Origin of the sequence: Gemmobacter denitrificans (assembly GCF_036964905.1) — a bacterium.
Taxonomy (GTDB): Bacteria; Pseudomonadota; Alphaproteobacteria; order Rhodobacterales; family Rhodobacteraceae; genus Gemmobacter; species Gemmobacter denitrificans.
This window is the reverse complement of sequence record NZ_JBALHR010000013.1, coordinates 1-57,671: the sequence shown is the minus strand read 5'-3', so window position 1 is coordinate 57,671 and position 57,671 is coordinate 1. Positions and strand designations below refer to the sequence as shown.

Genomic DNA, 57,671 nt, shown 5'->3' with positions numbered 1-57,671 from the left:
ATCCAGTTGCGCACGACGAAGCCCGGGCAGGCTTTCGCGGCGTGGTCGTTGTGACCGGTGATGCGGGTGATGGCGGTCTCGGCGCGGATGGCGTCGATCAGGCCGCGCAGGGCCCGATCCTGGGCGGCTGTGAAGTTGCGATCGAAAGGATCGGTCGCGGATGACCCAGCGCCGCCAATCAGGCAGATGTGGATCACGCCACGGTTGTGACCCTCGACCCCGGCGCCGATCTCGGTCTCGGCGCGGCCGGGCAGGATCGCACCATCGCGATCGATCAAATGGTGGTAGCCGATCTTGCGCCAGCCGCGCTCTTCGCGGTGCCAGCAGTCGATCTCCTTGCGCTTGGCGGTGAGGGGCTGGCCCCGCATCCAGTCGGGATGGGTGGCGGCGCAGTGGATGACGATCTCGTCTACGGGGTAGCGGGCGCTGCCCTGGAAGATCATCGGCCCGCCTGGCACCGCGACCGCAGGCTTCAGGTTGCGGATCGCGCCGCCTTCGGCTGCAACGGCCTTCAATGCGGCATCGGTGCGGGGGCCGAAGAGCCCGTCAATCGCGCCGGTGTAGTAGCCGAGGCGCGCCAGCGCCATTTGCAGCGCCTTTAGCGCGTCGATCTGTTCGGTCATGGGTGTGGTCCTTTCAGGCAAAGAAAAACCCCACCGGAAGGGCGGGGCGCAGGGCGGTTTTCGCGGGGTTCAACCAGCAGCGGGCGGGTCCGGCGGCGGCGATTTCGCCTCCCGGGCGGCGGCCAGTTCGGCGGCGAGAAGCGCACAGCGTTCGGAGAGGATCGCGATCTGCTGGCGCAGTTCGGCGACGTAGGCGGATGAAGCGGCAGGGGACATTGGGGCTCTTTTCAGGGTCAGAAATCGGTTTCGAGGTAGAGGCCGGTGCAATCGAACGCGACGGCCGCGGCAGTGGCGCCGTTGTTGAGGAAGAGGCGCGGGGCGAGGAAGGTCGCGGCTTGTGGCAGGTCGGTGGTGACTTCCTGTTCGAAGACAGCGCCGGTCAGCTCGTTGACGGCGCGCAGCCAGACGGAACTGCCCGCGGCGGGGCACCAAATGGTGAGGGTTATCAGCCCGGCCGTCACCACCGGGAACCCGGCGCCGAGATCCACGAGGGTTGGCGCGCCGGTCGCGTCATTGCTAACCAGCTGCCAGTTCGTATGGGTGCCGCGCTGGAAGCCGAGGCCGATGGCTTCCACCAGCGCGGAAAGAGTCGTCGTGACCGCCAAGGCCGCGACCGATGACAATAGACCGAAGAAGCCCATTCCGGTCGCTTGCAAGGTGGTCAGGCTGATCCGGGCGACAAGGGTGAAGCCGCCGAGGCCTGCGGCATTGCCCCGCCAACAGGCGGTCACGGCCGAGCGCTGATCGCAGACCGAATCCACCACCGCGGCCGATGTTACGCGCCAGCGCCGGGAACTGGACAGGAGCGATCCCGCTGCCAGGGCGGGGTGGCTGACGGTGCCGACACTGGTCAAGGCGATGCCCTGGGCGGCAATGGTCGTAGCCGAGACCGGGGCCCAGGCCCCGATCCGGTTCAGACCCATATGCGGCTGCAAGGGGAAGTCGCGCCCCGATGGCCGGACGACTTCCAGCCAGGGGGCGCCTGCCCGCTGTCGGCCGTAAAGCGCAAGCTTGCCTGCTGGTGGCGATGCGGGCACGGCGGAGAGGCCCGGGATCACGATCGGTGCCGGAAACTCCGCCCGCCCAGTGGCGCGATCGATCACGAAGGCGTCGAAGAAGGCCGAGCCGTTTGGCGAAACCTTCAGCGTTACATCGTCGGACCCTAGCAGCCCAAACAGCGCCCGTGCCGAGAAGCCGGTCTTCAGGGCAAGGCTGGCGTCATTCCCGGCGGCGGCCTTGTTGATAGTGGCTTCATGCGATCCGCCCGCATTGTTCAGCAGGGTCGCCGCGGCATTGACGCTCAACCGGTTCGACGCATCGGACGATGCGCCGCCGAGGCCCAAGCCCAGCGCAGTGAGGTTCGCGGTGGCCGCGCCGATCGCCGTAACGCTAGCCGCAAAGGTGACGGTGGGCGTGTTGATCACCGTCGTGCCCAGCGCCCCGGCGGTGGTCGAGCCGAGGTTGATCACCGTCGTCGATCCGGCTGCGCCGCCGGTGCCCAGGTTCACGGTTTTGGTGACCCCGGTCGTCGTGCCGCCAGTGCCGATGCCATAGGCGGCGGTGGTGGTGGCCGTGCCGATCGTCACCGAGGCATTCGAAAAGGTCGTGGGCCCCGCGAAGGTCTGCGCGGCGTTGCCGATATGGGCGAGGGTCGCCGAGAGGTTCGGCAGGGTGAAGGTGCGGGTCGTGCCTGCGGAAAGGCCGGAAAGATCGAAGGCCGCGAGCCGCGTCGGGTCGGCATCATCGGCCAGGCGGAAGAGGTTGTCCGGGAAGGGAAGCGACGCTTGCCTCACCCAGACACCGCCCAGAAAGGTCAGGGCGGCATCGGTCGCGCGATCCCAGACGGACCAGCCTTCCGCGGGCGGATAGAAGGCCCAGGCCCCATCCTGCCAGGCGGCGATCGCAAACGCTTGGCCCGCCCAGGCGCCAGTCGGTGCCGCGCCTACGACATAGCGGGCTCCATCGACCGGCGATCCTGGCGGGGTGTTCAGGCCGCTGCTTTCCACGGCGGGCTGCACGAGGGCATCGAGGGCGCGGAAGGCCTCGTTGACGGTGATGTGCTTTTGCGCCTGGTTCGCCTCGAGGAAGGTGAGGCGGATGTTCGGGGTGTCGGCCATGGGGCCTCCGGATCAAAGGGTAATGTCGAGGATGGCACCGCGGCCCAGCGCGCCGGTTTGCGCGACGCGCACTGAAAGGGGGCCGGAAACCGGGGCGCCGAAGTCGGCCGCTTGCATGGCGGCCGTGTAGGTGAAGACAGGTGTGGCAAGGCCGGAAACCGTCCGCACCACTGCCGCGCCGTTCAGGATGTCAATCTCATAGCCCTCGGCCGCCTCGCTCAGAGGCACTTCGGTCAGGGCCCAGTTATCGCCGGTAAAGGCGCGGGTGCGGCGGGTCCAGCTAAGCGCGATATCGCCGCCGGGCAGGTTAATCCGCTTGGCGTGACACGGCCGCCAAGGGCGCAAGCCGCGGGCCGATGGCGCGAAGGTGACAGCAAGGTTTGCCGGATCGCCCGCCGGTTTGCTCGAGGCCCCGATCCGCCAGTTCCACGCCGCGCCATAGTCGGCGCTGCCGATCGGCAGGGGTTTGACCCCACCGTCCAGCATGACGACACGCGCCCCGGCCGTTGCGGGGTTTGCGATGGCGTCCTCGGTGCCGAGAAGGCCACGCAGAAGCCGGGTCAAGCGCCAGCGCCCGGGCGATTGCAGGCTGGCGGTCGCAAAGCCGACGATCTCCCAGAGATCGGGGGCGGTCTCGATCGCCAGCCAGTTCGTGCCGGAAAACACGGCCGCGTCGCCGACGCTGGCGAACTGGCCCGCGATCATGTCGACCCAAAGCTCGTTGCCGCGATCGAAGCGGTTGGTGGGCCCCGCATAGAAGGGGAAGGCCAGGGTGCCGAACCAGCCCGGTCGCGAAATCGTCGTCAGGACCGCGAAACCATCGGTCGAAGCCGATCGCCAGACGGCAGCCGTCCCATACCACGGGGCAGCATGGGCGGCGGCATAGGGTTGCCAGTCGGGGAAGTCCTCCGAAAGCTGCGGCAGGTTCATCAGCGCCACGAGGGGCGGGCCGTAGACGGCCTTCGCCCCCGACGTGGCGCCCCGATCGCTGCCAGGGGCCAGGTCATAAAGCGCGCGATCTGACCGGCGGGCTTCCACCCGCCGCCCAGCGCCATCGGTGATCGAGGTCAGGGAAAATTCGATCAGGCGGTTGTCGTGATCGAGCAGGATCACATCGGCCGGGTCCAGCGCCAGGCGCGAAGGCGGCAAGGTGAAGCTCGCCTTCTCACGGCCGACCCATGCCTCGAAGAGAGCCCGGCGCACCCCGCGTTCGGCGGCACCGCTGGTTGAGGCAATGGGCAGTTGCTCTGCGGAAATCCGGGCCGTGTCGACGGTGATCCGTCGCGCCTCGACCGTGATGCCTGCAAATTCCTCATCCCGCGCCATCAGCCGCCATTTGAGGGCGAGTGGCAGTTCGGTCTCTTGCGCGCGGGTCAGTTCCAGATCCTCGGCCTCGCGGCTGGCAGCCACCAGCGTGTCGAGGGTGATGGTGGCGACGGGCCGCTGCCCCCGCATCCGAAACCTGATTTTGCCTTCGGCCTCGAAGGCATCGAAGCCGAAAAGGCGGGCAAGGGTCTCGATGGAGGCGCGTGGGCTTTCGATCGCGTTGACGGCGAAAAGCGGGCTTCGATCGATCCCGTGAGAGCGGCCATCGATGGGTCGAGCCCTTCGAGAAGGCCGTCGTTGCGGATCGTCTCGATCCGGTCGAGGTTGTTTGAATAGGACACCAGTCCTTCGCGATCTGCGCGGCGAATGGCCAGTTCCAGCGCCGCCAACTCGCTGTCGCGGATGCCCTGGGCCAGCATCAGCCGGGCATCCTCGGCGCGCAGCTTCCAGAACTTGCGGCGGTCGTCATCCACCCTTGTAATGCAATGGGGGAACATCTCCTCCAGCGCCTTGGTCATCCGCTGCGCGGTGCGGCGGTCGACGCCGAACTCCGCCTCGATCTCGGTCAGCGACACGCCCAGATAGCGGGCGGTCGCCAGTTCCGCGAGGCGGAGCAAGTCGGCGGCTTTCTGGAAGGACATCGCAGCACCCTGTCAGGATTTGCCACCCTTATGCCGCAGGGTGAGGCTGTTGACGATTCCTTTACCACGATCCGCGCCACAGGGAGCCGACCGATGCAGATGAACCACGCCGCCTTTGCCTGTTCGCCCGCGCTTCGCACCTCGCTCAAGAGGGGCCTTGCGCGGCAAACCATCGCCATGGCCGACCGCGCCGCCTCCGACATGCCGGGCCTGTTCCGCATTGCGGCAGGCCTGCGCCCCAACGCCAAGGCGGTGGAACGCCTTGCCCTTCGGCTTAAGGGCCGCCCCGGTGTGGTGCGCGTGGCGATGGCGCCCGGCGGCAAGGGGCTGAGCCTGATCACCCGTGCCGTGCGCGCGGTAGAGGCCCGGGTCGAAGGCGCGACGGTGTTCCACGAAACCGGGCTGATCTATCTGCGCGCCCGGGTCGGGATGGTGGGCCCGATCCTCGGCTTGCGGCTGTCCGCCGTCAGCTTCTGCGCCCATGCGTTGGAGCGGCTGGTGGAACGGTCCGACATCGACCTTCAGAACGCGCTACTGCCGCAGGTCGATGCCGAGGCGCAGGCCATCTTCCGCGGCTGGGATCGTGCGGCCCGGATCGAGGAGGCGGGCGACGAATACTACCCTGCCGCCTCGCCGGGCCTCTGGGCCGGAGGCCATGACGAGATGGCGCTGGACCCGGACTGGGGGCTGTCCAACGGCTGCGGGCGCCTGCCGGTCTTTTCCGCCCGCACCTTCCTCTCCGAGGCCGAGATGCGCCCGACCGTCTGGCTGCGCTGGAAGGATGATCCCGCCTGCCGGATGGCATGAGGCAAGGGGTTGATCGGGCGGGATTTCCCGGCAAGGTTGGGACAAGGGCAAAGGCAGCTCAGGCATGAACGCATTCCGGTTTCTTCACTCTTCCGACCTGCATCTGGGCCGCGCCTTCGGCGGTTACCCCGAAGGCATCCGGCACAGGTTGCGCGAGGCGCGGCATGGGGCGATTGCCCGGCTGGCGCAGGCCGCGCGGGCGGGCGGGGCCGGGGTGGTGCTGCTGGCGGGCGATACGTTCGACGCCGAAACCCCCGCGCCCGAGACGCTGCGGCAGGCCCTGCGCGCGATGGGGGAAGAAGGCGATCTGACCTGGGTCCTGCTGCCCGGCAACCATGACAGCCTTGCGGCATCCGAACTCTGGCGGCGCATCGCACAGGACGCGACCGCGAACCTGCGCGCGATCACCGATGACGCGCCGGTGGAACTGGCCCCCGGCCACTGGCTCCTGCCCGCGCCTTGCACGCAGCGCCGCCCCGGCCGCGACCTGACCGAGGCGATGGCGGCCCCGACCCCCGAAGGCGCGCGGCGCATCGGCCTTGGCCACGGCGCGATCACGGATTTTTCCGGCGAGGAAGGGGCGACCGGCATCATCCCGCCTGACCGGGCCGTGCGCTCGGGCCTTGACTACCTCGCCCTTGGCGACTGGCACGGGCAGATGCAGGTGACGCCCGCCACCTGGTATCCCGGCACGCCGGAACCCGACGGGTTCAAGCATGACGCGCCGGGGCGGGCGCTGCTGGTCACGCTGGACGGCCCTGCACAGGTGACGCCGGTGGAAACGGCCCATTTCCGCTGGATGCGCCCGGCGCTGGACCTGTTGCCGGGCGAGGATGTGGCCGCGCGCCTTGCCGCCGCCTTGCCCACTTCCCGCGTGCGGGATCATCTGATGCGGATCACGGTCACCGGGCGCCTGCCGCTGGCCGACTGCGCCGCGCTGGAAGCTGGCCTCGCCGCCCGCGCCCCCGATTTCGGCTGGTTCGCCGCCGATCTGTCCGCGCTGGCGGTCGAGGCGCTGCCCGAAGACCTGGACCAGATTGACCGGGCGGGCGCGCTGCGTCAGGCGGCCGAGGTGCTGCTGGCCGAGGCCGGGGATGCCGCCCTCAACCAGGCGGACCGCGACACCGCCCAGGCCGCCCTTGCCCGGCTTTATGCCCTGACGCAGGAGGTGCGGGCATGAGGCTGCGCAGCATCGAGCTGACCAACGTTCGCCGTTTCGCGGGCAAACGCGCGCGGCTGTCCGGCATCGGCGACGGCATCACCGTGCTGTCCGAACCCAACGAATTCGGCAAATCCACCTTTTTCGACGCGATCCATGCGGTGTTCTTTGAACGCTACGGCAGCCGGAACGCCGCCATCAAGGCGCTGCAACCCCATGCCGGGGGCGCGCCCGAGGCGGCAGTGGAGGTGGAGTTGCCCGAAGGCCGGTTCCGCATCGCCAAACGCTGGATCAGCAAGCCGCAGGCGCAGGTTCTGGACGCCACAGGCCGCCTGATCGCCCAGGCGGACGAGGCGGAGGCCTGGATCGACCGGCTGATGGGCGGCGGGCTGGCGGGGCCTTCGGGCCTTCTGTGGGTGCGGCAGGGGCTGATGGGGCTCGAATCCGACGACAAGCGCGAGAAGGAGCGTGACCTGACGGCCCGGCGCGACCTTCTGTCCTCGGTCGCGGGCGAGATCGACCTGATGACCGGCGGGCGGCGAATGGATGCGGTGATCGACCGCGTGGCCGAGGCGTTGGCGAAGCTGGCGACCGCCACGCGGCGCCCCAAGGCGGGGGGCGAATGGGCGCGGGCACTGGACGAGGCGGCGGCGCTGGCGGCGGAAGAGGCGGTGCTGCGCCCGCGGGCCGAGCGGCTTTCGGGCGATCTGGCCCGGCGGACCGAGGTGAACCGCACGCTGACCCGCCTGACCGATCCCGCCGATGCCGCCGCCCGCGCGCAGGCGCTGACGGACGCGCAGGCCGCGCATCAGGCGGCGCTGGCGCATCAGGCGCAGGTCACGCAGGCCGAAACCGCCTTGCGCCTTGCCCGGCTTGATGCCGACCGCCTGCGGCAGGAGATCGCGGCGGCGGAGACCCTTGCCGCCCGCGTGGCCGCTGCGCAGACCGCGCTGGCAAAGGCGGATGACGCCGCTGCCGCCGCCCGCGTCCGTGCCGATGACCTTGGCCAGCGCGACCGCGCCGCGACCGGGGCCGCCGAGGCGCTTGCGCACCAGACCTGCGACCTGCGGTCCCGGTTGCAGGCCGCGACCCGGGCCGAGACCGCGCAGGCCGCCAAGGCACAGGCCGAGGACCTGCAACGCCGCCTCGACCGCGCGACAGGGTTGCAAACGAGCCTCGACCAGACCCGCGCGCAGCGGGCGCGGATCACCGTGACCGCCCGGATGATCGAGGCCGCCGACAAGGCGCAATCCGCCCTCGACCTGGCCCGCGCGCGGGCCGAGGCGCAGGCGGTGACCATCGAGGCCCGTCCTGATGGTGCCCCCGCCATGCTGAACGGCGCGGCCTTGCCCGATGGCCCGGTGCCGATCCTGACTGTCACCGATCTGACCTTGCCAGGCTTCGGCAGCCTGCGGATCGACCCGGTTGCCGCGCGCAGCGGCGACGGCATTGCCCAGGCCGAACAGGCGCTTGCCCGCCTTCTGGCCGAGGCGCAGGCGGAAAGTCTGCCCGCCACGCGCGCGCAATGGGCCGAGGCGCAGCGGCTGGAGGCCGAGGCGAAACAGGCCGCCGCCCTGCTGGCCGAGGTCGCGCCCGAGGGTCTGGATGCGCTGCGCACGGCGCTTGCACGGGCCGAAACGCTGGCCGCCGACGCCCCCGAGGCGACCGGGGATGCCGCCAGCGTGGCGGCGGCGCTGGCGCAGGCCGAGGCCGCTGAACAGTCCGCCCGCGCCGCGACCAAGGCCGCGCATGACCTGTCGGTTCAGGCGGGCGAGGCGCGCGCGGCGGCGGAGGCCAACCGGGCAAGCGCCGACCGGCACCTGGCGGCCGCCCTGTCCGAGGCGGGCGATCCGGCCACCCTTGCCGCCCGCATCGCCGATCTGAAGGCCCGCGAACCGGCGCTGGCCGATGCCGTCACCACCGCCGCCCGCGCGCTGGAAACCCTGCGCGCCGCCGCCCCCGACCTGGCCACCGCCGAGGCCCGGCTGACCCGTGCAAAAGGCGCCGTCGATCAGGCCCGCGCCGCCGAACAGAAGGCGCGCGAGGAACTGGCGAGCCTGAACGCCACCATCGCCGCGCTGGCCGAGGAGGGGATCGAGGAACGGCTGGCCACAATCGCCGGTGACCGCGCCGAGGCCGAGGCCCGCGCCGCGCGCTACGATTCCGAGGTCCGCGCCCTGACCCGGCTGAAACGCGCGCTGGACGAGGCGCGGACAAAGGCGCGCGACGCCTATTTCGGCCCCGTGCTGCGCGAGTTGCAGCCGCTGCTGGCGATCCTGCACCCCGGCGCGCAGCTGACCATCGACGATACAAGCCTGCTCCCCGCAACGCTGACCCGCAACGGCCAGCCCGAGGCGCTGGAGATCCTCTCGGGCGGCACCCGCGAACAGGTGGCAATCCTGACGCGTCTTGCCTTCGCCCGCCTCTTTGCCGCCTCCGGTCGCTCCGTCCCCGTTATCCTTGACGACGCGCTCGTCCATTCCGACGACGACCGGATCGAGGCGATGTTCGACGCCCTCCACCGCACCGCGCGCGACCAGCAGATCCTGGTCCTCACCTGCCGCCAAAGAGCCTTTGCGGCACTTGGTGGGGAACGTGCCGAGGTCGCGCTGGAGGACATATGACGGCAGAAGGGCAAAACATCAGGTTAATCAAAGATCACCAAGTGCTTAGCGGTTGTATTAAACAGCCTGATGGCCCAACCTGCAGCAAAAGACCGTGAGAAAAATCAAATGCCCCTGACGCTTGCCCAACTTGAGCGGCACCTCTTTGCAGCCGCCGATATCCTTCGGGGGAAAATGGATGCCTCGGAGTTCAAGGAATACATCTTCGGGATGCTGTTTCTGAAGCGCTGTTCCGACGTTTTCGAGCAGGCCCGGCAGGGGGTTATCGAAAAGCGCATCGGGAACGGCATCGCGCCTGAACAGGCCGCAGAAGATGCCGAGAACAAGGTCTGGTATGGTCGCAGCGGCACGTTCTGGGTTCCACCGCAATCCCGGTTTACCTTCCTTGTCGATGAAGCCCATGAGAACATCGGCGACAAGCTGAACAAGGCCCTCGGTGGCATCGAATCCGAGAACATCGCCCTTGAAGGCGTTCTCGACCACATCGACTTCACCCGCAAGGTCGGCCAGAGCAAGATCAGCGACCAGAAGCTGCGCCAGCTGATTACCCATTTCGGGGAAATCCGCCTTCGGAACGAGGACTTCGAATTCCCGGATCTGCTTGGCGCCGCCTACGAATACCTGATCGCCGAATTCGCCGACTCAGCCGGCAAGAAGGGCGGGGAGTTCTACACCCCCCGGTCTGTTGTCAGGATGATGGTGCGCCTCCTGAAGCCGACCCTTGAACATGACATCTATGACCCCTGCTGCGGGTCGGGTGGCATGCTGATCGCGGCCAAGGATTACATTGACGAACACGGACAGGATGGGCGCAAGGCCAACCTCTTTGGGCAGGAAAACGCGGGCACCGTCTGGTCTATCGCCAAGATGAACATGCTGCTCCACGGGATCAGCAGCGCCGACTTGCGCAACGAGGATACTCTGGGCGAACCCCAGCATGTCGAGAATGGCGAACTGCGCCGGTTCGACCGCATCCTGACCAATCCGCCCTTCTCCCTCCCCTGGGGGTCAAAGGACAAGGACCGGTCTGGCGAATACACGTGGCAGCCCAAGTTCCCCGAACGCTTCTTCCACGAGGTTCCGCGCGGCGCCAAGAAGGCTGACCTCATGTTCCTCCAGCACATGCTGCACGTCACGCGTGACGGCGGCATGATCGCCACCGTCATGCCCCACGGCGTGCTGTTCCGCGGGGGCGATGAGGGCAAGATCCGCCAGAGGATCATCGAACAGGACCAGATCGAGGCGATCATCGGCCTCGGCCCCCAGCTTTTCTACGGCACCGGCATCCCGGCCTGCGTCATTGTCCTGCGCCAGCGCGTCCATAACGGCGCGAACCTTGTCTCGGGCAAGCCGAAGGACCGGCAGGGCAAGATCCTCTTCATCAACGCCGACCGCGAATATTTCGAAGGCCGGGCGCAGAACCACCTCATGCCCGAGCACATCGAAAAGATCGTCACGACCTTCGAGGAATACCGCGAGATCCCCGGCTTTTCGACCATCGTCGACATCGACACCCTGCGCGACAACGATTTCAACCTGAACATCCGCCGCTATGCCGATAACGCGCCGCCGCCCGAACCGCATGACGTGCGCGCGCATCTGGTGGGCGGCATCCCGAAGGCCGAGGTCGCGGCGAAGGCCGACCTGTTCCGCGCCCATGGGCTGAACCCGATGGACCTGCTGGTGCCACGCGATGACCGATACCTCGACTTCGCCCCGCACCTGACCGCGAAATCTGACCTGAAACCGGCCGTTGAGGCCAACGCGGGTCTGCAAGCGCGCGAGGCGGAAATCCGAGCCGCCTTCAACGTCTGGTGGGCCGCGCATCAGGATGGGATCGTCGCGCTGGCCGGGGCCGATCAGGCCGCCGCCCTCATCAAGCTCCGCGATGAACTCCTGTCCAGCTTTTCCGAAACGCTCGAAGGGCTGGCCATGCTCGACCCCTTCACCGTGCGGGGCATCATCGCGCAGTTCTGGCAGGCATCGCGGTTCGATTTCCTCACCCTCATGGCGCGCGACAGCCGGGGCGTGGTCGATGCCTGGCGCACCTCCATCGTCACCGCGCTGGAGGACAAGGGCCACAAGGAAAGCCCGCTGGACCACAAGCTGGTCAGCTTCCTGATGGGCGGTTTCGTGCGCGAGATTGCGGAACTGGAGGCGCGCAAGGCGGAACTTGACACCAAGATCAAGGCCGCGACCGCCACGCCCGAGGAGGGCGAGGAAGAGGAGGACGACGCCGAACCCGTGGACGAGGCGCAAGTGAAGCGGTGGAAAAAAGAACTGGCCGAGGTCAAGAAGACGCTGAAGGCCAAGCATGCGCAATTCACCGATGCAATCAACGGGGCCGTGGACGGGCTGACCGAGGCGGATGCTGCGGCGCTGATCCTGAAGATCCTGCATGACGACATGGAAAAGATCCTGACCCGCTACATCGCCGCACAGCGCGGGCAGATCGTGGCGGCGTTTGACAACTGGTGGGACAAGTATCGCGTGACCCTGACCGAGATCGAAGGCGCGCGGGCCGAGGCGACGGGCAAGCTGGCCGGGTTCCTGAAGGGGTTGGGGTATGTCTGAAACAGCCAATCCACTGGATAATGCTGTTCCGCTTGGCGATCTGTTCCGGATCAATACCGCTCAGATCATTCCTAAGGCATTTCCCGGCAAGCTATTCACGCACTACAGTATTCCTGCTTATGATGAATTTCATGGGGCCGCGACTGAACCCTCAGGCACAATCGAAAGCAACAAGTTCTGGCTTTCAAATCCCTGCATTCTCGTATCGAAGCTGAACCCGCGAAAGCCGCGTGTTAAATCCGTGACGGATCCCGGCGATTTCACCTGTGCGTCAACTGAGTTTATCTGTTTTGAGCCACGATCAGACAATCAGGTTCTGAAATTTTGGGAAGCTTACTTTGCTAGCGGCTACTTTTCCAAGCGCTTGGCGAAAGTCGCTGTTGGATCTACCAACAGTCACACACGTGCGACACCTCGTGAAACCTTGAACTGGCTGGTTCCCAGCCCCGCTGTGGCTATTCAGTCCAAAATCGCCGAAATCCTCGACACGATTGACGTGGCGATCCGGGGGACCGAGGCGGTGGTGGCCAAGTTGCGGGCGATGAAGCAGGGGCTGCTGCATGACCTGCTGACCCGCGGCATCGACGCGAACGGCGACCTCCGCCCCCCACAGCCCGAGGCCCCCCACCTCTACCACCAAACCCCGCTCGGCTGGCTGCCGAAGGAGTGGGACTACACCAACCTTGGCGATGTAATTGCATCCATCGACTCCGGCTGGAGTCCTGCATGTATTGAAACTCCGCCTGCAGCCGGGGAGTGGGGTGTTCTGAAAGTGAGCGCCGTCACGAGGGGTTTCTACGATGACCAACAGGCAAAAACTCTTCCGACAGCCCTTAAGCCCCGACCAGCTCTTGAGGTCCAAGACGGTGACGTAATCCTTACCCGTGCAAACGGCGTCGCCGAACTTGTCGGCAAAACCGTGCAAGTGCGGAACACCCAGTCAAAGCTAATGCTTTCTGACAAGCTTCTGCGGTTGGTGCCTGACAAGAGAAAAATGACCAACGATTTCTTGGCGCTGCTGATGACCTCAGACTGTATTGTCCGGCAAATCGAGAAGTCTATGTCTGGAAGCAGTGGGCAAAAGAATATCTCTCAGTCGCAGATCAGGTCATTCGAATGTTTCAGCCCAACTGTTGACGAGCAGCAGATGATTATGAGCCGAGTCAACGCGTTTGAAGTGCGCATATCCGCCGAGGAGAAAGAACTACACAAACTCCGCCTCCAGAAATCCGGCCTGATGGACGACCTGCTCGCCGGCCGGGTTCCCGTCACGCCCTTGTTGTAACCGAAGGGTCCGGTCATGGGTCACGAGTATGACGATGTGGAACTGCCCTTCCTGAACCAGTGCCGCGCCATGGGCTGGCAGGTGCAGGAGGGGGCAAAGGACGACCCCAGCCTGACCGGGCGCGCCACCTTCCGCGACACCATCGCCGAGGCCTGCCTGCGCGACCGTCTGCGCGCCATCAACCCCGGCCCCGATGGCCAGCCCTGGCTGGACGATGCCCGCCTGTCCGAGGCCGTCAGCGCCCTGACTCGCCACGGTCAGCGCGGGCTGATGGAGGCGAACCAGGCGGTGACGGAACTGCTGCTGCGCGGCCTGACGGTCGAGGGCCTGCCCGGCTGGGACGGCGGGCGCGGCCAGACCATCCGCTACATCGACTGGGACGATGTGGGGGCCAACACCTTCACCATCGCCAACCAGTTCCGCATCGACTGCCCGCCGGGCCATGATGTGGGCAAGGGTTTCATCATCCCCGACCTCGTCCTGCTGGTGAACGGCATCCCGGTCGTGGTGGTCGAGGCGAAAAGCCCCGCCATCCCCGAACCGCTGGCCGAGGCGGTCAAACAACTCCGCCGCTACCACAACGCCCGCAAGGCCGCGTTGGAGGTGGAGGAGAACGAGGGCGCACCTGCGCTGTTCGCCAGCGTCCAGTTGCTGATCGCCACAAGCTTCGATCAGGCCCGTGTGGGCTGCATCGGCGCAGGCGTGGAACATTACGGAAGCTGGAAAACCGTTGTCGGCCCGGATGGCACCGGGTCCGAAGATGCGGTGGCTGCGGGTTTGGGGAAGAAGGGCCTGTCGGAACAGGAACGCCTGATCGCCGGGATGCTGCAGCCCGCGCATCTGCTCGATATCCTGCGGCATTATCTCTTGTTCATGAATGTGGGCGGCCAGACCATCAAGACCGTCTGCCGCTATCAGCAATACCGCGCCGTGAACCGCGCGCTGGAACGGCTGCGCACCGGCAAGACCCGCGCGCTGGACGGCGAATATGACCGGCGCGGCGGGATCGTCTGGCACACGCAAGGGTCGGGCAAAAGCCTGACCATGGTGTTCATGATCCGCAAGATGCGGACCGATATGGCGCTGCGGAAGTTCAAGGTGATCATGGTCACCGACCGCCGCGACCTGCAAAGGCAACTGTCGGAAACGGCGACCCTGTCGGGCGATGTGGTCGAACTGGCGACGAATGCCGGGGCGCTGAAGCGGCTCGCGCGGCGCAAGGGGCCGGGGCTGGTCTTCGCCACGATCCAGAAATACCGCACCGAAGAGGATATGCCCGAGGTGACCAGGGGCCCGGCCTTCGAGGTGCTGAACGAGGATGAGACGATCCTTGTCGTGGTGGACGAGGCGCACCGCACTCAGGCCGGAGACCTGCACGCCAACCTGATGGCGGCCCTGCCAAATTGCGCCCGCATCGGCTTCACCGGCACGCCGATCATTATGGGCGAAAAGAAACGCACGGCGCAGATCTTTGGCGATTTCATCGACCGCTATACGATCAAGGAGGCCGAGGCCGACGGGGCCACGGTGCCGGTCCTGTATGAAGGGCGGACGGCCGAGGGCGCGGTGAAGGACGGGACCACGCTGGACGGGCTGTTCGAGGACATGTTTCGCGACCGGACCGAGGACGAGCTGGAGGCGATCCGTAAGAAATACGCAACCAAGGGCAACATCCTCGAGGCCCCGGCGCTGATTGCGGAAAAGGCCCGCGACATGCTGCGGCACTATGTGACGAACCTGCTGCCCAACGGCTACAAGGCGCAGGTCGTGGCCTACAGCCGCCTTGCGGTGATCCGGTATCATGCTGCGTTTCTTGAGGCGCGGGATGAGTTGTTGGCGCAGGCGGCCGCGCTGTCGGATCACGACAAGGCAATGGACGACGAGTTCCTGTGCAGCAAGCCGCCTGTGACGCAGGCCCTCGTCCAGGCTTGGCGGTATCGCGACACGCTGGCGCGGATCGAGTTTGCGCCCGTGATGTCGGGCGGCAACAACGATGACCCGACCTGGCGGCAATGGACGGAAGGCCATGCCCAGGAAGCCCGGATCAAGCGGTTCAAGAAACCCCTGTTCCACAAGGACCCGGCCAAGACCGATCCGCTGGCGTTCCTGATCGTCAAATCCATGCTTTTGACTGGGTTCGACGCCCCCATTGAGGGGGTGATGTATCTGGACCGGTCGATCCGCGAAGCCGAACTCTTGCAGGCCATCGCCCGGGTCAACCGGACAGGTTTCGGCAAGTCCTGCGGGATCGTCGTGGACTATTTCGGCGTGGCACATCACCTGAAGGCCGCCTTGGCCGCATATGCGGACGAGGATATCGAGGGCGCTCTGGTCGGGCTCAATGACCAGATCCCGGTGCTGCGAGATCGCCACATCCGGGTCATCGACATTTTCCGCAGGGCCGGCCTTGAGGACCTTTCTGATGATGAGGGCTGCCTGAATGTCCTTGCCACCGAGAAGGCCCGGGCCGAGTTCACAGTCAAGCTCAAGGACTTCCTAACCTCGCTTGAAATCATCCTGCCGCGTCCTGAAGGGCTTCCTTTCGTCAAGGATGCGAAGCGGTTGGCCTATATCCATGCCCGTGCGCGGAATCGATACCGCGATGTCATGTCGCTTGGGTCCGATGTCGGGGCAAAGGTCCGCAAGCTGATCGATGACCATGTGATTTCCTTGGGGATCGACCCGAAGATCCCGCCCGTTCAGCTGACCGATGCGAACTTTGACAACCATGTCGGGCAGACGACGGGCAGCCGTGCCAAAGCGTCGGAGATGGAACATGCGATCCGGTCGCACATCCGCAAGAACCTTGAGGCGGACCCTGTTCGTTTCAAGAAGATGTCGGAGCGCCTGAAGCAGATCCTAGATGGTCTTGGCCAGCAGTGGGATCAGATCATCGAACAGCTCCGGGCGCTTATCGATGAGCTTCGCTCAGAAGGCGCACCCGCTGACGGGACGGCGCCTGACATCCCCGAGGTTTATCTACCCTTCTTGCGGACCGTGCTGGAGGCTTGCGCCGCGGGGCCGCAAACGGACCCAGCCCAGTTGCAGGCCATCCACCAAATGACCGTCGAGATTGTTGACCGGATCATTGAGGAGGTGGGCTCCAACCGTTCGATCTGGAGCAGCTTCAAGCTTGCGGACCAAGAAAACCTGCGTTCGGAGGTATTCGAGATCATTTTTGACCGGCGGCTGAGCGGGTTCACGGTGGCCGATGCTGAAAGCCTAGCTGATGAGTTGATCCAGCAAGCCAAGGCAAACGATGAAAGGCTCAGGACAGCGTGATGCGTCGCCTTCCGCTTTCACCGATCAGAACTGGTGGCAAGCCAACCCGAACCAGTGATCACAGGCTGGAGGTTGATGGCCTGTCTTTCGAGGTTCACAGGAGTAATCGGCGCAAGACCTTGCAGATCACGGTCGAACGGACGGGAGCGCTTTCTATCGTTGCGCCATCTCAGGCCGCAGACCAGCAGCTGGTGGAGTTCGTTGAGGAAAAGCTGCTCTGGATCCACACCAAGATCGAAGAGAAGGCAAGGCTCCAACAGAGGGCGCCGATCAAGGAATTCGTTGATGGCGAGGGTTTCCTGTATCTGGGCAAGAGCTACCGGCTCAGGCTTATGGAAAACCAACTCGTGGATCTGTCGCTTCGCAACGGACGTTTCTGCCTTCGCAAGGCGTCTGCGCATCGGGGCCGGGAAATCTTGGTAAGCTGGTATACCCGCCGCGCGCAGGATTGGTTCGAACGACAAGTAACTGAGCAGGCGAACCGGATGGGCGTGACCGTCAGGGAAGTCAAAGTTCAGGATCTTGGCTATCGCTGGGGATCATTCGGTAGTGGTGGTCGGGTGTCTTTTCACTGGAAGGCTATTCTGCTACCGCCTCGGATCGCTCAATACGTGGTCATTCATGAACTCGCCCACGGCCTGCATCCAGACCATTCATCCGCCTTCTGGATCAAGGTCGAGCAGCATCTCCCCGACTGGCGCGGCCGGAAGTCGTGGCTAGCCGAGAATGGGATCCAAGTTGAAGGAATCTGACCTGATGCTTGGAACGCATGCGGCAGAAACGAAATAGAAGCACTATACTTAACCGAAGGGTGATCTGAGACCCGCCCGAATGGCCTCCTGTTTTTCATTGACGGTGGCGAAGGTCAGGGTGTCAGGCACCAAACTCATCCTCTCGAAATTGGGTCACGGCATGGCGGCAAAGTCTGAGCGGCGATGCCCTTCGACCATGTCGCGCAGTGCCTGCGGGGCAATCACCTCGACCTTGTCGCCCCATTGGTAGAGGTGCCAGGTCATCTCCAGCCAGCCCGCCGCGTGAAAGCGCACGATCAGACTGCCATCGTCCTGTGGTTCCAGGACCTGCTGCGGATGGAAGCGGAAGCCTGCGGCGCGGTCGGCGGCCTCCGGAGCAAAGCGCCAGACCACCTCGCCGTATTGCGCCGGATCCTGCCAGACGCCGAAGGCCAGCGCGGCGTATTCGGCGATGGTGAACCCGTCCTGAAATGCGAAGCTTTCATTCAGCGTCTCGGCCTCGTGGATGAGGTCGATGCGGAAGTTGCGCACCTCGTCCGCCTTGGCCGGATCGCGGGCGGCAAGATAGGTCCGATGGCCCAAAAGGACCCCGTGCGGTTCGAGGATGCGGGAAGCAGCGTCCTGATTGTAGCGCACGCGCAGGCGGAAGGGACCACGCAGGGCTTCGATGATCGCGTCGAGGATTGCGGGTTGAAGGCTGACCTTCGGCCCCGGCCGGGTGACCTGGCCCATCGCCATTAACACTGCCTCGGCATCCGCCTCGACCCGCGCCCGGGCGGGAACCCGCGCGAGCAGGCCATCGCGCAGGTCGTTCAATGCCTTGGCGTGGCGCAGCCGTCCCTCGGTCTCGGCCGTCCGGGCCGCGATATCCAGCGCCTCGACACCGGTTTCGTGCCGCAGCTGCAACTGCGACAGGCCGGGATTGATAAGCCGCCAGCGTCTTTTGCGGTCCTCTCCATCGGCAGCTTCGACATTGCCGAAGGTCTCCTCAAGCGCATCGGTCATTCGCTGCGCGGTGCGGTGCGAGACGCCGAATTCCTCGCAGATATCCTCCAGACTGACGCCGCCGCGCCGTGCAGCGGCAATCTGGGCAAGTCGGATCAGATCTTGGGCCTTCGAAAACGACATGCTGCCTCGCAAGCGTGTCAGAGATTGTCACCCCGGCAGGCTAGGAAGGTTGGTGCGACCTGTCGAGCCGATTCCCGAGTGATTTCCATCACCAGTTCCTTGGCCCGGCGGGCGCACCAAAGCATCGAGAGGAAGAACAATGGCTGGTCGTGTCATCAGGATCGAAAGGGTTTCATCACGAGGCGGCATCGTCGAGGAGCCTGTCTTCACGTCTAAGGGCTATCAGCTTGCCGATCCGGCGCATGGCAAACACAAGCACCACGCCGAACACGCGACCTATGTCCGGACGCTGGACGAGGCGGCCTCGCTTGTCAGTCGCGGCTTTTCGCTGCGCATGGGCGCAAAAGGCAAATCGCCATCCTTGATCGCGCCGAAGAGCCTCAGGATCGTGCGCGATAGTGATTTGTCGTTCGCCTAAACCTGCGCATGGTTCAGTGGGCGCGCGCCGATTTATCGGCGCGCAGAGCCCGACAGGAATTGACACCCAGGGCGCTTATTGAGGAACCTGTGACCTGACGAGACGATTCCGCTTCGGGTTGCGCTCATTTACGATTTCAGGGCGACCATGAGGAACCTCGGCGGCAACATCCTTTTCTCGGCAACCGACTTGATGCGGTTCATGGGTTGTGCCCATGCAACGACGCTCGACCTGATGCGCTTGCGCGGCGAGGCGCCGGAACCGGGCGAGGATACCGAGGACGCCGCCCTGTTGCAGAAACAGGGCGATGCGCATGAAGCGGCGCATCTGGAAAAGCTGAAGTTAGCCGGGAAAACCGTGCTGGAGATACACCGTGGCGATCTGGTCGCCGACGCGCAATCGACCCGAGAGGCGCTTGCGCAGGGTGCCGAGGTGGTCTTTCAGGGGGCGTTCCTGTCCGGCACCTGGGGCGGCTGGTCGGATTTCCTGCTGCGGGTCGATAAGCCCTCGGCACTTGGCCCGTTCAGCTATGAAGTGGCCGACACCAAGCTGAAACGCAGGCCGCATCCCAAGCATGTGCTGCAGCTTGTTCTCTATTCCGACTTGCTGACGGAAGTGCAGGGTGTCGCGCCGGAGTTTGCCCATGTCGAACTGGGCACTGGCGAGCGCGCTACCCTGCGGCTAGCGGACTATGCCCACTACGCCCGGGCGGCCCGGGCGCGGCTGGAGGCCTTCGTGGCTGATCCGCCGCCCACGCGCCCCATTCCTTGCGCCGATTGCGGCCTCTGTCGTTGGGCAGATCACTGTGAGAGTGTCTGGCATGCCGAGGACAGCCTGTTCAACGTGGCGAACATCAGCCGGGGACAGGTCAAGAAGCTGGAGGCCGCGGGGATCACCACGATGGCGGCCCTTGCGGAACGGGATCGCCCGGTGCGGGGCATGGCCGAGGGCACCCGCGCGCGACTGGTAACGCAGGCCCGGTTGCAGCACGCCCGCAAGACCGGCGCCCCGTCCTTCGAGTTGCGCGCGCCAGAGCCAGGCAAGGGATTTGACTTGCTGCCCGCGCCGCAGCCGGGCGATCTGTTCTACGACATCGAAGGCGATCCGCACTATGAGGGCGGCCTCGAATATCTGCACGGCGTCTGGTGCGACGGGCAGTTCCGCGCCTTCTGGGCGCACGACCACGCGGCCGAGGCCAAGGCGCTCGAGGAGCTACTGGCCTTCTTCCGCGCGCGGCTGGAGGCGTTCCCGAACGCCCGCATCTATCATTATGCGGCCTACGAGATCACCGCGCTGCGCCGCCTGACCACGAAATATGGGATCGGCGAGGCGTTCCTTGACCGATTGCTGCGCGAACGGCGCTTTGTCGATCTGTTCGCGGTCGTGCGCGGCGGGTTGATCGGATCGGAACGCAACTATTCCATCAAGTCGATGGAGGCGTTTTACGGTCGGGTGCGCGAGGGCGAGGTCAAAACGGCGGGCGGATCGGTTGTCGCCTATGAACGCTGGCGCGAAACGCAGGACCAGCAGATCCTCGATGAGATTGAGGATTACAATCGCGTCGACTGCATTTCGACCGAGGAACTGCGCGACTGGCTTGTGGGTATCCGGCCTGCGGGGACGTGGCCTACCCTGGCCCCAGATGCCGGGCCGAAAGAGACTGAGGAAGATGCCGATGCGCAGGCCTTGCGCGCGGCACTTGCCGCATCGGGTCTCCCCGATGACCGGCAGGCGCTCCTTTTCAACCTTGGCCTCTTTCACAAGCGCGAGGCCAAGCCCGCGCAATGGGCAGTGTTCGACTCCGCGTCCAAGGACGAGGACGACCTGCTGGATGATCTTGATGCGTTGGCGGGGCTGGAAGCGATTGGTCCGATCGAGCCGGTCAAGCGGTCCTTTGCCCGCAGCTATCGCTTCCCCTTGCAAGAAACGAAGCTTCGCGCCGGCAAGGGCGCGACGGTGCCGGTGTTCGATGGCCCGCCGATCTCGGTCAGCATCACCGACATGGATCGCAAGGCGCGGCAGGTCACGGTTAAGGCCGGGCCGGGGAAGGATCATCTTTTGGGAGACCGGGTGAACTTGCACCCCGACTGGCCGCTTGATCCCAAACCCATCCCTGGCGCCTTGCGTGACGTCATCGCCGACCAATGCGGGCTGCGCTCCTGGCGGGCGGTCGATGATCTGCTGTCGCGCGCAGCGCCCCGTCTGAAAACCGGCCCCCTGACGCCTGTTGCCGACCCCGTTTCCGGCACGATCACGGCTGTGGGTGCGATGGACGAAACCGTGCTGCCGATCCAGGGGCCGCCCGGCACTGGCAAGACCTATGTCACTGCCCGGGCGATCCTGTCGCTGGTGCGGAAAGGCGCAAGGGTCGGCGTAACCTCAAACAGCCACGAAGCGATCCGCAACGTCCTGATGGGTTGCCTCAGTGCGCTTGAGGATGAGGATCTGCCAATTACGCTGGATCTGGTCCACAAGACCGGCGGCGACGATGACGGCTACCCCGATGATTGCCCGGTGCGGCGCACCACCAGCAATGACGATGCAGCGGGAGGCCAGCATGTTGTCGGCGCGACGGCGTGGTTTTTCTCTCGCGACGAGAATGTGCAGGCCTTCGACTGGCTCTTCGTCGATGAGGCAGGGCAAGTCGGACTGGCCAACATGGTTGCCATGGGCCGGGCCGCACGCAACATCGTGCTGGTGGGTGATCCGCGCCAGTTGCCCCAGGTGATCCAGGGCGCGCATCCGGAACCTGCGAACCTCTCCTGCCTCGACTGGATGCTAGGCGAACATGCGACCGTGCCGCCGGACCGCGGCATCTTCCTGCCCGTCTCGCGCCGGATGCACCCCGAAGTCTGCCGGTTCATCTCGGATCAGGTCTATGAGGGGCGGCTGAACGGCCACCCCGACACCGCGCGTCAGGCGGTAAGCGGGACGCGCTTCCCCGAGGCGGGGGCCTTCTGGGTGCCGGTGCCGCACGAGGGCAACGCGCAGATTGCGGCCGAGGAGGTCGAAGCGATCCGCGCGGCAGTGGCCGATCTGCTGCGGGGCACATGGACCGACAAGGACGGCACCACTCGCCCGATGCGGGCCAGCGACATCATCGTCGTCGCCCCCTACAACGCACAAGTGAACGCCCTGCGCGATGCGCTGCCCGGTGCCATCCGCGTCGGCACGGTGGACAAGTTCCAGGGACAAGAAGCCCCGGTTTGCCTTGTCTCGATGACCGCCTCGTCGGCCGAGGAAACCTCGCGCGGGATGGAGTTCCTGTTCTCGCTCAACCGGATCAATGTGGCGGTATCGCGCGCCAAGGGGCTGGCACTGGTCTTTGGCGCGCCGCGTCTGCGCGAGGCGAAATGCGAGACGGTCGAGCAGATGCGGCTTGTGAATACGCTCTGCGCACTGACGGAATTGGGAGACGGCTGAATGTGGGAGGGTATCGAGGCGCGGATTGTGGAGAACGACCGTGATGCCGTGGTTCCGTTGCGGCGTGATTTCTTGGCGGAGTTGGTCGGGTCTGATTTGCGGCCGGGGACAGCCACGAAAAAGATGGTTGCTTTCGATACGACCGGTGGAGAGCGGCTCGTCTGGCAGCTCGAGGCAGCAGCTCAGAATTTTTATCTGCATCGGAAATGGTCCGACCGTTTGGAAGCGGCAGGTTTTGTTCCAAAGCTTTTTACCTATACGGACGGCCAGAAGGATGGGGCGCGCCATTCGGGTTTGAGCCGCGACTGGTCTTTCGGGACGTCGGACTGCGTTCAGGTGCGTGTGGACTCTGTGGGACGGCTGAAAGAGCTCATTGCGCTTGTTGGTGGTGACGAGGGTGAACTTGTTCTCGATCCTGCTGCCGTTGCGCGATGGATCGGTGTGGTCCGGACGATGTTCCCTGACTTCCGGCACTTCGATCCGCCTGATGCAGAGTTCGATCAGCGGGAGAGAAGCTACAAGCTCGAAACGTCGCGCAATCTGCGGGCCGGTTTGGAAGCTGCTTCTACGGACCGTGAAATCTTCGATGCCGTGCTGGCGTCGATCGGCCAGAAGAGCAGCAACCTGCTGGATTGGCGGACGAGCCTCCCGCTCATGCCCAATGGGGACGGCGACAAGGAGCGGCTTCAACCGGCCCTTGTCCGGCTGGCGCATGCGGCTTTGAGGCCACCAGAAGGACACGGTGCCGCGATGGATGAGTTCGTTGCGGTCTGGCGCGCGGCGGTGCCGAACCCTTCGGACGATCCGCCCCGGCAGATTGCTGAGTTCCTTTTCTTCCATCTATGGCCGGACTCGGCGAGTTACATCCGCAATACCGTCCGTCAGGATCTGTGGCGCGAGGGGACGGGGCGTCCTTTTCCACGTCATCCACAAGTTTCGGCCACCTATGCTGACGAGTTGCGGTTCATGCGGGCTGTCCGGGCGGCCTTTGTCGAGCGCGGTCTGGCCCCACGGGACATGATCGATGTGCAGAGTGCGCTTTGGGTTGTGTCGCGGTATCGCGACGAGGACATGCCCATCACCCGCCTGACGGTGGAAGGCGCGATGGATGCCATTGATCGGCACAGGGACGGCGTGGAAAGGACAGAGATTCTGGATCGGTTCGGCGATCCGCGGGACTATTGGGTGTTGTCGACACGCGAACGGCGGAACAGGGTCTACCCGACCAAGCCGATCGTCGGGGTCATCCGGAATAAATCGGAGCTTACAGGGGGATGGGGTCAGAAGCACGATTCTGCCGCGTTACTCCATGCCGCCGGTTTCGTGATCGTTGGCGAGAACGGCGAGACTTTGCCACTGCCCGAACAATACACCCATCTCGACCGTGGACCTGACCGTATGCGCCTTTGCGCGGTTAACTACTTCGTCGAACCGGCGCGGGAGGATCAGCGGTCGCAGGTGGAGATCAGGGTGGGCGATCTGCACCGCCTGCTTGGACCTTCCTTCACGGTAGCGGCTGCGAGCGAGGCGATCTCTGATCCGGTGTTCGCGGATATGGCGGGAATCACCCTCATCGGATGCAGCGGCGCGGCGCAGTCCGGAGACGAAACATTTACCTTTGCGTTCGAGCAGATAGGGAAGACAGAACCGATGAAGAGCACTGAGCTTACCCTGCCGACGAACATGATCCTTTACGGGCCGCCCGGGACCGGAAAGACCTACCATACAGCGTTCGAGGCGGTCCGGCTGTGTCTGGGTGATACGGCGGCCGCCGCGATGCGAAACGACCGGAAGGCTGTGATGCAGGCCTACCGGACGCTGGTTTCCGAAGGTCGGGTAGAGTTCGTAACCTTCCATCAGTCCATGTCCTATGAAGAATTCGTGGAAGGACTGCGGCCAGAGACCGGTTCTTCCGGTGGGGCTGAACTTTCGGAAAGCGGCGTGCAGGGAGGAGGCTTTACCCTGAAAGTAAAGGACGGGCTGTTCAAACGGATCAGCGAGCGGGCGCGGCTTGATACCGGGGTGACGGCGGAGGAGTCTTCAAGATTGGATCGGAAGCGAAAGATTTATCGACTGGGCCTGACAAGCAGCGGATGGAAGTCCAAGCTGGATCGGGCCCTCGCCCTGGGGCGTATCGATTGGCTGCATGGCGGCGATACGGATTGGTCTGCGCCGGAATTCGAGGAATGGGATGCGATCAAGGCAGTGCGTCAGGTCGAGAATCCGCAGATCAAGGGATACTCGCCCGATGTCTATGGGACCTGGGTGATCCGTTCGGAAGCGGAGGTCGGCGACTTCGTCATGCTGACGGCGCGCACCGGAAACGTCGTGGCGCTGGGTCGTATCGTGGGACCGTATCTTTATGAACCACCCTCCGCGACAGAACCCGCACGGCATTCGCGGGCGGTCGAATGGATATGGTCAAGCGCCCAAGGCGTGGACCGCGAGGGGATCTATCCGAAACCCTTCACCTCGTTCCACCCAATCTACTCGCTGGAGCCGGACCTCATCGGCTGGGATGTGCTTGAACAGACCGTGTTCGGGGAGTCCGCCGCCCGCCCGACGCAGTCTGCCCGTCCCCATGTCCTGATCATCGACGAGATCAACCGGGCCAACATCTCGAAGGTCTTTGGTGAACTCATTACCCTGCTGGAATCGGACAAACGCTTGGGCATGGAAAACGAGATCAGACTGCAGCTGCCCTATTCAAAGACGCTCTTCGGTGTGCCTGCGAACCTGCATATCATCGGCACGATGAACACGGCCGACCGGTCCATCGCGCTGCTTGATACCGCGCTGCGCCGCCGCTTCACGTTCCGCGAATTGATGCCGGACCCGTCGGTCCTGCCCGAAGTCGTGGACGGGATCGCGCTTCGCAGGCTTTTGCAGACGCTGAATGAGCGCATCGAGTATCTCTTCGACCGCGAGCACCAGATCGGACACGCTTATTTCTCGGCCTGCCGGAGCCAATCGGAAATCGTGGATGTGCTGCGATACAAGGTGATCCCCCTGCTGGCAGAATATTTCTACGAGGACTGGTCCCGCGTCGCTGCCGTGCTGGGCGATGCGGCGCAGGGGCGGTCGCGCTTCCTGACCGCGCGTGTTCTGCCGGTGCCCGATGGCCTTGGGGATGATGACACGCGTGAGCCGCGGATGCGCTGGACGCTGAATGACCGTTTCGATCTGTCCGAGTTTGCGGCCTGATGCGGACCCACACGATCCGGGAGTGGGAAAGCCTGTCCTACGGGGAGGGTGAGGGGCAGATACCGGAGCTCCTGGCCGCACGGCTTGCGGAAGTTGCGCGGTCATCACCCCTGGCCGGAAGCGGTGGGCAGGGCGTGCTGGAGGAACATCGCAAGCACATCCGGGCGCGGGGAGTCGTGGGCGTCATTGCTGCACCGCAGGGGGCGCTGGAAATCCTGCCAAAGATCGACGTGGCTGAAGCCGACCTGACAGCCCGCAACGCTGCGATCCGGAAGCGTCTGATCCATATGCTGGCCGTGGCGTTGGACTTGCGGATCGACCTTGGGCGGATGACGGAGCTCGACTGGCAGCGCGACACGCTTCTGGAAATCCTGATCCGGGTTTTTGCCGATAAGCTGACCGAGGCGGTCAGGCGGGGCATGCCACGCCAATATCGGCGGGACGAGGACGATCTGCCCGCCCTTCGCGGGACCCTCGACGTAACGCGGCAGTTCACGCGGCATGCGGTCAATCCGTCTCGCCTCGCCTGCCGGTTCGATGAGTTGTCTGGGGACATCGCCCTGAACCGGATCCTGAAGGCGACAATTGGGCATCTTTCCCGTGTCTCGAGAAGTGCATCGAACGTCCAGAAGCTTCGGGAACTGGGCTTTGTCTATGCCGACGTCTCGGATGTGCCGCCGGCCGCCCTTCGGTGGAACGAGGTGATCCTCGACCGGACGAACCGGTCATGGGCCGAGTTGCTGGCTATGGCGCGGTTGTTCCTGTTCGGACGATATCAGACGACCAGTTCGGGCGCTGGACAAGGCACTGCGCTGCTCTTCGAAATGAATGCCTTGTTCGAGGAATATGTGGGCCGGATGATCGCGCGATGCCTGAGGGGCACGGAGTTTTCCGTCCATCTGCAGGGCGGTCGGTTGTTTTGCCTGACTTCGGAGCCTGACGGGCGCGGTCTGTTCCAGACGAAGCCTGACATTCTCATTCGGCGGGGAGGTGAGGTGGTCCACATCATCGACACGAAGTGGAAGAGGATCGCCGCGCGGGTGGACGACAGGAAGCATGGGGTTTCCCAAAGCGACGTTTACCAGATGATGGCCTATGGGCATCTTTACCGGACGGGTCGGTTGACACTGCTGTATCCTCGGCATCAGGGACTGGACGGATCGCCTGTTGTGCTGGCGCGGAACAGGATTACGGGGCGGGACACGGTTTTGGAGACCGCCTGCGTGGGGATCGGAAACGTTGCGGAATTGATGGCTGAGTTGGATGAGCTTTTCCGGCTGGATGCACCCCGACGAGACTTGGTCATGGTAGGTGATAGGTCCCGGCATCTTGTTGATGAGGGTAAAGATGAATCGATTGGGGTCTGATGTCCAGATTTTGCAGATGTATTCGTAGGGCGTGCGTCAGCAGAGGGTCTTGAGGCATCGCTCGAAGTTGCAGGCAGCCAAGAAGTCGGCAGGCCTGGTTCACCCTTCACGCGTTACCCCCAACTCCTCCCACATCCAGGCAAAATCATACCCCGTCATCGCCCCTGCATCGGCGCGAGCCGTGCCGGTTTCGAGAAGCCTTAGCCATTCCGCCACCCGTTTCCGCCCGGCGGCAGTCTTGATCGCCTGGCGCGGTGTCTTGCCTTGCAGCGCCGGAATGGGCTGGTCCAGCGTGTCGCGATAGTGGCGGGTCATGTGGGCGTGGGCGACCTCCTGCGCGATCTCGGGCGGGATTTCCTCGGTCGCCAAGGGCGCCCGTTCGACATGCGCCGCCCGGGCCTGATCGACGGTCTGGATTGCCATCAGGGGCGGGCGCAGCAGGGCGCCCGCGGCCTTGCCGACCATCGCCGCCCCGCGGGCCGCGCGTTCGGCGGAATTCACTTCGAGCACCAGAGCCTTGCCACGCAGGTCCAGCGTGCCGTGGATCATGTTTCCTGCCCCGCCCTTGCCGGACTTCGACAGCCACACCCAACGCCTTGCCCCGTCGGCGGAAAGGTCGGGCAAATGGCTGAGTGCCTCGGTCACCTGTGCCTGCGTCACGCCGGTCGCAAAGGGAAAGCGCAATTCGTGGAACACAAGGTCCTCGCCATCCGTGTTCGTCATCTGCGGCCGTTGCGGGTCCAGGGCCTGGGGCAAGTGGGTGAACAGGAAGGCCGCCGTGAACAGGTGGGCAATGCCGCGCAGTTGCTCGGGCGACAGGCGCAGGTCCTTTTTCCGGCGCAGCTTCAGCACGGTCCGCAGCCCGTCCATCAGCGTGTCAACAACGGCGGGCGCAAAGGGCAGCAAACCGCCCGAGATCACATGGTGATCCCGCACCGGCACCACCCGGACGGCAATGCGGTCGCCGGGTTTCAGGGTCCGGCTCGCGCTTTTCTCGCGGACGGTGACAGGCCCTGCACCCGTCAGCACATCGCGCAACACCATGGTTTCGCCCGCCACGGTGGACAGGACCTCGTGCAGGCTGACATGGGCATGGCGCAGGCCCTGCATGTAACCCTTGGCCAAAGCCGGTTCCCGCCAGCCCCGGCGCTTGAGGTAAAGATCGACGACATTCCCTTCCGGTTCCCAATCCCGCGTCAGGAAGTCCTCGAAGGCACAGCCCCACATCACCCAAGGCAATTGCGGACCCAGAACCTCCTCAAGGTCATCGAAATCCAGATCGAACTCCTCCAGCGCCGGTCCGAAATGCTCATCAAGCACCGAAGCCAGCAGCTCCGGCCACACCCCTTCGCGCTGGGAAAAGGCGATCAGGTTGGTCAGGTCGTGCGAAGGTTTCATCGGCGCGATCCGGTGGAAGTGGCCGCGTCAGGGTGACAGGGGCGGCAAGGGCTGTCCAGACAGGGGAGTTCTTGGGGTGTTTCCTCTTTCCGGTTTCTCAGGTTGACCGTCTTTCCAAGTTCTTTGTTTTCCAGGTTGATGCCTGTCTTCGTTTTGCCAGTGAGAAGGGAAGGAGAGGTTTTCCGGCTTCTTATTCTTTCTCAAGTGACTGTTTTGAAATGGTTTCTGTTTTTTCGGAATTCAAAGTATGGCGTCTTCGACGTCCACGTCGGTCCTTGACGAAGGCCTTTGTCTGTCTGCAGTGCGAACCCGATGGACAGTTCGGTTTCTGTCGGGGCGGCACCGGGGGTGAATGTCGGCGGGACCCGCATTGCTGGCGAGGCTGCGGCAACAATGGGCCTTGTCGCTGGCATGGCTGCAAACTGCCACCGCCCAGATCGTCGCTCTTCTCTCAGCCCGGCGCCGCGTCCGTTTCCGCCATGACTGAAAGACGATCACCTTTGGCTGGTCCCTTAAACAGGAGCAGGCCGACGTCCTCTTCGACCTTCGGGCGCGGGCCCATGCGCGGGACCTGTGCGGCGGGCGGTGCAACGGTTCCGCTCAGCAGCCAACATACTACGCATTGCGCATGTCGGATTATCTTTTTATTTGTCCTCGGAAAGCAGAAAGAAATTCGGACATGCCGACCCTTCCGTTGTTGGAGCACGCGCGTCGTGCGCGCGGGCTGACGCAGGCGGCGCTTGCGACGTCTGCCGGGATCAGCGTGCCGACCTTGCGGGGGCTGCAACGGGGCAGCGGCACCCTCCGGTCCTTGCAAGGGGTGATGCGCATCCTCGACCTTGACTGGGGCTGGATGCCGATCGGCACCGATCCTGTGCAGACCATCGTCGCGCGCCGGCTTTCCAAGGGCCTGACGCAGGCCGGCCTTGCGCGGCGTGTCGGTTGCGCCCGAGGCACGATCATCGATCTGGAGAAGAACCTGGGCGGCGGTGTCGCCATCCTGATCGCCGTGCTGTCAGCCCTAGGCCTGCGACCGGCGTTGCGAAGCCGAAACCGGGGTTCGAAGCCCGGCCTTGTGCCGCCCCGCAACGCGCCGTCGCGCGACATGGTGATGACACCGCCGGAGCTTGCGGCGGCGATTCTTTCGCATTTCCAAAGTCAGATGGTTGGCCGCATCCTCGACCCGGCGCGCGGGCGTGGAGCCTTCTTCGACCAGTTCCCCGCCCATCTTGAGCGCGACTGGTGCGAACTGACCGACGGACGCGACTTCCTGACCTCGACGCAGCCCGTCGACTGGATCGTGACGAACCCGCCCTGGTCCCGGCTGCGCGACTTCACCCGCCACGCCATGACCCTGGCGCCGAACATCGTCTGGCTTGCCCCGCTTGTGAACCTGACGACCAAAGCCCGCCTGCGCGACATCGAGGCGGCAGGGTTCGGGATCGCGCAAATCCTCTGGCTCGACACACCCAAGGGCTGGCCCCAAAGCGGGTTCCAGTTGGCGGCGGTGTATTTGAAGAAGGGGCATACCAGTGGCTGGGATATAGGGCGGCTGGCTTGTGCGGCGCAGTTGCAGGCGGCGTGAACGGCCCTGAGCGGACGGTCGGCAATCCACGCGCTGACATCTGCTTTCCCGTGCTTTGTTTGGAAGCAGCGCGCATACGGGTGTCAATCGGCGCACAAAACCGCCCGAGCCACGGGCGGTGGAGGGGAGCGTCAATTGGCGCGACTCCGTCGCCAGTCCGAGGGAGCTACGCCGAACTTGGCCTTGAACAGCCTTGAAAACTGCGCCTGATCGCAAAAGCCGAAGCGGTATGAAATCTCGGCCATCGACAACGCGGGCGAGGACAGGATCAGTTCCTTTGCCGCGATCAACCGTTCATCCCGGATGAACTGGGAAACTGTCTGGTTCGTGTCGCCGAAAAGTTCGTGCAGATAACGCTTCGAGATGCCACAGGCTTCGGCCACGAATTCGGGCGACAGGGTGGGGTTGGACAGGTGCTTGCGGATCACCTGTTCGGCCCGACGCAGATGTCCGGCCCGCACCGATGTGCGCACCTGATGGTCATCGGTCGCGGATTCGTCCAGAGCAAGGGCCAGCACATCGACGATCTGCTGGCCAAGGATGTCTGCCGCACGCCCCGCTGACAGGGGCAGCGAATGAAGCTGATGCATCAGCGAGGTAAAGAGCGACGGAAGACCGCTGCGGCAGTCGATCGTCCTGGCACAGAACCTGTCCGGATCGCGGACCTTTTCGGCCAGCGACTTCTTGCTGATCTTCAGGACACTCAGCTCGTTCGTCGTGTCATAGGAAAAGCGGTAGGGTTCGTCGCCGCGTTCAAGGAGGAAACCGCCGGGGTCGCAGCGGACCTCGCGTCCCATCTGCTTGAACTCGACCGGACTAAGACGGGGGACGGTGATCAGATACTCTTCCTCGCGGGTATGGGTGATGTGCGTTGGCCGCCGCTCGTATTGCAGCGGTTCGGTTGCAAGGCGCGACAGGGAGACGTTTCCCATCTGCCGCTTCTCAAGGGTCCCGGAGAACGCACCGGCATCGCGGAAAGTCAGCTGCAACGGAAAGTAAGTTTCGCCGATCACGCGCGTCCAATGCGACGAGCGCTGGTTCGGCATGACCTGCGTAGTGTTATGCGCAACGATTTCCATGCGCCCTCTCCCCAAAGCGCTGATTGAGAATCGGTAGGCCCGAAACCGCTTTGCATCAAGTCTTTTCGGTCCGATCAGTCTGCCCCGTGCGCCGAGCGTCAAGCATTTGCGCGCTCGGCGACAAACGTGTCCCGCGATATGCGCGCAGATGCAAAGGATCACGCTTTGCGATGCAAGAGCGCGGCGCGGATTTCCTTCAGTCTACCGGGATTAAGAGAGGCTGGAAAACAGCCCGGGTTCAGGGGGGCTTTACCACGCTTCTGCAATCCGGTGCCGTTTTCCCATCCGGGGAGGAACAAGGGATGGCCAAACGCAATGTGGACCCGATCACGCTTTCGGTCGTGCGGGGCGTGCTTGAAACTACACAGCGCGAGATGACGCTGACGCTGGAACAGACGGCACGGTCGTCGGTGTTCAATCTGGCGCATGACTATTCGACCGCGCTGTTCAACCACACGCCGGAGATGATCCTGCAGGGGCAGGATATCCCGATCCATCTGGGCAGCCTGATCCCGGCCATGAAATCGGTCGCGCGCTTCTTCGAAGGCGAAATCAACGAAGGCGACCTGATCCTGCACAACGACCCCGCCTATGGCGGCAGCCATATCATCGACACCTGCATGTACATGCCCGTGTTCTACGAGGGCGAGCTGGTCTTCTGGACGGTCTGCAAGGGCCATCTGACCGATATCGGCGGGCCGGTTCCCGCAGGCTACAACCCCAATGCGACCGAGATCTTCGCCGAAGGTCTGCGCATCCCGCCGGTCAAGCTGTGGGATCGTGGCCGTCCGCGCAAGGACGTGATGAACCTTCTGCTGACCAACATGCGGGCCCGTCGTGATCAGGAAGGTGATTTCAACGCTCTGATCGGGGCATGTCAGGTGGGCGCGCGCAATCTGATCAACCTGATGAAGAAATACGGCAAGGATGTCGTGCAGGATTGCATCGCCGAACTGCTCGACATGGCCGAGGCGCATATGCGCAAGCTGATCTCGGACGTGCCGGACGGCACCTATACCGGCACCGCGATCCTTGAAGACGCAGGCCACGGCTACGGCGATTTCGAGATCACGGCCACGGTGACGATCAAGGGGGATGGCTGCCATATCGCCATCGCCTCGCCCCCGCAGATCCCCTATTTCATCAACAGCTACGAAGGCAACAGCCATTCCGGCGTCTATCTGGGCCTGATGATGTTCGCCCAGTTGCCCCCGCCCTATAACGAAGGGCTCTATCGCTGCGTGACGACGGACATGGGGCCGAAGGGGACACTGTGCAACGCGAAATCCCCCGCGCCGCACATGAACTGCACCACCACCCCGATGGAAACGCTGACCGATGCCGTGCGTCTGGCCTTTGAGCAGGCGGCACCGCACAAGGTTTCGGCCAGCTGGGGCCATGCCAATGGCTGCAACATCGCAGGCTGGGACAAGCGCCATGACGAGGAATATGTGACCATGGTCCTTGCCTCGATCATCTCGGGAGCGGGGGCCACGGCGCAGGCCGATGGCTGGCACGCGGTCGGCCCGGAATGCTGCTTTGGCGCGCTGACCAGCGGCGATATCGAGATGCTGGAGCACAGCTATCCGATCATCATCCACCGCTATTCGCTGATGGAGGACTCGGGCGGCGCAGGCAAGAACCGTGGCGGCTCCGGCACCTGCTGGGAGGTGGAGCCGCTGGACACGCCCATGACGCTGATCACCTTCGGCGAGGGCCGCCGCATTCCCGCCATGGGGGCTGCAGGCGCGAAATCGACGATAATCGAGAAAAAGGTGGGCCGGCTGGAAGTCATCCGCAACGGTGAGACGAAGATCATCACCGACAACGTGATCGAAACCATCCAGCCCGGAGAGCGTGCGGCCAACAAGAACCCCGGTGGCGGCGGCTATGGCAACCCCTTCGAACGCGACGTGCAGAAGGTGGTCGAGGATGTGAGGAACGGCCTCGTTAGCCTTGAAGGGGCGCGGCTCGACTACGGGGTGGTGATCACCGACCGCGACAGCCTGTCGGTGGACCACGACGCCACCGCCCGTCTGCGCGCCGCCTGAAGCGCCCAACCCGAACCGCTCAACACGAAACGAATGCTTCCGGCTGCGGGGACGCCTGTCCCCGCCCTATCCCGGACACCCCGAAAGGACCCATCCCATGCAGAACCAGTATCGTCTCGGCATCGACGCCGGCGGCACGTTCACCGACTTCATCCTTGCCGACCGCAAGGGCAGCGTGCGCATCTTCAAGGCGTTGTCCACTCCGAACGACCCCACCGCCGCCATCCGCAACGGCTTGAAACTGATCGAAGAGGAAACCGGCCTTTCCCCCGAACAGATCGTGTCGAACGCGGACCTGTGCATCAACGGCACCACGGTCGGACTGAATGCGCTGATCACCCATAACGGGGCCAAGACTGGGCTGATCGCCACCCGCGGCCATGAAGACAGCATCGAAATCCGTCTTGGGCACAAGGAAGACGGCTACCGTTACGACCCTGAATACCCACCCGCGACAATGCTGGTGCCGCGCTACCTGCGGCGCGGCGTTGCGGAACGCGTGCTGTCCAACGGCAAGGTCCACACCCCCCTGAACGAGGAGGACGTGCGCGATGCCTGCCGCCACTTCCTGCGCGAAGGGGTGGAGTCGGTGGCGATCAGCTTCGTCTGGTCGGTGCTGCACCCCGAACACGAAGCCCGCGCCGCCGAAATCGTGCGCGAGATGATGCCCCATGTCCGGCTGACCGTGGGCAGCCAGCTTTACCCGCAGGTGCGCGAATACACCCGCACCTCCACCGCCATCGTAAACGCCTATCTCGCGCCGATCCTGCAACGCTATGTCGAGGCGGTCGATGCCTATTTCCAGTCGCTGGGCGCGCGCCATCCGGTGCGGTATTTCCAGTCGAACGGCGGTCTGGCGCTGGGCCATGTGGTCAGCGACCAGTCGGTCTATGCCATCAATTCCGGCCCCGCATCCGCCCCGCAGGCCGCTCTCTGGCTTGGCGAGCCTTGGGGGATGAAGGACATCATCACCGTCGACATGGGCGGCACGTCCTTCGACATCACCCTGACCCGCGACGGGCGGGCCAATGTGTCCAAGAATATCGACTTCCTGCGCTACCGCATCGGCATCCCGATGATCCAGGTCGAAACGCTGGGCGCGGGGGGCGGATCCATCGGCTGGATCGACAGCATGGGGCTGATGCAGATGGGTCCGCAATCGGCAGGGTCGGAACCTGGCCCAGCCTGCTATGACCAGGGTGGCGAAAAGCCAACCACAACCGACGCGAACCTTGTTCTGGGCTATCTCAACCCTGACGGTCTTGTCGGTGGCCGCCTGCCGCTGAACGTCGAAAAGGCCCGCCGTGCGATCAAGTTGCATCTGGCCGACCCGCTGGGAATCAGCGTTGAAAAGGCGGCCTACGGGATGTTCACCATCGTGAACAACAACATGGTCAACGCCATCCGCCGCGTGTCGGTCGAACGGGGCTACGATCCGCGCGACTTCGTGCTCAACTGCGCGGGCGGGGCGACGGCGGCGCACATCACCGCTCTGGCGCGCGAGATGGGCATCCGCAAGGTGCTGATCTCGAAACTTGCCTCGGGACTGTGCGCCTTTGGCCAGATCCTGTCGGACGTCAAATACAATTATATGGCCCCCGTCGCCGCGCGTCTGGAAGGGGGCGAGTCCGCCGTCCGCCTGAACCGCCTGTTCGGAGAGTTGGAGGGGCGCGGCCGGGCGGACCTGATGGCCGATGGCTTTACGGATGACCGTATCTCGGTCCGGCGCAGCCTTGACATGCGCTATGTTGGGCAAGTGCATGAATGCACCGTAGACATCGAAGCCTTCGACATCACCGAAGCCGCGCTGGACCGCCTGAAGGCCGCCTTCCATGCGCGTCACGAGGAACTTTACACCTATTCCGAACCGCATAGCGCTGTGGAGGTGGTGAACGTCGAAAGCGCGATCACCGGCGCGGTTGATAAGCCCGGACGCATGACTTCGGCCCCCGGCAAGGGCGCGCATTCCGCGCTGAAGGGCACACGCGAGATGATCTTCACCGCCGATGGCATCCCGCATGAAACGCCCGTCTATGACGGTGCGCTGTTGGGCGCGGGCGACCGCATCACCGGTCCCGCCGTGATCCAAGAGGTGACGACGACCATCGTGATCGAACCGGGCTGGATGGCCGAACTCGATGCCTCGGCGGTCTATGTGCTGACGATGGCTGCCGATCCCGCCACCCATCAGCGTGCCGCGCGCGCGGTCGAGGTGGCCTGACATGGCGCTGGCGCTGGAACAGGTGGGGGTGGCCTTCGGCGGCTTCCGCGCGTTGACCGACGTCTCGCTGTCGGTCAATGCGGGTGATGTCGTCGGGCTTATCGGCCCCAACGGTGCGGGCAAGACCACCTGCATCAATGTCCTGACAGGCTTCCAGCGCCCGTCAAGCGGCCGGGTCCTGCTGGATGGGCGGGACGTTTCGGCGCTGCCCGCCCACCGCCTGCGCCGCGCCGGTGTGGCGCGCACCTTTCAGGCCGGTCGCCTGTTCGGCGGTCTGGATGTGCTGGACAATCTGGCCTGCACCGGCGTCGGCCTTGGCCTGCGCCGGGCCGAGTCGGAACGGCAGGCAAGCGATCTTCTGGGCTGGATGGGGATTGCTCCGCTCGAAAGCCGCCCAGCCGCCGGATTGCCCTATACCGACGAACGGCGCGTGGCCATCGCACGCGCCCTGATGGGCGATCCCGCCTACCTGCTGCTCGACGAACCCGCCGCCGGTATGTCGGAGGCAGAGGCGAACGATCTGGCCGCCCTGATCCGCCGCATCGCCCATGACCGCGGCATCGGCTGCCTGTTGATCGAACACAACGTCGGCCTTGTCCTGTCGGTCTGTTCCGATGTCGTCGTGCTGGATGGCGGACGCGTCATCGAACACGGTGACCGGAACGTGATCCTCGGCTCCCGTGCAGTGCGCGAGGCCTATCTCGGCGCCCACACGGAGGCCGCGTGATGGCCAAGCTGGGCATCTTCGACCTTGCGGTGCGCTATGGCAAGTTGACCGCCATCGCGGACCTGTCCTTCACCGTGGCCGAAGGGCAGCGCGTCTTCGTTTCGGGGCCGAACGGGGCGGGGAAATCTTCGCTTCTGTCCGCAATCGCGGGGTCCGTGCGCACGGCGCATGGCCGGATCGAGATGGACGGCGATATCCTTTCGGGCCTTGGGCCAGAGGCCATCGCGCGGCGTGGCCTGTCCATGGTGCCCGAAGGGCGTCGTATCTTTGCTGGCCTGAGCGTGCTAGAGAACCTGACCGTCGGCACCGGCATTCGGCGGGACCGCGGCGCGGTGGCCGATGATCTGGAAACCGTCTTCACCGCCTTCCCCATCCTGCGCGAACGGGCAAGGGCCAATGCGGGTGCCTTGTCGGGCGGGCAGCAGCAGATGCTGGCCATCGCCCGCGCGCTGATGACGAACCCCAAGGTGATGCTGGTGGACGAACCGTCCCTCGGCCTCGCCCCAAAGGTGGTGGACGAGGTCTATGACCGTCTTTGTCAGCTTCAGGCCCTGCGCGGGCTGACCTTGGTGATCGTCGAACAATCTTCGGCCCGCGCGGCTCGGGTGGGGGGGCGGATGCTCCTGATGCGGGGCGGGCGGATCGTGGCCGATGGCGACGCCACCGAATTCGCTGCCCGCGACCTGTTGACCGAAGCCTATTTCGGAGGTGCGGCATGAGCCTGCAACTGCTGTTCGACGCTCTGGCGCTGGGGGGCATCTACGCCATCGCTGCCCTGGGCATCGCGCTGATCTTTGGTGTCATGCGCTTGGTCAATTTCGCGCATGGCCAGTTTATCGCCTGCGCGGTCTTTGCGCTGATCGTGCCTTCGACGGATGCGCTGGCCGTGTTGGGGCTGGGTGCGCTGCCTGCGCCGGTACTGGTGCCGCTGATCCTGCTCATCGGGGCGGGGCTGGCCGTGGCGGCCGAGGCACTGGTCTTCCGTCCCATGCGGAACGCGTCACCAGTGGCGCTGATGGTGGGCAGTTTCGCCTTGGGCGTCGCATTGCAGAACCTGCTTCTGGTCCTTTACGGCGGGCGTCCCAAGGCGGTCAGCCTTTGGGCGGAACTGGGCCAGCCTGTGCAGGTGGGCAGTGCATCCGTCCCGCTGCTGCAATTGATCGTCATTGCGGCGGTCGCCGTCATCCTTGCCGGGCTTGCGCTGATGCTGCGCAAATCGCGGCTGGGTCTGGAAATGCGCGCCGCCGCCGAGGATTTCACCATGGCGCGGATGCTAGGCGTCCGGTCGAACCGCGTGATTTCGGGCGCCTTCGCGCTGTCGGGTGCCTTGGCTGCCGTGGTGGCGCTGGTTCTGGTCGCGCAGACCGGCGTGGCTGATGTCCGCATGGGCGGGCAGATCATGCTGGTGGCCTTCATCGCCACGGTCGTGGGCGGCATGGGCAGCCTGTCGGGCGCGGTGGCGGCGGGGCTGGGCATTGGCGCGGCCTCGGCCCTGTTGCAGGCGGGACTTCCCGCCGATGCCCGGCCGTTCCGTGACGCCTTCCTCTATGGCGGCGTCATTCTCGTCCTCCTGTTCCGGCCTCAGGGCCTTTTCGCCCCCGTCGGGGCCAAGCCGAGGGTCTGATCCATGACCAGCCAACACACGATCCGTCGCCGCATGGCGGCCACGACACCGGTCCTTCTGGCGTTGATCTTGCTGGCCTTCGTGCTTGCCGCACTGGCGCTGGGGGACCGTGCCATCGCTCGCATGGCCGCCGAGACGCTGATCCGCGTCACGATGGTCGTGGGCTTCTGGGTCTTTGTCGGCAATTCGGGTGTCGTCAGCTTCGGCCATGCCGCGTTTGGCTGCATAGGGGCCTATGTGTCGGCATGGCTGACCCTGCGGCCCGAGATGAAGGCGACCCTGCTTCCGGGCCTGCCAGAACTGATCGCCGCAGCGGATTGGCCGGTGCTTCCTGCGGCCCTTGCCGGTGGCGGGGCGGCTGCTCTGGTCGCGCTGGTGACGGGGGCGGCGATCCTGCGCCTGTCGGGGATCGCGGCATCCATCGCCACCTTCGCCTTCCTTGCGATGGTCAACACGATCTGGGCCAACTGGACGTCGGTGACGGGGGGGACATCCTCGGTCGTCGGGCTTGACCGCTACGTGACCCCCTGGGTCGCGCTGGGCTGGGCCGTTCTGGCGATCACGGTCGCCGCCGTCTATGCCTCCTCTGCCTCTGGCCTTGCCCTGCGGGCCACGCGCGAGGACGAGGTTGCCGCCGCCGCATCAGGCATCGACCGTTATCGCCACCGCCTGCTCGCCTTCACCCTGTCGGCCTTCTTCTGCGGGGCGGGGGGCGCGCTGATGGGCCACTTCATCGGCGTGATCAATCCCGACGGTTTCTATCTGAGCCTGACCTTCCTGATGTTGGCCATGCTGGTCATCGGCGGGGTGGGCTCGCTGTCGGGTGCCGTGATGGGCGTGCTGGCACTCTCCATCGCAGTCGAGGCGCTTGTGCGGCTGGAAAAGGGCGTGACGGTCGGCGCCGCGACCTTTGCCCTGCCACCCGGCAGCCAAGAGATCATCCTCGCCGTCGCCATGATCCTGATCCTGATCTTCCGTCCCGCAGGCCTGATGGCCGGACGCGAGGTGATGCTGCCTGCCCGCTGGGTCGCGGGTCGGGCGTCGCGTGAAACCTGAAAGACCCGACCAACAGGAGTGAACGGATGAAGAGACTTGCAAGCCACCTCGTGGCAATGACCCTGCTTGCCCAGCCAGTGCTGGCGCAGGATGACCTGACGGTGGGCTTCGCCATCGCCAAATCCGGCTGGATGGAAGCCTATGACACCCCGGCCGCCACCGCGGCCATGATTCGCATCGAAGAGATCAACGCGGCAGGCGGGCTGCTTGGCCGTCAGATCAAGGTGGTCGAAGCGGACACCCGCACCGATCGTGCCGAAAGCGCCAAGGCGGGGCTTGACGTGCTGGATCAGGGTGCCGAGATGATGGTCGTGTCCTGCGACTACGACTTCGGTGCCCCCGCCGCGCTGGTGGCCGAAGGCGAAGGGATGAACAGCTTCTTCCTCTGTGCCGAGGATGTGAAGGCGGGCATCCAGGGGGTCGGCCCGAACAGCTTCTCCTCGTCCGTCCTCGCCCCCGTGCAGGGTGCCACCATGGCCGAATGGGCACATGCCAAGCGCGAGGCGCGCACCGCCTACGTGCTGGAAGATACCTTCATCGAATACAACAAGGGCATCTGCACCGGCTTCAACTGGATGTTCCCGCAGCTTGACGGCGCGCAGATCGTCGGCAGCGATACGTTCAAGAACGACGATGCCTCGATCGCCAGCCAGATTACCCGCGTCAAGCAATTGCCCGAACAGCCTGATGTGATCATGCTCTGCTCGGTCATGCCCGGTGCGGCGGCGGCCGTGCGCCAGTTGCGCGCGGCGGGGATCAATTCGTTGATCCTGAACGGGTCGGCGGTCGATGGCTCCTATTGGCTTGCGGCGACGCCCGATCTTTCGGGCTTCGTGGTGCCGGTGCAGGGCTCTATCTACGGCGATGACCCCCGGCCCGAGGTGGAGGCCTTCAACAAGGCCTATGAAGCCAAGACCGGCAGCCGCCCCGCCAGCCAATATGCCTATCCGGGCTATGTGCTGATCGACCTTTGGGCCAAGGCCGTCGAACGGGCGGGCACGGTCGAAGGCGCTGCCGTCACGGCGGAACTGGAAAAGATGCGTGACGAACCCACCGCCTTTGGTCCGCGCAGCTTTACGCCCGAACTGCACCACCAGAACACGGCACTGATGCAGATCATCGAAATCACCGGCGGCAAGCCCGCGCGGGTGGATGAATGGCGCATCTCGCAGCCAGTTCCGATGGAAGTGCTGATGAAGAAGTGATGCCCCTCACGGGGCAAGGGTGGGGGCGTGGTCCGGCTGGGCCGCGCCCTTCGCTTCACAGGTAGGGCGGTGTGCAGGCCGAAACGACCACCGCCTCGCGGTCACCCACGTTTCGGAAGCGGTGGGGCTGGGTGGAGTCGAACAGGTAGCTGTCCCCCGCCTTAAGCACGGCGCATTGATCGCCCACCGTCACCTCGATCTCGCCTGCGATAACGACCCCGCCTTCGTGGGAGACATGTTCAAGCATCTGCGCGCCGGTATCGGCACCAGGTTCGTAGCGTTCGTAAAGGATTTGCAGGTTGTGCGCCTTGGCATCGCCCACCTGTTGCAGTGTCATTTTCCCGCGCGGATCGTCGAGCGTCGAATAAAGCCGCGTGGTCAGATCCCGCAACTCATGCGGTTTGAAGAATACGGACTGGCTGACAGCGGCGTCAGGTTCAAAGAATTCAGACATCGTGACGGAAAGACCGCCTAGAATCTTGCGCAATGATGCGACGGATGGGCTGGATCGGTTAGTTTCGATCATCGAAATCTGGCCGTGCGGCACACCAGATGCCTCGGCCAGTTGCCGTTGCGAAAGCCCTGCGGCCTGCCGCATCTGTTTCAGTCGTTCGCCTACATTGAAATCCTGCATGCCGACCATCCTGCCCTTTTGCCAACCATAGGGCTTGGTCGCGTGGCGCACAATCTTTTGTCGGTCGGTGCGCAGTATATCAAAACACGTTGCTCAGAATAATGCGCAATGCTACGCCGAGCCCAGCCAAAGTCCCAGGAGCACCGCCATGACCGAATCCGCCCGGCTTTCCGCCCGCAAATCCGCCGCCGTCGCCCGCGGCGTGGCCACCCGCGGCATCTATGCCGCCCGCGCCGAGAATGCCGAGCTTTGGGATGCCGAAGGGCGGCGCTTCATCGACTTCGCGGCCGGAATCGCGGTGAACAACACGGGGCACCGCCACCCGCGCGTGATGGCGGCGGTGGCGGAACAGGCGCAGGCCTTCACCCACACCTGTTTCCACGTCGCGCCTTATGAAGGCTACATCGCGCTGGCCGAACGTCTGAACGCAGCGACTCCGGGGGAGTTCGACAAAAAGACGATGCTTGTCACCACGGGGGCCGAGGCGGTGGAGAATGCCATCAAGATGGCCCGCGCCTATACCGGACGGTCGGGCGTGATCTCGTTCTCGGGCGCGTTCCACGGGCGCACGCTGCTGGGCATGGCGCTGACTGGCAAGGTCGCGCCCTACAAGAAGGGCTTCGGCGCCATGCCGCCCGAAATCGTCCATGCCCCTTTCCCGAATAACTTCCACGGCGTGACCGAAGCGGCGGCGCTGGAACAGTTGGAACGGCTGTTTGCATCCTCGGTCGATCCCGAACGGGTCGCGGCCATCATCATCGAACCCGTCCAGGGCGAGGGCGGGTTCAACATCGCGCCGACCGGTTTCCTGCGCGCCCTGCGCGAGATCTGTGACCGCCACGGCATCGTCCTGATCGCGGACGAGGTGCAGGCAGGCATGGCGCGCACGGGCAGGATGTTCGGTTTCGACCATTCCGGCGTGGCCCCGGATCTGGTGACGATGGCCAAGGGGCTTGCGGGTGGTTTCCCACTGTCCGCAGTCACTGGGCGGGCCGAGATCGTGGATGCGCCGAACCCCGGCGGGGTCGGTGGCACCTATGCGGGCAACCCCTTGGCGGTGGCCGCCGCCCATGCGGTGCTAGACGTGATCCGCGACGAAGACCTCTGCGCCCGCGCGACTGAGATCGGCGAGGTGATCCGCGCCCGACTGACCCAGATTGCGGCGCAGCAGGGGATGGAATGCATCGGCGATGTGCGCGGGCTTGGGGCGATGAACGCGCTTGAACTCGTCACCAGCCGGACGGGGAACGCGCCCGACGCCGCCCTGACCGCCGCCGTGGTGGCGGAAGCCGAGGCGCGGGGGCTGATCCTTTTGTCCTGCGGCACGCGCTACAACGTCATCCGCCTGCTGCCCCCGCTGACCATTCCGATGGACCAGTTGCAAGAGGCGCTGGATATCCTCGAAGCCTCGATCGAGGCGGCCGTGATGAAGAAAGCCGCCTGATACCGGCCTTTCCCGTTCAAGACACCGACACTTGCCCGTTGCGGGCAGGGGGCAACCCCGTGCTGGCCCAAGGATCGCCCACCATGACCAACGCGCATCTGAACCTGATCGACGGCATCTGGATGCCGGGGGATCATCTGACCGAAAACCGCAATCCGTCGGACCTGTCCGATCTGATTGGCCATTACGCCGCCGGAACCGCCGCGGACGTGGACCGCGCGGCGCAGGCGGCCACAGGGGCGCTGCCCGCATGGCTGGCCAAGGGGCCACTCGCGCGGGCCGAACTCCTCGACCGGATCGCCCGCCGCATCGACGCCGAGGCCGAGGTGATCGGGCGGATGCTTGCGCGGGAAGAGGGCAAGATCCTGCCCGAAGCCGTGGCCGAAGTGCGCCGCGCCGCCCAGATCTTCCGCTTCTTCGGCGGCGAGGCGCTGCGCATTGCGGGGGATGCCATCGCCTCGGTCCGGCCGGATGTGGACATCACCGTCACGCGCGAACCGCTTGGCGTCATAGGCCTGATCACGCCGTGGAACTTCCCGGCCGCCATTCCCGCATGGAAGGTGGCGCCTGCGCTTGCCTTTGGCAATGCGGTGATCCTGAAACCTGCCGATCTGGTGCCCGGCACCGCGCAAATGCTGGCGCGCATCATCCATGAAGAGGGCTGCCCCGCAGGCATCTTCAACCTTGTGATGGGGCCGGGTTCGGTCGTCGGTCATGCGCTTGTCCACCACCCACTTGTCACGGCGATTTCGTTCACCGGATCGGTCACCACGGGCCGCGCCATCGCCCGCAGCGCCGCTGAAGGGATGAAGAAGGTCCAGCTCGAAATGGGCGGCAAGAACCCGATGGTCGTGCTGGACGATGCCGATCTGGATATCGCGGTTCCGGCCTGCGTGAACGGGGCCTACTTTTCCACGGGGCAACGCTGCACCGCCTCGTCCCGGCTGATCGTGCAGTCGGGCATCCATGACGCCTTTGTCGCGCGCCTGACGGGGGCGATGCAGGACCTGCGCGTCGGCCACGCACTGGACGGTGACAGCCAGATCGGTCCCGTTGCTTCAGCCGCCCAGTTGCAGGGCAATCTGGATTACGTGGCTCTTGCCCGCGCCGAAGGCTGCGAGGTGATCGGCGGCGACACGTTCGACGGCCCAACTGAAGGCTTCTTCCAGCGCCCCGCCCTGTTCCTGAACGCTCGCAATGACATGCGCGTGTCGCGCGAGGAAATCTTCGGCCCCTGCGCCGCCGTCATCCGCGTGGACAGCTTCGACGAAGCCCTTGCCGTGGCGAATGACACCGATTTCGGCCTGTCCGCCGGTATCTGCACCGCCTCGCTGAAGCACGCCCGCGCCTTCCGGCAGGGGGCAAAGGCGGGGATGGTCATGGTCAACCTGCCCACGGCGGGGGTCGATTTCCATGTGCCGTTCGGTGGTACCAAGGGCAGTTCGCACGGTCCGCGCGAACAGGGCCGGTATGCGGCCGAGTTCTTCACCACCATCAAGACCAGCTACAGCTTCGCGGGTTAGGCCATGCAGAAATCCCTGATCCTGACCATCAACCCCGGCACCACCACCACGCGCATTGGCCTGTTCCTGCCAGAAGGGGCGGAGGTGCGGGCTGTACTCGATGAAACCATCGACCATGACGAAACGGTCATGGCGGATTTCGACGGGATCGCCGCGCAACTGCCCTTCCGGGCGCAGGCGGTGCAGGACTTCCTCGACGCCATTCCAGGCGGGGTGCGGCTGGCTGCCGTGGCGGGGCGGGGCGGGATGCTGTCGCCCGTGCCGGCGGGGGTGATCGTTGTTGATGACGGGCTGGTGGATTTCGCGCTGCACCGCCCCGTGCATCACCATGCCTCGAACCTCGGCGCGCCGCTTGCGCAGCGGATCGCGGCGGCGGCGGGCTGTCCGGCCTTTGTCGTCGATCCCGTCTCGGTCGACGAACTGCCCCCCGTGGCGCGCGTGTCGGGCTGCCCGGACATCCAGCGCTTTTCCTTTGTCCATGCGCTGAACATCCGGGCCTGCGGGCGGCGGCTTGCCACCCGACTGGGCAAGCCTTTCGCGGAACTGGATGCCGTGGTCGCGCATATGGGGGCGGGCATCTCGGTCGCCGCCCTGCGCAAGGGCCGGATCGTGGACAGCACGAACCGGATGGAGAATTCCCCCTTTTCGCCTGAACGGGCGGGGGGGCTGCCGCCCATGGCCCTGATCGACCTGTGCTATTCCGGGCGCTTCACCAAGGATGCGTTGAAGCGGCGGCTTTACGGGCAGGGTGGGGTTCACGCATATCTTGGCACCAAGGACATGCGCCGCGTCGAGGCCATGATCAAGGCTGGCGATGCCAAGGCGCAACTGGTCTGGGAGGCGATGGTCTACCAGATCGGCAAGGCCATTGGCAGCATGGCCGCTGTTCTGGACTTCCGCCCCGACGGGATCGTCCTCACAGGGGGCATGGCCCACTCCCGGCGCTTGACCAGCGTCCTGACCGACCGGATCGGCGCCTTTGCCCCCGTCACCTGCTATCCCGGCAGTCACGAAAGCGAAGCGCTCGGCGCCGGTGCCGCACGCGTTCTGGCAGGCGTGGAAAAGGCTCGCACATGGCCCGTCTCCCCCGAGGTGGAGCCGATGCCATGGTGATCCGCACCTTCGCCCACTTGGATGCCGCCATGGCGGTGCGCCCGCCGCTGCGCCCTGCCGTCGCCGGAGCCGACGATGCGGCCACCCTGACCGCGCTGGCCGATGCGCTTGGGACAGGGCGCATTTCGGGCGCGGTTCTGGTCGGGGACGCCGAAGCGATCACGCGCCTTCTGCCGCAGTCGCTAGATGGCAAGGTCGTCATCCTCCCCGCGCGGGATGCGACGGAGGCCGCCGCCCTTGCCGTCGCCGCGATCCGCGCGGGCGAGGCGGATGTGCTGGTCAAGGGCAGTGTGGACAGCGCTGCCTATCTGCGCGCCGTGGTGGCGCGCGAGGCGGGCCTGCGCGCCTCTGACGTGCTGTCGAACGTCACGCTTGCCGAAATGCCTTCGCTCCCGCGCCTGATCGGGGCAACGGATAACGGCATCGTCGTGCTGCCGACGCTGGAGCAGAAACGCGCCATCCTGCGCAATGCGGTGCCGCTTTTCGCGGGTCTGGGCGTGTCTCCCCTGCGGGTGGCGGCCATTGCGGCATCCGAAAAGGTCCATCCGTCGCAACCTGCCACTACCGATGCGGCAGCCCTGCGCGACGAATGGGCCATGGGCAGCGGGTCGGTTCTGGTCGATGGCCCCTTCGGCTACGACGTGGCACTCTCGTCTGCGGCTGCGGCGAAGAAGGGCTTTGCCGCGTCGCTCGTCGCGGGGCAGGCCGACCTGATCCTGTTTCCGTCCATCGAGGCGGGCAATGCAACGGTCAAGGCGTGGAAACTGCACGGGCAGGCCCGCACCGCCAGCATCGTCATGGGCGCGCGGGTGCCGGTGCTGCTCAACTCGCGGGCCGATGGTCCAGAACAGCGGCGGTTTGGTCTTTTGCTGGCGGCTGCCGTGCTGGCAGGACAGGGGGGCAAGCCATGACCGTGCAAAGCGTCGGCGTCGTTGGCGCAGGGCAGATGGGCAACGGCATCGCCCATGTCTTCGCATTGGCAGGCTATGACGTGCTGCTGAACGACATCAGCCAGGCCAGCATCGACAAGGCGCTGGCCACCATAGACCGCAACATCGAACGGCAGGTCAGCCGCGGCAAGGTCACTGCTGACGAGAAAGCCGCCGCCCTGTCGCGCATCCGCACCACGCTGAAACTCGCCGACCTCGGCGCGACCGACCTGATCATCGAAGCCGCGACCGAACGCGAAACCGTCAAGCAGGCGATCTTCGAAGACCTGCTGCCCCACCTGAAGCCCACGACGATCCTGACGTCGAACACCTCGTCGATCTCGATCACGCGGCTTGCAAGCCGCACGGACCGGCCCGAGAAGTTCATGGGCTTCCACTTCATGAACCCCGTTCCGGTGATGCAGCTTGTCGAACTGATCCGCGGCATCGCCACCGATCAGGACACATGGGACAGCCTGCACTTGGTGGTGAAGAAACTGGGCAAGACCGCGGCAAGCGCCGAGGATTTCCCCGCCTTCATCGTGAACCGCATCCTGATGCCTATGATCAATGAGGCGGTCTATACGCTTTACGAAGGCGTGGGCAACGTGAAGTCGATCGATGAGGCGCTGAAACTGGGTGCGAACCATCCGATGGGTCCCTTGGAACTTGCCGATTTCATCGGGCTGGACACCTGCCTTGCCATCATGAACGTGCTGCATGACGGGTTGGCCGACACGAAATACCGCCCCTGTCCGCTGCTGACGAAATATGTCGAGGCAGGCTGGCTCGGCCGCAAGACGCAGCGGGGGTTCTATGACTACCGCGGCGAAATCCCCCTTCCCACCAGATGAACGGAGAAGCGCGATGAAGGTGCTCGTGCCTGTCAAACGTGTGATCGACTACAACGTGAAGGTCCGTGTGAAAGCGGATGGCAGCGGGGTCGATCTGGCGAATGTGAAGATGTCGATGAACCCCTTCGACGAGATCGCCGTGGAAGAGGCGATCCGTCTGAAGGAAAAGGGCGTGGCGACCGAGGTCGTGGTCGTCTCGATCGGCGTGAAGCAGGCGCAGGAGACGCTGCGGACCGCACTCGCCATGGGTGCGGACCGCGCGATCCTGATCGAAGCGGCGGCAGATGTGCATACCGACATCGAACCGCTGGCCGTGGCGAAGCTGCTGGCGGGCGTGGTCAAGGAAGAAGGCCCCGGTCTGGTGCTCTGCGGCAAGCAGGCCATCGACAACGACATGAACGCGACGGGCCAGATGCTGTCGGCGCTCTTGGGCTGGTCGCAGGCCACCTTCGCATCCGAAGTGGCGATCGAGGGCGACACGGCAAAAGTCACCCGTGAGGTGGACGGCGGGCTTCAGACCATCTCGGTCAAGATGCCCACGATCATCAGCGTGGACCTGCGCCTGAACGAGCCGCGCTATGCAAGCTTGCCCAACATCATGAAGGCCAAGACCAAACCGCTCGCCACCAAGACCCCCGCCAATTACGGCGTGGACGTCACGCCGCGCCTGTCGGTCGTCAAGACCGTGGAACCGGCAGGCCGCAAGGCGGGCGTGAAGGTCGGCTCGGTGGACGAGCTGATCGCGAAACTGAAAGACGAAGCGGGGGTGATCTGACATGGCCGTTCTTCTGCTTTCCGATGTGAATGACGGACAACTGGCGACCGATGCGGTGGCCAAGGCGCTGTCTGCCGTGAAGGGCTTGGGCGATGTCCACATCCTCGTCGCAGGCACCTCCGCCGCAGCCGCTGCAGAAGCCGCCAAACTCGACGGCGCGTCCAAGGTGCTGCACGCCGATGACGCGGCCTTCGACCACGGCATGGCCGAACCCACCGCCGCGCTGATCGTGTCTCTGGCTGGCAACTATAGCCACATCGCTGCTGCCGCGACCGCCTTCTCCAAGAACGTCCTGCCCCGCGCTGCGGCGCTGCTCGACGTCATGGTGATCTCGGACGTGACCGCCGTCCTGGACGCCGACACCTTCGAACGCCCGATCTACGCGGGCAACGCGATCCAGACGGTGAAGTCGTCGGATGCGAAGAAGGTCCTGACCATCCGCACCGCCTCCTTCAACGCCGTCGCGAACTCCGGTTCCGCCGCCGTCGAAAAGGTGGCCGCCGCCGCTGACTCCTCGCTCTCGAAATGGGTCGAGGACAAGGTCGCCGCCTCCGACCGCCCCGAACTTACCTCCGCAGGCATCGTCGTCTCTGGTGGCCGGGGCGTGGGCAGCCAAGCCGACTTCGCCCTGATCGAGAAGCTCGCGGACAAGCTCGGCGCAGCCGTCGGTGCGTCCCGCGCCGCTGTCGACTCGGGCTACGCCCCGAACGACTGGCAGGTCGGCCAGACCGGCAAGGTCGTGGCCCCCCAGCTTTACGTCGCCGTGGGCATCTCGGGTGCGATCCAGCACCTTGCGGGGATGAAGGACTCCAAGGTCATCGTCGCCATCAACAAGGACGAAGAAGCCCCGATCTTTCAGGTGGCCGATTACGGCCTCGTGGCCGATCTGTTCGACGCCCTACCCGCTTTGACCGACCGGCTTTGAATTTGGCGGCCCAACCCCTCCTCTAAGACGGATGAGGCCGCCAACAGGGTCCCCGCAACCTGCGGGGACCCGCCCTGACCCTGATGGAGCGCTGACATGCTTGCCGTGAACGAACCGAGTTTCCGAGAATCCGTTGACCTGATGTTCAACCGCGCGGTGCGTCTGATGGACCTTTCGCCGGGGCTTGAGAACAAGATCAGGGTCTGCAACTCCACCTACACCGTCCGCTTCGGCGTCCGTCTGCGCGGCAAGATCGAGACGTTCACCGGCTACCGCTCTGTCCATTCCGAACATATGGAACCCGTGAAGGGCGGCATCCGCTATGCGCTGTCGGTCAATCAGGACGAGGTGGAGGCGCTGGCCGCGCTGATGACCTACAAATGCGCGCTGGTCGAAACCCCCTTCGGCGGGTCGAAGGGGGGTCTTTGCATCGATCCCCGCGCGTGGGACGAACATGAGCTGGAACAGATCACCCGCCGCTTCGCCTATGAGCTGATCAAGCGCGACCTGATCCATCCCGCGCAGAACGTGCCCGCCCCCGACATGGGCACGGGCGAGCGCGAGATGGCCTGGATCGCCGACCAATACGCGCGGATGAACACCACCGACATCAACGCCAAGGCCTGCGTCACCGGCAAGCCGCCGCACGCGGGCGGGATACAGGGGCGGGTCGAGGCGACGGGGCGCGGCGTGCAATACGCGCTGCGCGAATTCTTCCGCCACCCCGAAGATGTGGCCCGCGCGCGGCTGTCGGGCGGGCTGGAAGGCAAGCGCATCATCGTGCAGGGTCTGGGCAATGTGGGATACCACGCGGCCAGGTTCCTGTCGGAAGAGGACGGGGCGAAGGTCATCGCGATCATCGAACGCGACGGGGCGCTGGTCAGCGCAGCGGGGCTGGAGGTGGAGGCGGTCAAGCAGCACCTCGCCGCGACGGGCGGCTTGCAGGGCTTTGCCGGGGCGACCTTCGTCGAACAGGGCGCTTCGGTGCTGGAGGAAGACTGCGACATCCTGATCCCCGCCGCGATGGAAGGCGTGATCAACTTGTCGAATGCCCACCGCATAAGGGCGCCCCTGATCCTCGAAGCGGCCAATGGCCCGATCACCTATGGCGCGGACGAAATCCTGAGCAAGAAGGGCTGCGTCATCATCCCCGACCTTTACGCCAATGCGGGTGGCGTGACGGTCAGCTACTTCGAATGGGTCAAGAATCTGTCGCATATCCGTTTCGGCCGCATGCAGCGCCGGGCCGAGGAAGCCCGTTCGCGCCTGCTGGTGGATGAGCTGGAGCGACTGTCGGCCGATCAGGGGCTGGGCTGGAGGCTGACCGCCGACTTCAAGGACCGCTTCCTCACCGGATCGGACGAACTGGCGCTGGTACGGTCAGGCTTGGACGACACGATGCGGACTGCCTATCAGTCGATCCGCGAGGTCTGGCACGCCCGCCCCGAAGTCCCCGACCTTCGCGTGGCTGCCTACATGACCGCGATCGACCGCGTCGCAAAGACCTACCGCAGCAAGGGGCTATGAAGATATCGATCTGTGTCCCGTTTACGGATCAGAAGCTTGCCTATCGACGCCGTGGCATTGAAGCGTCCGCTTTCCGCCGAGGCTGTGTAAAAACCCAGATTTATGCTATGCTTACGCATGGTTGGGGGGCTTTGCGTGGCAGGTTTCATCGAGGGTGTCCGCCGAGATCAAACGACGCTTTTCCCGAAGCGGTTGGACGACTGGATCGGGGAAGATCACCTTGTGCGCGTGGTTGATCTGTTTGTTGACCAGCTTGATCTGGCCGCGCTCGGTCTCCAACGCCATGCCGCGGCCCGCACTGGGCGTCCAGGGTATCATTCGGCGGTGCTGCTCAAGCTTTTCATCTACGGCTATCTGAACCGGATCCCCTCCAGCCGCCGCCTGGAATGCGAAGCAGGTCGCAATGTCGAGTTGATGTGGCTGACCGGTCGACTGGTTCCTGATCACAAGACCATTGCGGATTTCCGGTGCCAGAATGGCCCGGCGATCCGTAAAGCATGTGCGAAGTTCGTCGATCTCTGCCGCCGCATCGGTGTTCTGAAGGGCGAGGTCGTCGCTGTTGACGGGAGCAAGTTCAAGGCGGTGAACAATGAGGCCCCGAACGCCACTGGTTCGAGAGAGGGGCCGAATGACCGGAACTTCACCAAGGGCAAGATCGCCAGTCGCCTCGCCCGTCTAGTCCTCGAGCCCCGAGGCATCGGCCACGGCTTCCCAAGCGGGGAGGATGCCTTCGGAGAGGTGGACGAGGCCGTCGATCACCACCTCGGCCCCCGGCGCATATTCGCGGATCGCCTGATCTAGCGGGCGCGAGGCTGTGCCGCGGCGCTGGAAGCTTTTCCCCGGCTGGTCAGCATTTGGCAGCCGGTCGCGGAGGTTCTGGAAAGTGACGACATCGGTCGGAAAGCCGTAGGCGGGGGTGAAGCCGCGGCGGGCGAGTTCGCCCAACAGGAATTCACCGGCCAGGCGGCGGGCGCGGAACTCCATTGCGGTGCGGATGTCCTTGTCGGCTGCGGTGGCGGCGGCATCGAGGAGCAGGCGGTGTTCGTTCCGCCAACGGCGGACGAAGTCTTCGAATGCGGCCTGCGTGCGGGCGACGAGGACCGGGGGGCATCGGCCGCAAGGACCGTTCCGGCGACGAGATCGCGCAGGGGCTGGGTCTGGGCGGTGGCCCAGGGGCCTTCGAGGGCGGCGAGGAAGGCATCGGCCCTCGCATCGGGGAGGAGCGGTTCGGCGGGCAGTGCGGTAGGTGCCTGCCTGGGCCAGGGCGATGTCGGGCAGGCCGCCCTCGGCGAGTAGGGAGTAGAGAAACTCCCGATGGCCGACTTGACCGCGCCGGAGGCTGCGGCCCCAGGCACGCAACCCGTCTTCGGTGATCCTCTGGACAAAGGCGTAGTCCGGCCGCGGCTGAGCAAGGCCGGCGAATACGAAATCCCAGGTCAGGTATCCGCCGGGATGGGCGGTGCGCAGGTATTCGGCAGCCCAAAGGACGAAAGCCTGCGCCGTGGAGGCGAGCGGCTCTTCGGTGCCGATGCGCAGGCGCAGTAGTCGCCCGAGGGCGGCCAGTTCCTTATCGTCAATCGTGTAGGCATGCAGCGGGCGCACGTCCGGCCGATCAAGCCCGTTGCGCAGAAGAATGTCTGCCAGACGTTGCATGGGGACGCGGCACCACCTGTGACCAACCTGGCGACATGGTTCCAAGGAAATGGCCGGATGTCTATGGGGCAAAGCGTGGATTTTCCCGGTAAGTTCCTTTTTTTGCAAACACTTGATCGATAATCATCCGGTTGACGCCGCGGTTGATCAGGCGGCCTCGGCCTGACCGGTGCGCACTGGCGCCCAGTTCTATGGCAAGAGCTCGTCGAGGGGGGGCGCCATTGGGCTCGAACCATGAATGGATGGCAGACACGAGAAAAGGGATTCGGTGACCCACCTTGGCAAATTGGTGCCGTCGGCGTGAGGCACATAATCAGAGCCCTGTCGTGGCATAATCCCTCTGACGCCGAAAGTGCTTAGCGGAAAACTTTTTCGCAAATCATGCAGCATTCCTTGAGGTTTTGAGGCCGCAAGCCCTTGAAATCGCGAAACAGTGTCTTGATCCTGCCCCCGCAACCAAAATCATCTTGAATTATCAACGACATGCGCCCCGCCAAACAGCGGGGCTTTTTGCTGCGCTACGCGCGGGTCAACAATAGGTCAACAAACGGACGGATTCCGCGTGCAAGATCAGCGGGATAGTAGCCCGGCAGGATCAACAATGCGCCGAAACCGCACCGGAGCGCGTTCAATCGGATAGGGCAGTCTGCGACGCCGCTTCCAGACACCAAATAATGGCCAAGACGACATCATCAAGAAGCAAGCCCACGGGTCCGCTTGGTTTAAGCGTCCCACTAGGCTTTCGATTAAGTGCTGCCATCATCTAACAAGAGTTGCGGCGCTGATGGTATCTTTGCTTGAGGCGGCGTTATCGCAGCTTGCACCTCAACCTCAGCGAGGTCGCTAGGATTGATGTTCCGCTTTCTGGAGTCCCTCGGCCAACCCTCTTTGGGACCGAGAGCCTGTTCCACCATGCCAACCAATTCACGCTCGTTGTAAGGTCGCCCGTTCTTTTTGAACAATAACTTTCTGCCTATTGTGATGTCCCTCTTAAGTTCATTGAGAATGTCCGGGTACTCTCTTTCGAACTGTAGGAAGTCAATCCGGCCTGTGTGGACCTCCTGCGAATGCGTGATTGACGTGGGGACGAACATGAACCTAGATGCTGCCGTCGGTCCCGTCCCAGGCTCCTTGGTAAGAAGAAGGCCAACAAAGCTACCATCGGCACGCTTTCCATCGCTTCGATCGATAATTAGGACCTTTGCTGCGACTCCGTTATCTGAAGTGCCCCAGAATACAATTTGTGAACCAAATGCTATACAAACACCCCACGTTTCCCTGTTATTTGTGCCCTGCAGATAGAAGTTACCAAACTGTGGAAATGGAGATTCGTGATCTGGTCTTCTAATGGCAGTGAAAGATTTCTGAACATAGCCACGTTCCGAGCTCAATCTATATGTTAAGTAATGGGTAAAAGTTCCAGCTTCTGACGGGAACAGAAAGTTCTCCGCTTGCTCACCGCTGTCGTCATCTATCTTCAGGAGTGCAATGAACAGCCGAGCTAAACGGCGGAATTGCCCCGATGACCGAATTTTAGCCCCGGAACGGGCCACAGACTCGTTCTTTTCGTTCGTTTCAACTTCTTCTTCCAGGGAGTAGGCGGCCTCAAAGTCCTGAATGAGAGCCGCCATCTTTCCTGCGGCACTACGTTCCTTCTCAGAACGCTCTGGGTTTCCCTTCTTGCGTAGGTACCTCCGGAAGCCAAGCAGGAGGCCTGTAAATTTATGCTCGCTTTGATCACCGCGTTTGCCGCGCAGCAGGCGGCGGTAGGTCGACTCAGACGCGATGAAACGGTCCTTTTCCTTTGAACTGTGCTGACCTTCGTCAATCGCGACCCGCACGATGCCTTCTAACTGAGCTGGCTTCAGGTTGAAGACCGGCATGAGGTCTTCAAGCGCATCTCTGATTCGTTCCCGGTTCGTAGGCGTCCAAAAGTGACCGTACTTGTCCAACCGCGTGCCCCCCATTTGAACGAGAAATGACGGTGATTTGACAGAGCGTCAAGCGCTCCGTCATCTTGCTTTCATTGTTCGTTCAGAAATCGGGCTTGAGCCATGTCTGAGTCATGCACAGACTTATCCACGGCGCGGTGGCGGCCAAATGATCGAAGGGCAACAGTCTGTTTCGATTTTGGGCGTGTTAGAGTTGGCCCAGGGCGGTGAGAGGCCCTGGGCCGTGCCAAGCGGTCCGTCATGAACATCACCTGGGACTGAACCCGGCGCGCCTGGCGGCTCTACCCTAACACCTATCAGAGGTGGAGCAAGCGCATGAAGTAGTCCCTCTACTAGAGGAACTAAAAAATGCTACACAACGTCGTTGCCAGCCGCGGTAGTGCCGCGAGCGACGAAGAACTGCGCATCTTGTATGCGATTTCGAAAGCGGGGACCGTCAAGTCGGCTACCGTCCGTTTGACCTCCGAAGAGATGGAGATCGGTTGGACGGTCGCGAAGAAGCTCCGGATGCTGGGCAAAATCGATGACGATCCGGCCGCGTTTCAAAAGCAGGCTGATCACATCGTGATGTCGCACCTGCCCGCTCTTTACATGGACTGCGTCGATCTCGCGCGAGCGGGTGTGCCGCAGATTTCCGTCGTGGGATTGCCGTCCGTCTGCCCTCTGACGATCACGCCTTCGGACGGGGTCGTCGTTGAGGATGCAGTGCGTGCTCAAGTGGGCTTCCTCGTCGCCCTGCTTGGCGCTGCGGGTGTCGTGGCAAAGGGCATCCGGCGATAGCCGCTGGCGGGCGGCGTGCCGTAAACGGATTCAAAGGCGAACGCGACTTGCGTCCGCGCGCCGGGCTGGCGTGCCATGGATCAGTCCTTACGGGGGTGGGGTCAGAGAAGCGGGTCGGTCGTGGCGTAGGCGAGGATCACCGGGATCACCGCCGCCTTCAGGCCCTCGTTGCCGTCGATCGCCAGCAGCACCGGTTCCGGCGCCTCGGGCGTGATATAGTCGCAAAGGCCGCCAAGCGTGCGGTCGGCGGCGAGCGCCGTGCCGATCGCCAGGCGGAGAGCGTCAAAGGCGGCATCCCGGGCGGCGGGTGTGCCATCCACGACCACTTCGATCTCGGCCCGGTGTTCGTAGTAGTATCCCGGCGGCGATAGCCACACCTCCGGCGGCCCCGGATCGCCATCGCGCAGGATCACCACCCCGGCGGCAGGCACCTTCTCGGGCAGGATCGCATTGCGCTGCACCTTGGCCCCTGGCGGCATCGCGCCAGACAATAGGCTATGTAGCGACGCGAGCAGGCGCTCGGCCGTGGATTGCGTGGGCAGGGGCGGCTTCCGATCGGTCTCTTGGGCCAGAGAGCCTTGCTCGTGGCCATTTCTGTCGCTTGGACAACTCAGCGCTTGGCGGCTAGGTTCGAACGAGATGGTTCAACTGCTTGTATGGGATAGCGAATGCACGTTTTCGATCTGCCTCCTGCCATTGCCGACTTGGTTGCCGCCCGAAACCGTGTCCGCGACTACTACAAGGACCTGCTCGCCCGCGGCGGCCACGAGGTCAGTCTCGAGTACACGCTGGACGGAAACCTTGTGGGCGATATCGGAGAGGCGCTGGCGGTCGAACTTTTCGGGATCAAGCTGGTGAGCAACAAGTCTCATCCAGGCATTGACGGTCGCAGCCCTTGCGGAAAGTCGGTGCAAGTCAAGGCCACCGGCCGCGGTTTGGGGCCAGCATTTCGCCCGGTGGAAACCCGGGCAGATCATCTTCTGTTCTTCGATCTCGATTTCGACCGCTGCAAGGGCACCGTTTTCTACAACGGGCCCGAGCATCCGGTGATCGCAACGTTGCCCGCATCGTGGGTCGGCCAGCGCCTCGTTTCCAGATCCAAGCTCATGACCCTGAACAAGACGGTCAGCGACGCGGACCGACTGCCGGTGATTGGCCTAGCCAAATAGTTAATGGCCGAACCCATCTGAAGACGGTCAAGTCATCCAGTTTCCGTTTCGCGGGCTGCGAAGATGTCTCTACCACCGGCTTCTTGAAGGATGGTGGCAGCGTGGAAAAGGACGCACCATCCAATCTCTGCAAGAATTCCTCGAAGCCCGTCGTAATACTCGACTGCTTCTTCTTCAGAGTAGTGGCCCATTGAGTCAGAGAAATCGACTCCTAAGCTCTCCAAGTCCCGAGCTAGTGCAAGCGCTGACGAAATCGTAATCTGATGTCCGAAGATGTGCGCAGCATCATTTCTTATCTCGTTGATCTTATCGAACGCATCCAGATCGGCCTGTGTCAGAATTCCGTTGGCCAACAGATACTCGGTCTTTTTCGGAAAACCCCACCTCAGGTAGCCATCATTAATCTGTAATGGGGCGAGCAGCTCAATAAGAATAGCTTCAAGCGCCAAGTGGGTTTTGAGAAGAACATCCAGGGCCTCATCTGCACCCTGCAACACGCCCTGCCAAACGATATCGTCCAGTTGAACTTCCCTGGCTGGACTTCTCGGAGTTTTCCCAGTCATTTTTGCCCAGTCATCAATAAGTATGTCGCCGACGCCCAAGAGTAGACAGTTTCATCCGGGGTTCAAGACGGATGCTGACGTTGACAAGCCTCACTGAGTGGCAAGCTTAGCGGACAAACCCTAGGGTCACTCCTTCCACGCCCCCAAGATCGCCCCCGGCAGCCGCGCCGTTGCTTCCCGCGCCAACTTATCAAGGTCCAGCTTCTTCGGCATCTTCACCTGCCGTAATAGGAGGAAGACCGGCACGGTCTGGGCCCCAGTCAAAACCCCATCCCGCCGCCGTCGGCCACCCTTTGCCGCTGCGAGCCCCCGGCTGTTCAGCCGCGCGTCATCGGCAACCAGCAGGCTTGGCCCGTTGCGGCGATAGACGAAGCGCAGGCGCATGCCGGTGCGCTGTTCCCAGCGCCAGGGCGTGATGCGCTGGCGGCCGAGGCCGGTGAGGCCTGCGGCGGGCAGGGGGATCGCCAGCCAGAGTCCGTCCTTGCCGCGTATCAAAACGCCTCCGTCGAAGGCGTGCAGGATGTCGGGCGCCTTGGTCCAGACGAGGCTAGCCGCGCGAAGGGATGTCCCCGACCGCGGGAAATTGGCCTGCCGGACAGAGTTGGCGAGGCGCGATCCCAGACCCGAAGCCCGAACCTGCCCGCGCCAGTCGTCGCGCAGGCCCCGCCCGGCGGAAAACACGCCGCGGGTAACGGCAGCCTCTGCTTCTTGCAGGATCTCGATGGCGATTGCTGCCAGATCACCGTCGATCGTGGTCCCAAACTTCATACCTCCCGAGCCTCGGCTTTCCAGACATGGCGCAGGGCATCGCGCATGGGTTCGCCCCTGACCTCGTAGATCACGCCGCCGATCTCGAACGTGTCGCCCGGGGCGAGGGCGCCCAGCGCAGCGCATTCGACATCGATCATCACGCTGTCGGTGACGAAGCGGCCTTCGCCGAAGCCCGTCACGGCATCCGGCCGCCGTAGTATGACGCGGACGGCGACCGGCACCCCAGCCCCGCCCGATCGCCAAAGCGCATCCTGCCCGAGGTTCGGATCGCGGAAGAGGGCGGCCGTGGCATTGGCGAAGGCCGACATCTTAGGTCGCGCCCCCGTTCAGGCGCACGATGCCGGTCGTATCGCCCGCACCGCCTGCGACGGCCTGCGTCGCGATGCCGATCCGCGTGTTGCCGGTCAGGACGTTGGTGGTCCGGCTGTTCGCTGCATCCCAGTAGATCGTCTGGCCGACCGTCCAGGCCTGCGAGGGCGCCTTCGGCAGCGAGAACACGCCCACCAGCCGGATCACGGCGGTCTCGCCGATTGCTGCGGCCCCTTCGGCCACGCCGAAGATGCTGCCGACCAGCACGCCCTGGCCGGAGGCGATCACGGCCGCCGCGGTAATGTTGATGGTTTCGCCATTGGCGATGAAGTTCTTCATCGAGGTTCTCCTTCAGAGGTGGGGTTCAGACGCCCGCGTTGCGGAAGAGGCCGCGCCAGTCGATGGCCTTGGCGGCGAAGTCGTGGCGGGCCTTGATCTCGATGCCGTCGACCTCGAAGCCCGACCGGGTCTCGGTGTAGACGCCTTGCTGGCCCTCGAGATAGGCGAACTCGATCGTGTCGATCCGCGAAGGGTCGGCCGCCAGGAACCACGGGTCGGGCCCGGCGGTGGGGATCAGGCGGGCTTCCTCGATCGGTTCCAGCCGGTTGGCGAAGGCATTGACCCCGGCGACGGCATTCGGGGTGGTGGCGGTGACGTTCTTCCGCGCCTCGACCGACCGGACGCCCGGCGGGGTGATGATGTAGCGCGGCAGAACGCTGATCTGCCGCCCCTCAAGGCCCCGCTGGTTGCCGAAGAGGCGATAGGCCTCGGCGAGGGTGGTTTCCGAGATGGTTCCTGCCGTGCCGAGGTTGGCGTGGGAGGCGTGGAAGAGCGGGTTGCCATCGGCCATGTTGGGGTTGGTCGAGAAGATCGAATAGACGAGGTCGCTTTCGAGATCAGCCGCGGCGGCGCCAAAGGAGGACGGGATGCGGGTAAAGGCATCGAGGTCGTCGTTGATCAGGGTCTGGCGGGTGATGCCGACGATCCGGCCATAGGTCATCTCCCGCACGGGCGCAGGCAGATCCACTTCGGACCCCTTCAAGGCGGTTTGCAAAAGCTTGATGTGAATGGGGC

Annotated in this window: 45 protein-coding genes and 3 pseudogenes (1 of these 48 running past the window's edge); 30 read left to right on the top strand and 18 right to left on the bottom strand. The window is 64.2% G+C overall.

The window, feature by feature from the left end; all coding sequences use genetic code 11:
• From V6590_RS16955 to V6590_RS20975, 5 genes and pseudogenes are all read right to left on the bottom strand, one after another.
• Window positions 1-623: the 5' portion of an N-acetylmuramoyl-L-alanine amidase gene (locus V6590_RS16955; protein WP_335424868.1), read on the bottom strand. 13 nt of this gene lie to the left of the window's left edge; only the first 623 of its 636 coding nucleotides appear in the window; the start codon lies at window positions 621-623; its stop codon lies off the left edge, out of view.
• A gap of 69 nt (window positions 624-692) precedes the next feature.
• Window positions 693-839: a hypothetical protein gene (locus V6590_RS16950; RefSeq protein ID WP_335424867.1), complete on the bottom strand. Its 147-nt coding sequence runs from the start codon at window positions 837-839 to the stop codon at window positions 693-695.
• Between the two features lie 17 nt (window positions 840-856).
• Window positions 857-2,740, bottom strand: coding sequence for a DUF2793 domain-containing protein (locus tag V6590_RS16945; RefSeq protein ID WP_335424866.1), 1,884 nt, complete (start codon window positions 2,738-2,740; stop codon window positions 857-859).
• A 12-nt stretch (window positions 2,741-2,752) separates the two neighbouring features.
• A complete protein-coding gene (locus V6590_RS16940) occupies window positions 2,753-4,261 on the bottom strand; it encodes a phage tail protein (protein WP_335424918.1) in 1,509 nt (502 codons plus the stop codon).
• A gap of 23 nt (window positions 4,262-4,284) precedes the next feature.
• A pseudogene (locus V6590_RS20975) lies at window positions 4,285-4,407 on the bottom strand (phage tail tube protein); the annotation flags it as partial.
• A 393-nt stretch (window positions 4,408-4,800) separates the two neighbouring features.
• Here V6590_RS20975 and V6590_RS16935 point away from each other — a divergent pair.
• The 7 genes from V6590_RS16935 to V6590_RS16905 all read left to right on the top strand — a co-directional run bounded on the left by V6590_RS16935 (window position 4,801) and on the right by V6590_RS16905 (window position 17,190).
• Window positions 4,801-5,514: a hypothetical protein gene (locus tag V6590_RS16935; RefSeq protein ID WP_335424865.1), complete on the top strand. Its 714-nt coding sequence runs from the start codon at window positions 4,801-4,803 to the stop codon at window positions 5,512-5,514.
• A gap of 64 nt (window positions 5,515-5,578) precedes the next feature.
• Entirely contained in the window at window positions 5,579-6,694 is a 1,116-nt protein-coding gene (locus tag V6590_RS16930; RefSeq protein WP_335424864.1) for a metallophosphoesterase family protein, read from the top strand.
• On the top strand, window positions 6,691-9,297 hold the full coding sequence (locus V6590_RS16925) for an AAA family ATPase (RefSeq protein ID WP_335424863.1): 2,607 nt from the start codon (window positions 6,691-6,693) through the stop codon (window positions 9,295-9,297). The genes V6590_RS16930 and V6590_RS16925 overlap by 4 nt, the downstream gene beginning before the upstream one ends.
• 108 nt (window positions 9,298-9,405) lie before the next feature.
• A complete protein-coding gene (locus V6590_RS16920; RefSeq protein ID WP_335424862.1) occupies window positions 9,406-11,871 on the top strand; it encodes a type I restriction-modification system subunit M in 2,466 nt (821 codons plus the stop codon).
• Window positions 11,864-13,156: a restriction endonuclease subunit S gene (locus V6590_RS16915; RefSeq protein ID WP_335424861.1), complete on the top strand. Its 1,293-nt coding sequence runs from the start codon at window positions 11,864-11,866 to the stop codon at window positions 13,154-13,156. Before V6590_RS16920 ends, V6590_RS16915 begins: the two co-directional genes overlap by 8 nt.
• Window positions 13,157-13,171: 15 nt before the next feature.
• Complete coding sequence (locus tag V6590_RS16910) at window positions 13,172-16,438, top strand: type I restriction endonuclease subunit R (RefSeq protein ID WP_335424860.1); 3,267 nt, start codon at window positions 13,172-13,174, stop codon at window positions 16,436-16,438.
• Window positions 16,438-17,190 carry a M48 family metallopeptidase gene (locus V6590_RS16905; protein ID WP_335424859.1) on the top strand — a complete coding sequence of 251 codons (753 nt, stop codon included), beginning with the start codon at window positions 16,438-16,440 and terminating at the stop codon, window positions 17,188-17,190. Before V6590_RS16910 ends, V6590_RS16905 begins: the two co-directional genes overlap by 1 nt.
• A gap of 153 nt (window positions 17,191-17,343) precedes the next feature.
• Here the strand turns inward: V6590_RS16905 and V6590_RS16900 are convergent, their stop codons facing one another.
• Window positions 17,344-18,318, bottom strand: coding sequence for a helix-turn-helix transcriptional regulator (locus tag V6590_RS16900; RefSeq protein ID WP_335424858.1), 975 nt, complete (start codon window positions 18,316-18,318; stop codon window positions 17,344-17,346).
• Window positions 18,319-18,457: 139 nt separating this feature from the next.
• Between V6590_RS16900 and V6590_RS16895 the strand changes: the two genes are divergently transcribed.
• The 4 genes from V6590_RS16895 (at window position 18,458) to V6590_RS16880 (ending at window position 26,730) form a co-directional block, all read left to right on the top strand.
• The gene (locus V6590_RS16895; RefSeq protein ID WP_335424857.1) at window positions 18,458-18,736 is read left to right on the top strand and encodes a hypothetical protein; all 279 of its coding nucleotides are present in this window, start codon (window positions 18,458-18,460) and stop codon (window positions 18,734-18,736) included.
• A 192-nt stretch (window positions 18,737-18,928) separates the two neighbouring features.
• Window positions 18,929-22,159 carry a TM0106 family RecB-like putative nuclease gene (locus tag V6590_RS16890; protein ID WP_335424856.1) on the top strand — a complete coding sequence of 1,077 codons (3,231 nt, stop codon included), beginning with the start codon at window positions 18,929-18,931 and terminating at the stop codon, window positions 22,157-22,159.
• The gene (locus V6590_RS16885) at window positions 22,160-25,363 is read left to right on the top strand and encodes an AAA family ATPase (protein WP_335424855.1); all 3,204 of its coding nucleotides are present in this window, start codon (window positions 22,160-22,162) and stop codon (window positions 25,361-25,363) included.
• Window positions 25,363-26,730 carry an McrC family protein gene (locus V6590_RS16880; protein ID WP_335424854.1) on the top strand — a complete coding sequence of 456 codons (1,368 nt, stop codon included), beginning with the start codon at window positions 25,363-25,365 and terminating at the stop codon, window positions 26,728-26,730. The genes V6590_RS16885 and V6590_RS16880 overlap by 1 nt, the downstream gene beginning before the upstream one ends.
• Window positions 26,731-26,829: 99 nt before the next feature.
• Here V6590_RS16880 and V6590_RS16875 read toward each other — a convergent pair whose 3' ends face one another.
• Window positions 26,830-28,128, bottom strand: a complete 1,299-nt coding sequence (locus V6590_RS16875) for a DUF7986 domain-containing protein (RefSeq protein WP_335424853.1) — start codon at window positions 28,126-28,128, stop codon at window positions 26,830-26,832.
• A 628-nt stretch (window positions 28,129-28,756) separates the two neighbouring features.
• Here V6590_RS16875 and V6590_RS16870 point away from each other — a divergent pair.
• Entirely contained in the window at window positions 28,757-29,713 is a 957-nt protein-coding gene (locus V6590_RS16870; protein WP_335424852.1) for a hypothetical protein, read from the top strand.
• Between the two features lie 131 nt (window positions 29,714-29,844).
• Here the strand turns inward: V6590_RS16870 and V6590_RS16865 are convergent, their stop codons facing one another.
• Window positions 29,845-30,894: an AraC-like ligand-binding domain-containing protein gene (locus V6590_RS16865; RefSeq protein ID WP_335424851.1), complete on the bottom strand. Its 1,050-nt coding sequence runs from the start codon at window positions 30,892-30,894 to the stop codon at window positions 29,845-29,847.
• A gap of 200 nt (window positions 30,895-31,094) precedes the next feature.
• Here V6590_RS16865 and capB point away from each other — a divergent pair, with 200 nt between their 5' ends.
• From capB to V6590_RS16830, 7 genes are all read left to right on the top strand, one after another.
• Window positions 31,095-32,843: a caprolactamase subunit beta gene (gene capB / locus V6590_RS16860; protein WP_335424850.1), complete on the top strand. Its 1,749-nt coding sequence runs from the start codon at window positions 31,095-31,097 to the stop codon at window positions 32,841-32,843.
• Window positions 32,844-32,940: 97 nt separating this feature from the next.
• Window positions 32,941-35,064, top strand: coding sequence for a caprolactamase subunit alpha (capA, locus tag V6590_RS16855; protein WP_335424849.1), 2,124 nt, complete (start codon window positions 32,941-32,943; stop codon window positions 35,062-35,064).
• Between the two features lies 1 nt (window position 35,065).
• Window positions 35,066-35,791, top strand: a complete 726-nt coding sequence (locus V6590_RS16850) for an ABC transporter ATP-binding protein (RefSeq protein ID WP_335424848.1) — start codon at window positions 35,066-35,068, stop codon at window positions 35,789-35,791.
• Complete coding sequence (locus V6590_RS16845) at window positions 35,791-36,510, top strand: ABC transporter ATP-binding protein (protein WP_335424847.1); 720 nt, start codon at window positions 35,791-35,793, stop codon at window positions 36,508-36,510. The genes V6590_RS16850 and V6590_RS16845 overlap by 1 nt, the downstream gene beginning before the upstream one ends.
• Window positions 36,507-37,415, top strand: coding sequence for a branched-chain amino acid ABC transporter permease (locus tag V6590_RS16840; protein WP_335424846.1), 909 nt, complete (start codon window positions 36,507-36,509; stop codon window positions 37,413-37,415). The genes V6590_RS16845 and V6590_RS16840 overlap by 4 nt, the downstream gene beginning before the upstream one ends.
• A gap of 3 nt (window positions 37,416-37,418) precedes the next feature.
• Window positions 37,419-38,471 carry a branched-chain amino acid ABC transporter permease gene (locus V6590_RS16835; protein WP_335424845.1) on the top strand — a complete coding sequence of 351 codons (1,053 nt, stop codon included), beginning with the start codon at window positions 37,419-37,421 and terminating at the stop codon, window positions 38,469-38,471.
• Between the two features lie 26 nt (window positions 38,472-38,497).
• Window positions 38,498-39,676 carry an ABC transporter substrate-binding protein gene (locus V6590_RS16830; protein ID WP_335424844.1) on the top strand — a complete coding sequence of 393 codons (1,179 nt, stop codon included), beginning with the start codon at window positions 38,498-38,500 and terminating at the stop codon, window positions 39,674-39,676.
• A gap of 55 nt (window positions 39,677-39,731) precedes the next feature.
• Here the strand turns inward: V6590_RS16830 and V6590_RS16825 are convergent, their stop codons facing one another.
• Complete coding sequence (locus V6590_RS16825) at window positions 39,732-40,310, bottom strand: cupin domain-containing protein (protein ID WP_335424843.1); 579 nt, start codon at window positions 40,308-40,310, stop codon at window positions 39,732-39,734.
• 148 nt (window positions 40,311-40,458) lie between these two features.
• Between V6590_RS16825 and gabT the strand changes: the two genes are divergently transcribed.
• The 9 genes and pseudogenes from gabT to V6590_RS16780 form a co-directional block, all read left to right on the top strand.
• Window positions 40,459-41,754 carry a 4-aminobutyrate--2-oxoglutarate transaminase gene (gabT, locus tag V6590_RS16820; protein ID WP_335424842.1) on the top strand — a complete coding sequence of 432 codons (1,296 nt, stop codon included), beginning with the start codon at window positions 40,459-40,461 and terminating at the stop codon, window positions 41,752-41,754.
• 83 nt (window positions 41,755-41,837) lie between these two features.
• Complete coding sequence (locus V6590_RS16815) at window positions 41,838-43,277, top strand: aldehyde dehydrogenase family protein (protein WP_335424841.1); 1,440 nt, start codon at window positions 41,838-41,840, stop codon at window positions 43,275-43,277.
• Between the two features lie 3 nt (window positions 43,278-43,280).
• A complete protein-coding gene (buk, locus tag V6590_RS16810; RefSeq protein WP_335424840.1) occupies window positions 43,281-44,390 on the top strand; it encodes a butyrate kinase in 1,110 nt (369 codons plus the stop codon).
• On the top strand, window positions 44,351-45,301 hold the full coding sequence (locus V6590_RS16805; protein WP_335424839.1) for a phosphate acyltransferase: 951 nt from the start codon (window positions 44,351-44,353) through the stop codon (window positions 45,299-45,301). Before buk ends, V6590_RS16805 begins: the two co-directional genes overlap by 40 nt.
• Window positions 45,298-46,173: a 3-hydroxybutyryl-CoA dehydrogenase gene (locus V6590_RS16800; protein WP_335424838.1), complete on the top strand. Its 876-nt coding sequence runs from the start codon at window positions 45,298-45,300 to the stop codon at window positions 46,171-46,173. Before V6590_RS16805 ends, V6590_RS16800 begins: the two co-directional genes overlap by 4 nt.
• A 13-nt stretch (window positions 46,174-46,186) precedes the next feature.
• Window positions 46,187-46,948 carry an electron transfer flavoprotein subunit beta/FixA family protein gene (locus tag V6590_RS16795; protein WP_335424837.1) on the top strand — a complete coding sequence of 254 codons (762 nt, stop codon included), beginning with the start codon at window positions 46,187-46,189 and terminating at the stop codon, window positions 46,946-46,948.
• Window position 46,949: 1 nt separating this feature from the next.
• Window positions 46,950-47,873 carry an electron transfer flavoprotein subunit alpha/FixB family protein gene (locus tag V6590_RS16790; RefSeq protein ID WP_335424836.1) on the top strand — a complete coding sequence of 308 codons (924 nt, stop codon included), beginning with the start codon at window positions 46,950-46,952 and terminating at the stop codon, window positions 47,871-47,873.
• A gap of 96 nt (window positions 47,874-47,969) precedes the next feature.
• Complete coding sequence (locus V6590_RS16785) at window positions 47,970-49,400, top strand: Glu/Leu/Phe/Val family dehydrogenase (protein ID WP_335424835.1); 1,431 nt, start codon at window positions 47,970-47,972, stop codon at window positions 49,398-49,400.
• Window positions 49,401-49,535: 135 nt separating this feature from the next.
• Window positions 49,536-50,078 (top strand): annotated as a pseudogene (locus V6590_RS16780) (transposase); the annotation flags it as partial.
• Here the strand turns inward: V6590_RS16780 and V6590_RS16775 are convergent.
• Together V6590_RS16775 and V6590_RS16770 are read right to left on the bottom strand one after the other, a co-directional pair.
• A complete protein-coding gene (locus V6590_RS16775; RefSeq protein ID WP_335424834.1) occupies window positions 50,076-51,053 on the bottom strand; it encodes a hypothetical protein in 978 nt (325 codons plus the stop codon). The pseudogene V6590_RS16780 and the gene V6590_RS16775 overlap by 3 nt on opposite strands.
• Before the next feature lie 746 nt (window positions 51,054-51,799).
• Window positions 51,800-52,936: a hypothetical protein gene (locus V6590_RS16770; protein ID WP_335424833.1), complete on the bottom strand. Its 1,137-nt coding sequence runs from the start codon at window positions 52,934-52,936 to the stop codon at window positions 51,800-51,802.
• Between the two features lie 417 nt (window positions 52,937-53,353).
• On the opposite strand from V6590_RS16770, the gene V6590_RS16765 reads away from it, so the two are divergent.
• On the top strand, window positions 53,354-53,785 hold the full coding sequence (locus V6590_RS16765) for a hypothetical protein (protein WP_335424832.1): 432 nt from the start codon (window positions 53,354-53,356) through the stop codon (window positions 53,783-53,785).
• Here V6590_RS16765 and V6590_RS20970 read toward each other — a convergent pair.
• Both V6590_RS20970 and V6590_RS16760 read right to left on the bottom strand, forming a co-directional pair.
• Window positions 53,758-53,862 (bottom strand): annotated as a pseudogene (locus V6590_RS20970) (phage tail tube protein); the annotation flags it as partial. The gene V6590_RS16765 and the pseudogene V6590_RS20970 sit on opposite strands and share 28 nt — an antisense overlap.
• Window positions 53,863-53,886: 24 nt before the next feature.
• Window positions 53,887-54,327, bottom strand: a complete 441-nt coding sequence (locus V6590_RS16760) for an acyl-CoA transferase (protein ID WP_434063280.1) — start codon at window positions 54,325-54,327, stop codon at window positions 53,887-53,889.
• Window positions 54,328-54,453: 126 nt separating this feature from the next.
• On the opposite strand from V6590_RS16760, the gene V6590_RS16755 reads away from it, so the two are divergent.
• Window positions 54,454-54,954, top strand: a complete 501-nt coding sequence (locus V6590_RS16755; protein ID WP_335424830.1) for a DUF6998 domain-containing protein — start codon at window positions 54,454-54,456, stop codon at window positions 54,952-54,954.
• 32 nt (window positions 54,955-54,986) lie between these two features.
• Here V6590_RS16755 and V6590_RS16750 read toward each other — a convergent pair whose 3' ends face one another.
• The 5 genes from V6590_RS16750 to V6590_RS16730 all read right to left on the bottom strand — a co-directional run.
• Window positions 54,987-55,556: a hypothetical protein gene (locus V6590_RS16750; protein WP_335424829.1), complete on the bottom strand. Its 570-nt coding sequence runs from the start codon at window positions 55,554-55,556 to the stop codon at window positions 54,987-54,989.
• A gap of 87 nt (window positions 55,557-55,643) precedes the next feature.
• Window positions 55,644-56,285 carry a DUF6441 family protein gene (locus V6590_RS16745; protein WP_335424828.1) on the bottom strand — a complete coding sequence of 214 codons (642 nt, stop codon included), beginning with the start codon at window positions 56,283-56,285 and terminating at the stop codon, window positions 55,644-55,646.
• Window positions 56,282-56,596: a head-tail joining protein gene (locus V6590_RS16740; protein WP_335424827.1), complete on the bottom strand. Its 315-nt coding sequence runs from the start codon at window positions 56,594-56,596 to the stop codon at window positions 56,282-56,284. The genes V6590_RS16745 and V6590_RS16740 overlap by 4 nt, the downstream gene beginning before the upstream one ends.
• A gap of 1 nt (window position 56,597) precedes the next feature.
• On the bottom strand, window positions 56,598-56,936 hold the full coding sequence (locus tag V6590_RS16735) for a DUF2190 family protein (RefSeq protein ID WP_023916751.1): 339 nt from the start codon (window positions 56,934-56,936) through the stop codon (window positions 56,598-56,600).
• Between the two features lie 25 nt (window positions 56,937-56,961).
• Window positions 56,962-57,671, bottom strand: a 710-nt coding sequence (locus V6590_RS16730) for a phage major capsid protein (protein WP_491546699.1), incomplete at its 5' end; no start/stop codon positions are given.

Coding starts and splice junctions, on each gene's coding strand:
- V6590_RS16870 (WP_335424852.1), top strand. CDS start 28,757: ATGTCGGATTATCTTTTTATTTGTCCTCGGAAAGCAGAAAGAAATTCG.
- V6590_RS16815 (WP_335424841.1), top strand. CDS start 41,838: ATGACCAACGCGCATCTGAACCTGATCGACGGCATCTGGATGCCGGGG.
- V6590_RS16830 (WP_335424844.1), top strand. CDS start 38,498: ATGAAGAGACTTGCAAGCCACCTCGTGGCAATGACCCTGCTTGCCCAG.
- V6590_RS16800 (WP_335424838.1), top strand. CDS start 45,298: ATGACCGTGCAAAGCGTCGGCGTCGTTGGCGCAGGGCAGATGGGCAAC.
- V6590_RS16950 (WP_335424867.1), bottom strand. CDS start 839: ATGTCCCCTGCCGCTTCATCCGCCTACGTCGCCGAACTGCGCCAGCAG.
- capB (WP_335424850.1), top strand. CDS start 31,095: ATGGCCAAACGCAATGTGGACCCGATCACGCTTTCGGTCGTGCGGGGC.
- V6590_RS16790 (WP_335424836.1), top strand. CDS start 46,950: ATGGCCGTTCTTCTGCTTTCCGATGTGAATGACGGACAACTGGCGACC.
- V6590_RS16945 (WP_335424866.1), bottom strand. CDS start 2,740: ATGGCCGACACCCCGAACATCCGCCTCACCTTCCTCGAGGCGAACCAG.
- V6590_RS16805 (WP_335424839.1), top strand. CDS start 44,351: ATGGCCCGTCTCCCCCGAGGTGGAGCCGATGCCATGGTGATCCGCACC.
- V6590_RS16850 (WP_335424848.1), top strand. CDS start 35,066: ATGGCGCTGGCGCTGGAACAGGTGGGGGTGGCCTTCGGCGGCTTCCGC.
- V6590_RS16740 (WP_335424827.1), bottom strand. CDS start 56,596: ATGTCGGCCTTCGCCAATGCCACGGCCGCCCTCTTCCGCGATCCGAAC.
- V6590_RS16875 (WP_335424853.1), bottom strand. CDS start 28,128: ATGAAACCTTCGCACGACCTGACCAACCTGATCGCCTTTTCCCAGCGC.
- V6590_RS16935 (WP_335424865.1), top strand. CDS start 4,801: ATGCAGATGAACCACGCCGCCTTTGCCTGTTCGCCCGCGCTTCGCACC.
- buk (WP_335424840.1), top strand. CDS start 43,281: ATGCAGAAATCCCTGATCCTGACCATCAACCCCGGCACCACCACCACG.
- V6590_RS16930 (WP_335424864.1), top strand. CDS start 5,579: ATGAACGCATTCCGGTTTCTTCACTCTTCCGACCTGCATCTGGGCCGC.
- V6590_RS16920 (WP_335424862.1), top strand. CDS start 9,406: ATGCCCCTGACGCTTGCCCAACTTGAGCGGCACCTCTTTGCAGCCGCC.
- V6590_RS16735 (WP_023916751.1), bottom strand. CDS start 56,936: ATGAAGAACTTCATCGCCAATGGCGAAACCATCAACATTACCGCGGCG.
- V6590_RS16845 (WP_335424847.1), top strand. CDS start 35,791: ATGGCCAAGCTGGGCATCTTCGACCTTGCGGTGCGCTATGGCAAGTTG.
- V6590_RS16915 (WP_335424861.1), top strand. CDS start 11,864: ATGTCTGAAACAGCCAATCCACTGGATAATGCTGTTCCGCTTGGCGAT.
- V6590_RS16745 (WP_335424828.1), bottom strand. CDS start 56,285: ATGAAGTTTGGGACCACGATCGACGGTGATCTGGCAGCAATCGCCATC.
- V6590_RS16770 (WP_335424833.1), bottom strand. CDS start 52,936: ATGCCGGTCTTCAACCTGAAGCCAGCTCAGTTAGAAGGCATCGTGCGG.
- V6590_RS16885 (WP_335424855.1), top strand. CDS start 22,160: ATGTGGGAGGGTATCGAGGCGCGGATTGTGGAGAACGACCGTGATGCC.
- V6590_RS16755 (WP_335424830.1), top strand. CDS start 54,454: ATGCACGTTTTCGATCTGCCTCCTGCCATTGCCGACTTGGTTGCCGCC.
- V6590_RS16775 (WP_335424834.1), bottom strand. CDS start 51,053: ATGCAACGTCTGGCAGACATTCTTCTGCGCAACGGGCTTGATCGGCCG.
- V6590_RS16890 (WP_335424856.1), top strand. CDS start 18,929: ATGCGGTTCATGGGTTGTGCCCATGCAACGACGCTCGACCTGATGCGC.
- V6590_RS16895 (WP_335424857.1), top strand. CDS start 18,458: ATGGCTGGTCGTGTCATCAGGATCGAAAGGGTTTCATCACGAGGCGGC.
- V6590_RS16765 (WP_335424832.1), top strand. CDS start 53,354: ATGCTACACAACGTCGTTGCCAGCCGCGGTAGTGCCGCGAGCGACGAA.
- gabT (WP_335424842.1), top strand. CDS start 40,459: ATGACCGAATCCGCCCGGCTTTCCGCCCGCAAATCCGCCGCCGTCGCC.
- V6590_RS16880 (WP_335424854.1), top strand. CDS start 25,363: ATGCGGACCCACACGATCCGGGAGTGGGAAAGCCTGTCCTACGGGGAG.
- V6590_RS16825 (WP_335424843.1), bottom strand. CDS start 40,310: ATGCAGGATTTCAATGTAGGCGAACGACTGAAACAGATGCGGCAGGCC.
- V6590_RS16900 (WP_335424858.1), bottom strand. CDS start 18,318: ATGTCGTTTTCGAAGGCCCAAGATCTGATCCGACTTGCCCAGATTGCC.
- V6590_RS16795 (WP_335424837.1), top strand. CDS start 46,187: ATGAAGGTGCTCGTGCCTGTCAAACGTGTGATCGACTACAACGTGAAG.
- V6590_RS16835 (WP_335424845.1), top strand. CDS start 37,419: ATGACCAGCCAACACACGATCCGTCGCCGCATGGCGGCCACGACACCG.
- V6590_RS16785 (WP_335424835.1), top strand. CDS start 47,970: ATGCTTGCCGTGAACGAACCGAGTTTCCGAGAATCCGTTGACCTGATG.
- V6590_RS16925 (WP_335424863.1), top strand. CDS start 6,691: ATGAGGCTGCGCAGCATCGAGCTGACCAACGTTCGCCGTTTCGCGGGC.
- V6590_RS16910 (WP_335424860.1), top strand. CDS start 13,172: ATGGGTCACGAGTATGACGATGTGGAACTGCCCTTCCTGAACCAGTGC.
- V6590_RS16840 (WP_335424846.1), top strand. CDS start 36,507: ATGAGCCTGCAACTGCTGTTCGACGCTCTGGCGCTGGGGGGCATCTAC.
- V6590_RS16905 (WP_335424859.1), top strand. CDS start 16,438: ATGCGTCGCCTTCCGCTTTCACCGATCAGAACTGGTGGCAAGCCAACC.
- capA (WP_335424849.1), top strand. CDS start 32,941: ATGCAGAACCAGTATCGTCTCGGCATCGACGCCGGCGGCACGTTCACC.